General features: G+C 69.4%; 52 protein-coding genes and 1 pseudogene (2 of these 53 only partly in view). 34 read left to right on the top strand and 19 right to left on the bottom strand.

Features of this window, described 5'->3' with window-relative positions:
* The 4 genes from ACSHWB_RS05065 to ACSHWB_RS05050 form a co-directional block, all read left to right on the top strand.
* Positions 1-779, top strand: partial view of a PspA/IM30 family protein gene (locus tag ACSHWB_RS05065; protein ID WP_439660922.1) — the 3' portion only. 73 nt of this gene lie to the left of the window's left edge; 779 of the gene's 852 nt are visible here — the last part of the coding sequence; its start codon lies off the left edge, out of view; its stop codon occupies positions 777-779.
* A gap of 29 nt (positions 780-808) precedes the next feature.
* Positions 809-1,630 (top strand): phage shock envelope stress response protein PspM, encoded by an 822-nt coding sequence (gene pspM, locus ACSHWB_RS05060; protein ID WP_439660921.1) that lies wholly within the window; start codon positions 809-811, stop codon positions 1,628-1,630.
* A 236-nt stretch (positions 1,631-1,866) separates the two neighbouring features.
* Positions 1,867-3,051, top strand: a complete 1,185-nt coding sequence (locus tag ACSHWB_RS05055; RefSeq protein ID WP_439660920.1) for a uracil-xanthine permease family protein — start codon at positions 1,867-1,869, stop codon at positions 3,049-3,051.
* Between the two features lie 174 nt (positions 3,052-3,225).
* Entirely contained in the window at positions 3,226-4,440 is a 1,215-nt protein-coding gene (locus tag ACSHWB_RS05050) for a glycosyltransferase (protein ID WP_439660919.1), read from the top strand.
* Here ACSHWB_RS05050 and ACSHWB_RS05045 read toward each other — a convergent pair.
* From ACSHWB_RS05045 to ACSHWB_RS05020, 6 genes are read right to left on the bottom strand one after another with little or no spacing between them, the layout of a single operon-like run.
* Positions 4,421-5,398 (bottom strand): quinone-dependent dihydroorotate dehydrogenase, encoded by a 978-nt coding sequence (locus ACSHWB_RS05045; RefSeq protein ID WP_439660918.1) that lies wholly within the window; start codon positions 5,396-5,398, stop codon positions 4,421-4,423. The genes ACSHWB_RS05050 and ACSHWB_RS05045 overlap by 20 nt on opposite strands.
* Before the next feature lie 44 nt (positions 5,399-5,442).
* Entirely contained in the window at positions 5,443-5,964 is a 522-nt protein-coding gene (locus tag ACSHWB_RS05040) for a hypothetical protein (RefSeq protein WP_439660917.1), read from the bottom strand.
* On the bottom strand, positions 5,961-6,518 hold the full coding sequence (locus ACSHWB_RS05035) for an RNA polymerase sigma factor (RefSeq protein WP_439660916.1): 558 nt from the start codon (positions 6,516-6,518) through the stop codon (positions 5,961-5,963). The genes ACSHWB_RS05040 and ACSHWB_RS05035 overlap by 4 nt, the downstream gene beginning before the upstream one ends.
* Before the next feature lie 42 nt (positions 6,519-6,560).
* Positions 6,561-7,799: a cytochrome P450 family protein gene (locus ACSHWB_RS05030; protein WP_439660915.1), complete on the bottom strand. Its 1,239-nt coding sequence runs from the start codon at positions 7,797-7,799 to the stop codon at positions 6,561-6,563.
* 32 nt (positions 7,800-7,831) lie between these two features.
* Positions 7,832-8,593, bottom strand: a complete 762-nt coding sequence (locus ACSHWB_RS05025; protein ID WP_439660914.1) for an Fpg/Nei family DNA glycosylase — start codon at positions 8,591-8,593, stop codon at positions 7,832-7,834.
* A complete protein-coding gene (locus ACSHWB_RS05020) occupies positions 8,586-9,431 on the bottom strand; it encodes a ParA family protein (protein WP_030479497.1) in 846 nt (281 codons plus the stop codon). The genes ACSHWB_RS05025 and ACSHWB_RS05020 overlap by 8 nt, the downstream gene beginning before the upstream one ends.
* A gap of 33 nt (positions 9,432-9,464) precedes the next feature.
* On the opposite strand from ACSHWB_RS05020, the gene ACSHWB_RS05015 reads away from it, so the two are divergent.
* The 6 genes from ACSHWB_RS05015 to shbA all read left to right on the top strand — a co-directional run bounded on the left by ACSHWB_RS05015 (position 9,465) and on the right by shbA (position 13,721).
* Positions 9,465-10,181, top strand: a complete 717-nt coding sequence (locus ACSHWB_RS05015) for a class I SAM-dependent methyltransferase (RefSeq protein ID WP_439660913.1) — start codon at positions 9,465-9,467, stop codon at positions 10,179-10,181.
* Between the two features lie 99 nt (positions 10,182-10,280).
* On the top strand, positions 10,281-10,850 hold the full coding sequence (locus ACSHWB_RS05010) for a sigma-70 family RNA polymerase sigma factor (protein WP_439660912.1): 570 nt from the start codon (positions 10,281-10,283) through the stop codon (positions 10,848-10,850).
* Positions 10,847-11,563 (top strand): methyltransferase domain-containing protein, encoded by a 717-nt coding sequence (locus tag ACSHWB_RS05005; protein ID WP_439660911.1) that lies wholly within the window; start codon positions 10,847-10,849, stop codon positions 11,561-11,563. Before ACSHWB_RS05010 ends, ACSHWB_RS05005 begins: the two co-directional genes overlap by 4 nt.
* Positions 11,564-11,648: 85 nt before the next feature.
* Positions 11,649-12,215, top strand: coding sequence for a sigma-70 family RNA polymerase sigma factor (locus tag ACSHWB_RS05000; protein WP_439660910.1), 567 nt, complete (start codon positions 11,649-11,651; stop codon positions 12,213-12,215).
* 103 nt (positions 12,216-12,318) lie between these two features.
* Complete coding sequence (locus tag ACSHWB_RS04995) at positions 12,319-12,996, top strand: sigma factor-like helix-turn-helix DNA-binding protein (RefSeq protein WP_439660909.1); 678 nt, start codon at positions 12,319-12,321, stop codon at positions 12,994-12,996.
* A gap of 233 nt (positions 12,997-13,229) precedes the next feature.
* Positions 13,230-13,721, top strand: a complete 492-nt coding sequence (gene shbA / locus ACSHWB_RS04990; protein ID WP_439664519.1) for an RNA polymerase sigma factor ShbA — start codon at positions 13,230-13,232, stop codon at positions 13,719-13,721.
* On the opposite strand, the gene ACSHWB_RS04985 is transcribed toward shbA, so the two are convergent.
* Positions 13,702-15,012 (bottom strand): glutamine synthetase, encoded by a 1,311-nt coding sequence (locus ACSHWB_RS04985; RefSeq protein ID WP_439660908.1) that lies wholly within the window; start codon positions 15,010-15,012, stop codon positions 13,702-13,704. The genes shbA and ACSHWB_RS04985 overlap by 20 nt on opposite strands.
* A gap of 12 nt (positions 15,013-15,024) precedes the next feature.
* On the opposite strand from ACSHWB_RS04985, the gene ACSHWB_RS04980 reads away from it, so the two are divergent.
* From ACSHWB_RS04980 to ACSHWB_RS04970, 3 genes are all read left to right on the top strand, one after another.
* The gene (locus ACSHWB_RS04980) at positions 15,025-16,122 is read left to right on the top strand and encodes an amidohydrolase family protein (protein ID WP_439660907.1); all 1,098 of its coding nucleotides are present in this window, start codon (positions 15,025-15,027) and stop codon (positions 16,120-16,122) included.
* A gap of 35 nt (positions 16,123-16,157) precedes the next feature.
* Positions 16,158-17,432 carry a DNA polymerase IV gene (locus tag ACSHWB_RS04975; protein WP_439660906.1) on the top strand — a complete coding sequence of 425 codons (1,275 nt, stop codon included), beginning with the start codon at positions 16,158-16,160 and terminating at the stop codon, positions 17,430-17,432.
* A gap of 85 nt (positions 17,433-17,517) precedes the next feature.
* A complete protein-coding gene (locus tag ACSHWB_RS04970) occupies positions 17,518-18,177 on the top strand; it encodes a hypothetical protein (protein WP_439660905.1) in 660 nt (219 codons plus the stop codon).
* 214 nt (positions 18,178-18,391) lie between these two features.
* Here the strand turns inward: ACSHWB_RS04970 and ACSHWB_RS04965 are convergent, their stop codons facing one another.
* The 3 genes from ACSHWB_RS04965 to ACSHWB_RS04955 all read right to left on the bottom strand — a co-directional run bounded on the left by ACSHWB_RS04965 (position 18,392) and on the right by ACSHWB_RS04955 (position 21,576).
* Positions 18,392-18,862 (bottom strand): GNAT family N-acetyltransferase, encoded by a 471-nt coding sequence (locus ACSHWB_RS04965; protein ID WP_439660904.1) that lies wholly within the window; start codon positions 18,860-18,862, stop codon positions 18,392-18,394.
* Between the two features lie 89 nt (positions 18,863-18,951).
* Positions 18,952-20,052 (bottom strand): DUF4034 domain-containing protein, encoded by a 1,101-nt coding sequence (locus ACSHWB_RS04960; protein WP_439660903.1) that lies wholly within the window; start codon positions 20,050-20,052, stop codon positions 18,952-18,954.
* A gap of 18 nt (positions 20,053-20,070) precedes the next feature.
* The gene (locus ACSHWB_RS04955) at positions 20,071-21,576 is read right to left on the bottom strand and encodes a M48 family metallopeptidase (protein WP_439660902.1); all 1,506 of its coding nucleotides are present in this window, start codon (positions 21,574-21,576) and stop codon (positions 20,071-20,073) included.
* Positions 21,577-21,843: 267 nt separating this feature from the next.
* Here ACSHWB_RS04955 and ACSHWB_RS04950 point away from each other — a divergent pair, with 267 nt between their 5' ends.
* Positions 21,844-25,002: a S8 family serine peptidase gene (locus ACSHWB_RS04950; RefSeq protein ID WP_439660901.1), complete on the top strand. Its 3,159-nt coding sequence runs from the start codon at positions 21,844-21,846 to the stop codon at positions 25,000-25,002.
* A 163-nt stretch (positions 25,003-25,165) separates the two neighbouring features.
* Here ACSHWB_RS04950 and ACSHWB_RS04945 read toward each other — a convergent pair whose 3' ends face one another.
* Positions 25,166-26,704, bottom strand: a complete 1,539-nt coding sequence (locus ACSHWB_RS04945) for an alkaline phosphatase D family protein (protein ID WP_439660900.1) — start codon at positions 26,702-26,704, stop codon at positions 25,166-25,168.
* Positions 26,704-27,210, bottom strand: a complete 507-nt coding sequence (locus ACSHWB_RS04940; RefSeq protein WP_439660899.1) for a hypothetical protein — start codon at positions 27,208-27,210, stop codon at positions 26,704-26,706. The genes ACSHWB_RS04945 and ACSHWB_RS04940 overlap by 1 nt, the downstream gene beginning before the upstream one ends.
* 281 nt (positions 27,211-27,491) lie before the next feature.
* Between ACSHWB_RS04940 and ACSHWB_RS04935 the strand changes: the two genes are divergently transcribed.
* Positions 27,492-27,887: a DUF3040 domain-containing protein gene (locus ACSHWB_RS04935; RefSeq protein ID WP_093597478.1), complete on the top strand. Its 396-nt coding sequence runs from the start codon at positions 27,492-27,494 to the stop codon at positions 27,885-27,887.
* A 69-nt stretch (positions 27,888-27,956) separates the two neighbouring features.
* Here ACSHWB_RS04935 and ACSHWB_RS04930 read toward each other — a convergent pair whose 3' ends face one another.
* The 4 genes and pseudogenes from ACSHWB_RS04930 to ACSHWB_RS04915 all read right to left on the bottom strand — a co-directional run.
* Complete coding sequence (locus ACSHWB_RS04930; protein WP_439660898.1) at positions 27,957-30,479, bottom strand: transglutaminaseTgpA domain-containing protein; 2,523 nt, start codon at positions 30,477-30,479, stop codon at positions 27,957-27,959.
* A 1-nt stretch (position 30,480) separates the two neighbouring features.
* Positions 30,481-31,746 carry a DUF58 domain-containing protein gene (locus tag ACSHWB_RS04925; protein ID WP_439660897.1) on the bottom strand — a complete coding sequence of 422 codons (1,266 nt, stop codon included), beginning with the start codon at positions 31,744-31,746 and terminating at the stop codon, positions 30,481-30,483.
* A 2-nt stretch (positions 31,747-31,748) separates the two neighbouring features.
* Complete coding sequence (locus ACSHWB_RS04920) at positions 31,749-32,801, bottom strand: AAA family ATPase (protein ID WP_439660896.1); 1,053 nt, start codon at positions 32,799-32,801, stop codon at positions 31,749-31,751.
* A gap of 120 nt (positions 32,802-32,921) precedes the next feature.
* A pseudogene (locus tag ACSHWB_RS04915) lies at positions 32,922-33,242 on the bottom strand (zinc ribbon domain-containing protein); the annotation flags it as partial.
* Between the two features lie 466 nt (positions 33,243-33,708).
* Between ACSHWB_RS04915 and mraZ the strand changes: the two are divergent.
* From mraZ to ACSHWB_RS04890, 5 genes are all read left to right on the top strand, one after another.
* Positions 33,709-34,140, top strand: a complete 432-nt coding sequence (gene mraZ, locus ACSHWB_RS04910) for a division/cell wall cluster transcriptional repressor MraZ (protein ID WP_439660895.1) — start codon at positions 33,709-33,711, stop codon at positions 34,138-34,140.
* Between the two features lie 167 nt (positions 34,141-34,307).
* Entirely contained in the window at positions 34,308-35,261 is a 954-nt protein-coding gene (gene rsmH / locus ACSHWB_RS04905) for a 16S rRNA (cytosine(1402)-N(4))-methyltransferase RsmH (protein WP_439660894.1), read from the top strand.
* A complete protein-coding gene (locus tag ACSHWB_RS04900) occupies positions 35,258-35,872 on the top strand; it encodes a hypothetical protein (protein WP_439660893.1) in 615 nt (204 codons plus the stop codon). The genes rsmH and ACSHWB_RS04900 overlap by 4 nt, the downstream gene beginning before the upstream one ends.
* Positions 35,872-37,773 (top strand): peptidoglycan D,D-transpeptidase FtsI family protein, encoded by a 1,902-nt coding sequence (locus ACSHWB_RS04895; RefSeq protein ID WP_439660892.1) that lies wholly within the window; start codon positions 35,872-35,874, stop codon positions 37,771-37,773. The genes ACSHWB_RS04900 and ACSHWB_RS04895 overlap by 1 nt, the downstream gene beginning before the upstream one ends.
* 160 nt (positions 37,774-37,933) lie before the next feature.
* Positions 37,934-39,121 (top strand): putative glycoside hydrolase, encoded by a 1,188-nt coding sequence (locus ACSHWB_RS04890; RefSeq protein WP_439660891.1) that lies wholly within the window; start codon positions 37,934-37,936, stop codon positions 39,119-39,121.
* On the opposite strand, the gene ACSHWB_RS04885 is transcribed toward ACSHWB_RS04890, so the two are convergent.
* Positions 39,118-39,867: a universal stress protein gene (locus tag ACSHWB_RS04885; protein WP_439660890.1), complete on the bottom strand. Its 750-nt coding sequence runs from the start codon at positions 39,865-39,867 to the stop codon at positions 39,118-39,120. The two genes, ACSHWB_RS04890 and ACSHWB_RS04885, sit on opposite strands and share 4 nt — an antisense overlap.
* 276 nt (positions 39,868-40,143) lie before the next feature.
* Here ACSHWB_RS04885 and ACSHWB_RS04880 point away from each other — a divergent pair, with 276 nt between their 5' ends.
* The 8 genes from ACSHWB_RS04880 (at position 40,144) to ACSHWB_RS04845 (ending at position 50,533) form a co-directional block, all read left to right on the top strand.
* Positions 40,144-41,670: a UDP-N-acetylmuramoyl-L-alanyl-D-glutamate--2,6-diaminopimelate ligase gene (locus ACSHWB_RS04880; RefSeq protein ID WP_439660889.1), complete on the top strand. Its 1,527-nt coding sequence runs from the start codon at positions 40,144-40,146 to the stop codon at positions 41,668-41,670.
* Entirely contained in the window at positions 41,667-43,127 is a 1,461-nt protein-coding gene (locus ACSHWB_RS04875) for a UDP-N-acetylmuramoyl-tripeptide--D-alanyl-D-alanine ligase (RefSeq protein ID WP_439660888.1), read from the top strand. Before ACSHWB_RS04880 ends, ACSHWB_RS04875 begins: the two co-directional genes overlap by 4 nt.
* Complete coding sequence (gene mraY / locus ACSHWB_RS04870) at positions 43,124-44,209, top strand: phospho-N-acetylmuramoyl-pentapeptide-transferase (RefSeq protein WP_439660887.1); 1,086 nt, start codon at positions 43,124-43,126, stop codon at positions 44,207-44,209. Before ACSHWB_RS04875 ends, mraY begins: the two co-directional genes overlap by 4 nt.
* A 4-nt stretch (positions 44,210-44,213) precedes the next feature.
* Positions 44,214-45,587, top strand: coding sequence for a UDP-N-acetylmuramoyl-L-alanine--D-glutamate ligase (gene murD / locus ACSHWB_RS04865; protein WP_439660886.1), 1,374 nt, complete (start codon positions 44,214-44,216; stop codon positions 45,585-45,587).
* A gap of 232 nt (positions 45,588-45,819) precedes the next feature.
* Positions 45,820-47,286 carry a putative lipid II flippase FtsW gene (gene ftsW / locus ACSHWB_RS04860; protein ID WP_439660885.1) on the top strand — a complete coding sequence of 489 codons (1,467 nt, stop codon included), beginning with the start codon at positions 45,820-45,822 and terminating at the stop codon, positions 47,284-47,286.
* 33 nt (positions 47,287-47,319) lie between these two features.
* Positions 47,320-48,423, top strand: a complete 1,104-nt coding sequence (gene murG / locus ACSHWB_RS04855; protein WP_439660884.1) for an undecaprenyldiphospho-muramoylpentapeptide beta-N-acetylglucosaminyltransferase — start codon at positions 47,320-47,322, stop codon at positions 48,421-48,423.
* Positions 48,420-49,787 (top strand): UDP-N-acetylmuramate--L-alanine ligase, encoded by a 1,368-nt coding sequence (murC, locus tag ACSHWB_RS04850; protein WP_439660883.1) that lies wholly within the window; start codon positions 48,420-48,422, stop codon positions 49,785-49,787. The genes murG and murC overlap by 4 nt, the downstream gene beginning before the upstream one ends.
* Positions 49,784-50,533 (top strand): cell division protein FtsQ/DivIB, encoded by a 750-nt coding sequence (locus tag ACSHWB_RS04845; RefSeq protein WP_439660882.1) that lies wholly within the window; start codon positions 49,784-49,786, stop codon positions 50,531-50,533. The genes murC and ACSHWB_RS04845 overlap by 4 nt, the downstream gene beginning before the upstream one ends.
* Positions 50,534-50,536: 3 nt before the next feature.
* On the opposite strand, the gene ACSHWB_RS04840 is transcribed toward ACSHWB_RS04845, so the two are convergent.
* On the bottom strand, positions 50,537-50,989 hold the full coding sequence (locus tag ACSHWB_RS04840; RefSeq protein WP_439660881.1) for a hypothetical protein: 453 nt from the start codon (positions 50,987-50,989) through the stop codon (positions 50,537-50,539).
* A 107-nt stretch (positions 50,990-51,096) separates the two neighbouring features.
* Positions 51,097-51,222, bottom strand: a complete 126-nt coding sequence (locus ACSHWB_RS04835; protein ID WP_439660880.1) for a hypothetical protein — start codon at positions 51,220-51,222, stop codon at positions 51,097-51,099.
* A 94-nt stretch (positions 51,223-51,316) separates the two neighbouring features.
* Between ACSHWB_RS04835 and crtI the strand changes: the two genes are divergently transcribed.
* The 6 genes from crtI to ACSHWB_RS04805 all read left to right on the top strand — a co-directional run.
* Positions 51,317-52,738 carry a phytoene desaturase family protein gene (gene crtI, locus ACSHWB_RS04830; RefSeq protein ID WP_439660879.1) on the top strand — a complete coding sequence of 474 codons (1,422 nt, stop codon included), beginning with the start codon at positions 51,317-51,319 and terminating at the stop codon, positions 52,736-52,738.
* 21 nt (positions 52,739-52,759) lie between these two features.
* A complete protein-coding gene (locus tag ACSHWB_RS04825) occupies positions 52,760-53,254 on the top strand; it encodes a DinB family protein (protein ID WP_439660878.1) in 495 nt (164 codons plus the stop codon).
* 625 nt (positions 53,255-53,879) lie between these two features.
* On the top strand, positions 53,880-55,211 hold the full coding sequence (gene ftsZ, locus ACSHWB_RS04820; protein WP_439660877.1) for a cell division protein FtsZ: 1,332 nt from the start codon (positions 53,880-53,882) through the stop codon (positions 55,209-55,211).
* A gap of 660 nt (positions 55,212-55,871) precedes the next feature.
* Positions 55,872-56,576, top strand: a complete 705-nt coding sequence (gene pgeF, locus ACSHWB_RS04815; protein WP_439660876.1) for a peptidoglycan editing factor PgeF — start codon at positions 55,872-55,874, stop codon at positions 56,574-56,576.
* Entirely contained in the window at positions 56,573-57,271 is a 699-nt protein-coding gene (locus ACSHWB_RS04810) for a YggS family pyridoxal phosphate-dependent enzyme (RefSeq protein WP_439660875.1), read from the top strand. The genes pgeF and ACSHWB_RS04810 overlap by 4 nt, the downstream gene beginning before the upstream one ends.
* Positions 57,272-57,338: 67 nt before the next feature.
* Positions 57,339-57,472, top strand: partial view of a cell division protein SepF gene (locus ACSHWB_RS04805; protein WP_439660874.1) — the 5' portion only. The gene runs 520 nt beyond the window's last position; 134 of the gene's 654 nt are visible here — the first part of the coding sequence; the start codon lies at positions 57,339-57,341; its stop codon lies beyond the right edge, outside the window.

Genomic DNA, 57,472 nt, shown 5'->3' with positions numbered 1-57,472 from the left:
ACCCGAAGGTGCAGATCCAGCAGGCCATCGAGGAGGCGCAGCGGCAGCACCAGGCCCTCTCGCAGCAGGCTGCGGCCGTCATCGGCAACCAGCGCCAGCTGGAGATGAAGCTGAACCGCCAGCTGGGCGACGTGGAGAAGCTGCAGGCCTCCGCCCGTCAGGCCCTCGTGCTCGCCGACGAGGCGCGCGCGAAGGGCGACGAGCAGAAGGCGACCCAGTTCGAGAACGCCGCGCAGAGCTTCGCCACCCAGCTCGTCACCGCAGAGCAGGGCATCGAAGACCTGAAGACGTTGCACGACCAGTCGCTGCAGGCGGCCGCGCAGGCCAAGCAGGCGGTCGAGCGCAACGCGATGATGCTGCAGCAGAGGCTGGCAGAGCGCACCAAGCTCCTCAGCCAGCTGGAGCAGGCCAAGATGCAGGAGCAGGTCTCCGCGTCGCTGAACCAGATGAGCGAGCTCGCCGCGCCGGGCAACGTGCCGTCGCTGGAAGAGGTTCGCGACAAGATCGAGAAGCGCTACTCGACCGCGCTCGGGTCCGCTGAGCTCGCCCAGAACTCGGTGCAGGGCCGGATGATGGAGGTCCAGGCCTCGACCACCCAGCTCGCCGGTTCGTCGCGTCTCGAGCAGATCCGCGCGTCCATGCACGGCGGTCAGGCGACCACGCCGCAGCAGGTGACCGCGGGCAACAGCGCCGCGGCGCAGATCCAGGCCGAGATCGCGCAGCGCGTCCAGTCAGAGCAGAAGACCACGCAGCAGCAGGTCCCGCCGGCTCAGAACTGAGCGGGACTCGAAGGAGCCAGCAGGTGATCATGGAGCCCTGGAGAAACCGTCCCAACAACGAGATCGTCCGCAAGGTCGTCAACGAGTTGGGTGCGTCGCTCCAGGGCCACCCGCTGGCCGAGCAGGCGCGCTACCGCATGCAGAAGTGGAACGACCCGCGCGCCAAGCTCGAACGCAAGCGCAAGCGGACCAACGCCGTTCTCACGTTCTGGCTGATCGTGATCTCGATGCTCGGCACGCTGGCCGTGCTGGGCTTCACCGGCGTGCTCGGCACGTGGGCCGCCGTCACCGGGTCGATCGGTGCCGCGGTGCCCGCCGTCCTCGCTGTGCGCAGCGGGTTCAAGCTGCGTGAGCTGGGGGCCGCACGGCAGCGGCTGGAGCTCTCGCCGCCGCCACCGCCCCGGCCTCCGCTGCCCGCGCACATCTCGTCCGCGCGCGTGCCGATGGAGAAGCTCCACGGCGCCGAGGACACGATGACCCAGTTGCTGGTGCAGCTCGACTCGCCCGCGCTCACGTCGATGCCCACCGAGTCCGTCCAGCACGCCCGGCAGACCGCCCAGGAGGCCTCCTCGGCGATCCGCGCGGTCTCCGCGCAGCTCCAGGCCGTCGAACGCGCTCGGGACACCGCGCCGCATCTGGAGCGCGCCTCGTTGGTCGAGGGTGTCCGGGTGCTCAGGGCGCAACTGGCGGACGGCGTGGACCGCTACTGTGCGTTGGTCGCCGAGGCGGGCAAGGCGCTGGCGGCGAGCACGCAGTTCCAGAACCCCGGCGAGGTTTTGGACGATGCCACGGACCACATGGCCGGTCTGGCGTCCGCGATGCGAGACGTCTCAGGCTATTCAGCGTACTGAATATGACTCTCCGTAGTTGCATGCCGCTATTCGGCGAGTCTCTCTGGAGATCTTTAGGGCAATCGTGTGATTATCGGACCGTTATCTAGCCGTAGCCGCTACATGGCGTGGCAGGATTCCGGGGCCGGTCTGCGGGAAGTCCGGCTGAAATGCCGGGAGGCAGTGCGTTGGCGTTGTGGACCGTGCACGGGGACGGTCGGATCACCGACAGTGAGACCGTCGCACCCCAGGAGAGGGTGAGCTGGCCGCTCACCATCGGGTTCGGAGTGCAGCACCTGGTCGCCATGTTCGGCGCGACGGTGATCGTTCCCACCGCCACCGGTCTTCCCGTCGCCACCACCCTGCTGTTCTCCGGTCTGGGCACGCTGCTGTTCCTGGTGATCACCAAGAACCGCGTCCCGAGCTACCTCGGCTCGTCCTTCGCCTTCGTGGCGCCTCTGGTGGCCGCGCGCGAGCAGGGCATCTCCGCCCAGCTCGGTGGTGTCGTCGCCGCGGGCCTGCTGGTGATCGTCGTCGGCATCGCGGTCAAGGCGCTCGGCGTGCGGCTGCTGGAGTCGGTCATGCCGCCGGTCGTCACCGGTGCCGTCGTGGTCATCATCGGCCTGAACCTCTCGCACCAGGCCACCTCGAACTTCGCCGAGCAGCCCCTGGTCGCCGCCCTCACGACCGCCGTGATCCTGCTGGCCGGCGTGCTCGGCCGCGGTCTGGTGTTCCGGTTCTCGATCCTGATCGGGTTCGTGGCGATCTGGATGGGCGGCCTGGCGTTCGGCGCCGTGTCGTCCGAGCGGATCGCCGCGCTGCGCGACGCGGCGTGGGTGGGGCTGCCGAAGCTGTACCAGCCCGAACTGCGGCCGTCCGTCGTGCTGCTGATGCTGCCCGTCGTGATCGTGCTGGTGGCCGAGGTCGTCGGGCACGTGAAGGCGGTGGCGGCGCTGACCGGCCGCAACCTCGACGGCAGCGCGGGCGACGCGATCATCGCGAACGGCCTGTCGACCGCGTTGTCCGGCCTGGGCGGTGGCGCCGGCACGACGACGTACTCCGAGAACATCGGCGTGATGGCCGTGACCCGCGTGTACACGACGGCGGCGTTCGCGTTCGCCGGTGTGTTCGCCACGCTGCTGGCGTTCTCCCCGAAGGCCATCGCGCTGTTCGGCACCATCCCGCCGGGTGTGCTCGGCGGCTGCACGCTCGTGCTCTACGGCCTGATCGTGCTGGTCGGCGTGCGGATCTGGATGGACCGCGGCGTCGACCTGGCCAACCCGGTCAACGCGATGGTCGGCGGCGCCGCGCTCGTGGCCGGTGTCGGTGACCTGACCATCGGGATCGGCGACCTGGAGATGGGCGGCATGGTGTGGGGCTCGCTGCTCGTCGTGATCCTGCATCCGGTCATGCGCTGGCTCCAGGCTGCACGCCGTAGTTAGCCGACCACACCTTCGTGTGGTTTTCGTCCCTCCACTTCGGACCGATCCAGTTTCCGGTCCAGGGAGAGGGAGATTCACCATGGTTGCCGCGTACTACGTGGTGCTGTTCACGGCCTGCGCGATCATCGCGGGCAGCTTGGCCGCGACCCGCATCCGACTGCTGCGCCATCGCCGATGACGTCGCTCGCGTGGCTCATGGTTCCGCTGGCGATGATCGGTGTCGTCCGCGTGTGCGTCGTTCTGGTGGCGGCCGATCTCTACGATCTCTCGTTGTGCCGCTCACGCCCGTTGCCTTACACACCAACGGTGTGGGTCGTCATCCCGGCCTACAACGAGGAGCTGTGCGTCGCCCGCGCCGTGCAGTCCGTTTTGGACAGTGAGTACGAGGACGTGTCGGTGATCGTGGTCGACGACGGCTCCGTCGACGGCACGGTGGCCGCGTTGCAGGGCTTCGGCGACCGGGTTCACGTCGTCTCGCAGGAGAACGCGGGCAAGGCGGCGGCGATCAACGCCGGCATGCACCTCGTCGGCGACGGCCTCGTGATGGTGCTGGACGCCGACTCGACGTTGTCGCGGTCGGCCGTCTCGAAGATGGTCGCGCACTTCGCCGACCCGATGGTGCTCGCGGCGGCGGCGAACGTGAAGATCGCCGACCAGCGCGGTGTGCTGGGCTGGGTGCAGCGGCTGGAGTACGCGGTGGTGCACCGGCTCAAGCAGGGTTACACGGTCTTCAACTGCGAGTACGTCATCGGCGGTGTGGGCTCGATGTTCCGCACGTCGGTCGTGCGCGCGTGCGGTTACTTCGACACCGACACGATGACCGAGGACATCGACTTCTCGATGAAGATCCTGTCGCTGCGGGGCAACTTCGACTGGCGCATCATCTTCGCGGCCGACGCGATCGCGTACACCCAGGCGGTGCCGTCGCTCAAAGGCCTGCTGCGGCAACGGTTCCGATGGAAGTTCGGGCGGCTGCAGGCGTTCTACAAGCACCGCTCGCTCTTCTTCGGCCGTTCGTGCTCGCGCCTTCTCTCGTGGGTGCATCTGCCGTACACGGCGGCGGGGGAGGTGCTCGTGCTGTTCGAGCCCGTGTTCATCTACGTCGTCATCAGCGCGACGTTCCAGACGGGCTGGTTCACCGGCATCCTCTTGCTGTGCTCGGTCTACACGGGCGTGGCGGTGTTCACGATCGTCGGCGATCTGACGGAACCATGGCGCGCCAAGGCTCCGTTGCTGGCCTTGGCGCCGTTGGCCTACCCGCTGCTGATGGTGATCGTGTTCGTGGACTTCGTGGCGGTGCTGCGCTCGTTGTTCACCGTGTTGCGCGGCTACCGTCCGGTCGGCCGCTGGGAACACGTCGAGCGCACGCTCACCTCAGTGCCCGGTTGATCCTCGACACGAGCCCGGGGCCCTCGTAGATGAACCCGGTGTAGATCTGCACGAGGCTCGCACCGGCGTCGATCATGCGCTTGGCGTCGTCGGCGGTCGCGATGCCGCCGACGCCGATGACCGGCAGGTCGCTGTTCTTCGTGATGAACCGGACCACGTCGTTCGCACGCTGGGTCAGCGGCCTGCCGCTGAGGCCACCGGTCTCGGACGCGTGTGCGCTCTTGAGGCCCTCACGGCTCAGCGTGGTGTTCGTGGCGATGAGGCCCTTGATGCCGTTGTCGACGCACACCTGGATGACCTCGGCGATGGCGTCCTCTGTGAGGTCCGGCGCGATCTTGACCAGCATCGGCTTGTCCGTGGCCCTGGTGAGCGTCTGGACCAGCTCGGTGAGCGCGCCCTTGTCCTGCAGGCTGCGCAGGCCGGGCGTGTTCGGCGAGCTGACGTTGATGGCGTAGTAGTCGCCGTGGTCCTGCAGGGCGTTCAGCGAGTTCAGGTAGTCCTGGACGGCGTCCTCGACCGGAGTGATCTTGGACTTGCCGAGGCTGATGCCCAGCGGCGCCTTCAGCGGCGTCCGGTCGAGCTTCGCGGCAAGCGCTTGCGCACCCGCGTTGTTGAAGCCCATCCGGTTGATGATCGCCTCGTCCTCGCGCAGGCGGAACAGGCGCGGCTTCGGGTTGCCCGGCTGCGCGTGCCACGTGACGGTGCCGACCTCGACGAACCCGAACCCCAGCGCGGCCCACGCCGGCAGCGCGCGCCCGTCCTTGTCGAGGCCCGCGGCGAGCCCCACCGGGTTCGGGAAGCGGACGCCGAAGACGGTGCGCGGGTTGTTCTGGTTGCGGGCGAACCTCGCCAGCGGGCTGAGCTTGGCCATGACGTTCAGCGTGGTCTCGTGGACCCGCTCCGCGTCGCCGCCGTGCATGTTGAACAACGCCTTGCGAACCACCTGCTTGTACACCACGCGCTCACCCTATAACGCCAGCTCAGGGTGGGCGCGGGCCCCTCTCAGTTCCCGACCTCGGCCAGGCAGTCCGGCGCGGGGTTGCGGATCGGGCCGGTGAAGCCGAGCCCGGTGTTGCGGTTCGGCAGGTTCGAGACGCCGAGCAGCACCGAGTACCCGGCGGGGATGTCGCCGGGGCTCATCGTGACCGAGCCGTCGTCGGAGATGCGCGGGAGCACGTAGTCGCCGAGGAGGTCCATCTTGGTCTCGTCCAGCTCCGCGCAGTCGCGTGACATCGGCACGGCCTTCGCACCGATGCCGTACTCGCGCAGCTTCGCGTTGGCCGCGTCGACCCCTTTGATGTCCCGGATGGTGACCGTGACGCTGCCGTCGGCGTTCTTGGTGACCGCGTAGGCCTCGGAGTCGCCGCTGACGATCGCCACGGTGGCCGCACCGGCCACGGCGAGTACTCCCGCCGCCGCCAGCAACGGTCGCGCGGACCGCCTGTGCTGTTCCGGTGCCTCTTCGACCGTCTGGCCGTGCTCGCGCATCAGGTCGTTGAGCAGGTTGTCCTTGAACGTCGTCATCGCTGTCCCCCGTTCGATGCCAGGTCGCGGACCCTGCCGCGTGCCCGGAAGAGCCTGATCCGCAGCGCGCCGGACGACATGCCCAGCGCCTTCGCCGCGTCCTTCGGTGCCATCCCTACGAGGTCGACCAGTTCGACCACCTCGCGATCGGCTGCACTGAGCACCGCCATCGCCGCGATGAGCTCACGGCCTTCCCGTTCCGCGTCGATGCGCGTGACGAGGTCGGCGATCTCATCGGTGTCGAGCACGCGCCGCCCGTGAATGCGCGCGACCACGTCCCGGCCTCGTGTGACGGCCTCGCAGTGTTGTGCGAACACGCGGCGTGCGATCCCGAGGACCCAGCCTCGCGCCGTGCCTCTCGCACGGTCGAACGTCGCGAACGACGTGATGGCGGCGAGGAACGTGTCCGCGGTCAGATCAGCGGCTGTCTGCGGATCGGAGGTACGCCGCGCGAAGTACGACGTGACCACGTCGAACTCGGCCTCGTAGATCTCCGCGAACGCGCGCGCCGCACGGGTGGGAGACGGTGGCGGTGGATGTCGGGGTGCTGTCATCGGCTGACTCACGCCAATGATTGCCGACTTCCGCCAACGTCGTTACAGCGGCTTCGGCACCGTGATGGTCGCCTGCTCGTCCAGCGGCATCCGCGGCTTGGTCCGGAACGTCACCGGCAACGCCCGCAACCCCCGGCTGCCCAGCGACACCCGCCACCCCAGCGGCTGCGAGGTGTCCAGGGCCAGCCCGGCACACCGTCCCAGCAGGGTCCGGAACGCCACCTCGCCCTCCAGCCTGGCCAGCGGCGCGCCCAGGCAGAAGTGGATGCCGTGCCCGAACGCCAGGTGCTGGCGGTCCGCCCGTTCGATGTTGAGCTGGTCGGCCCGCGGGTACCGGTTGCCGTCGTGCTCGGCCGAGGCCAGCGACAGCAGCACGACGTCGCCCGCCGGGATCTGCACACCGCCGATCGTCAGCGGCTGCGTGGCGAACCGCAGCAGGTGCGAGGCCGGTCCGTCGAACCGCAGGAACTCCTCGATGGCGCCGGGCAGCAGTGACGACGAGCGCTGCAGCAGCTCGAGCTGCTCCGGGTGCCGCAGCAACGCCAGCGCGCCGTTGCCCACGAGGTCCACGGCGGTCGTGTAGCCGGCCACGAGCAGCAGGAACGCCAGCGAGGCCAGTTCGCTGTCGGACAGCGCGGCCTGGCCGGTCGAGCGCGCCAGTCCGCCGATCAGGTCGTCGTCACCGGATGTCCGCTTGTGCGTCACCAGGTCGCGCAGGTACCCGGAGGTCTCCTCACGGGCCGAGGACGCGTCACCGTCCGCCAGCCCGGTGACCACGTCCGCCCAGTAGCGGAAGTTCTCCTGGTCGACGGCGGGGACGCCGAGCAGCTCCATGATCACGGTGATCGGCAGCGGCGCCGCGAAGTCCGCGATCAGGTCGCAGCTCCCGGAGTCGGCGAAGTCGTCGGCCAGCTGGGCGGCCACCTGCTCGATCCGGGGACGCAGCGCGGCGATGCGGCGCGGCGTGAGCTGGCTCGACACCGCGCGGCGCAGGCGGGTGTGGTCGGGCTCGTCGCTGTTCATCATGTGCTCGGACAGGTCGCCGAACCACCACGACGCGAAGTGCGGATGGCCGCGCAGGGGTTCGGCGAGCGCGGAGCCGTGCGAGGACAACAGCGGGTTGTCCAACGCGGCGCGCACGTCGGGATAGCGGGTCACGAGCCACATAGGCACACCGAAGGTCTCGACCCGGTGCACGGGACCGGCGTCGCGGAGGCTCTTCAGCACCGCGTACGGGTCATCGGTGAAGCCGGGGCGCAACGCATCCAGATTGACCGCCATATTGGGGGACACGGCTGGTGGAGCGTCTCGGTTCAATCCTTCTGGCATTTTGGGCAGAAGTACACAAATCTGCCGTCGATCTCGTCCGATCGGACTCTTGTGCCGCAACGCAAACAGGGTTTGCCGGTCCGCTCGAAAACGTAGTGCTGAACGCGCCGGTCACCGGTGGTGATCTGTTCGGGCCGCCACTGGTTGGCCTGCAAGAGCTTGCGTGACAGCGCAACCGCACGTGAGGCGTCCACAGATGACACCGGGGTCGTGGGAAGAACTCCCAACAGGAAACACACTTCCGCGCGGTAGAGATTGCCGACGCCGGCCATGATCCGTTGATCCAACAATGCGAGCCCGACGGCCCGGGAAGGCTCGGAGGTCAACCGCTGAACGGCCTCAGCTGCGTTGAAGTCGGGCGCGAGAAGGTCCGGCCCGAGATGCGAGATGAGTTCATCTTCGCGCGAGGTCGGCACGAACTCCATGTCGTGCAGCGCGAATCCGATGGCCTGCCGGTCGTCCACCTCGAACACCGCGCGGGCCTGGTGCCCGGGACGCCGCCAGCGCTCACCCGGCCGGTAGAGGTGCCACGAGCCGTCCATGCGGAAGTGGCTGCGCAGGCTGTTGCCGTCGGAGAACCGGGTGAACATGTGCTTGCCGTACGTGCGCACGCCGAGCACGTCCAGCCCGGTCAGCTCCAGCGTGGACAGGCGGGGGTGGCGGAGCTCGGCGCGGCGCAGCGTCTTCCCGGCCAGCGCCTCGTGCATCCGATGGCCGGCCAGGAAGACCGTGTCCCCCTCAGGCATCCACCGCTTCCTGGATCTCGTCGTCGTCGAAGTCGTGGTGCACGGCCCGGCGCCGGCTCCGCGAGATGCGCTGGATGCGGGCGAGCAGCAGGTTGAACGCCAGCGCCACCTCACGCGCGCCCGGCGTGCCCCACTCGTGGATCGGCATGCACGCGCCCTGTGCCTGCTGCACGGCGAGACGGTCCGGCAACGCCACCGGCATCACCAACGGGCCGAAGATGTCGCGCAGTTCCTCGATGCGGAACTGGTGCTCGTGCGAGCGCGGCCGCACGCGGTTCACCACCACACCCAACGGCTGCAGGTCGGCGTTGTTGCTCTCCCGCTCGTTCTGCACGGCTTCGAACGCCCGCTGGACACCCGCCACCGCGAACATCGTCGGCTCCGTGACCAGCAGCGCGCGGTCGGCCGCCACCAGCGCCGACCGGGTCAACTGGCCCAGCGACGGCGGGCAGTCGAGCAGCACGAGCTGGTACGGGAACTCGTCGTACATGTCCCGCAACGTGCGCAACGCGTCTTTCAGACGATGCAGGCGCGACTCGTTCGGATCCGGGTGGTTGAGCAGCTCCGCGTCCTCGGACCCGGACAGCACGTCGATGCCGTCGCCCCACCTGCTCGGGCGGATCGCCTGCTCGACGTTCTCCTCGGAGGGGTCTTGCAGGACGTCGTAGATGCTGGCCTTGGACTCCTCTGGCTCCAGCGTCGACGTGGCGTTGCACTGCGGATCGAGATCGATCACCAGCGTGCGAACGCCACGACGGAGCGCGGCTGAGGCGAGGCCGAGCACCACCGTCGTCTTGCCGACGCCTCCCTTGAGGCTGAGCACGGACACCGTATGCACAGACCTACTCTAGGGTCTCCTACTCTGTTGGACATGCGACCGGACGCCGTACAGAGGGTGCTCGACGCCGAATTGGCCGCCGCACGCGAGCGCAGGGGTGCAGGACCCCGCGTGCTCGACGTCGGTGGTGGCAGCGGCGTCTGGGCCGTACCCCTAGCCGCAGCGGGGTGCGAGGTCACGGTCGTGGAGCCCTCCCCGAACGCACTGGCCACGCTCAACACCCGTGCGCGCGAGGCAGGGGTGACGATCAACGCGGTCCAGGGCGACACGGACTCGCTGGGCGTTCCCCCTGGTGAGGCCGATCTGGTGCTCGCGCACGGGCTGCTGGAGGTCGTCGACGACGCACCGGCCGCGCTCGCGTCGCTGGCCGCCGCGGTGGCGCCGGGCGGGGCGGTGTCGCTGCTGGTCGCGAACCGTTTCGCGGCGATCCTGCACCGCGCGATCGCCGGCCGTATCGTCGACGCGCGAAGGTTGCTGGACGACGACGCCGGTCAGCTCGCGGGCACGCGTGACCCGTTGCAGCGCCGGTTCGACGTCCCGGGTCTTGAGAAACTGGTTCTCGAGGCGGGGCTTTCTGTCGAGCTCCTGCAAGGACATGGCATCGTCTCCGATCTCGTGCCCGGTGTGGTGCTGGACGCGAATCCGGGTGCCGCCGACGCGCTCGCCGAGCTGGAACTGGCCGCCGCCACGCGGTCCCCGCTCCGGGACGTCGCCGCCCGGCTGCACGTGCTCGCCCGACGGACTGTCTGAAACCTCGTGCATTCGGGACATTTATGACACTGATGAGTGGTCCCAAACAACGCGGCGGCGAAAGATAATGGCTCCGCCGCCGACGTAGGGACCAACGCGATGGAAAGTTCCGACCTGCTGGCCTCATTGGTCAACGAGGCCGTAGCGGGTGACCGGCATGCCGTCGAACGGCTGCTGGCCTCCGTGCGACCACTCGTGGCGCGGTACTGCCGTGCGCGGGTTGGTCGCAATGAACGGGCGTACGCGTCGGCGGACGACGTGGCGCAGGAAGTCTGCCTGGCGGTGCTGACGGCGCTGCCCACCTACCGTGAGCAGGGAAGACCGTTCCTTGCGTTCGTGTACGGCATCGCCGCGCACAAGGTCGCGGACGCCCATCGGGTCTCCGCGCGCAACCGTTCCGAGCCCGTCGCCGAGGTGCCCGACGGTCCGTCGCAGGCCGTCGACCCCGAGGAGAACGCGCTGCTCGGCTCGCTGTCGGTACGGCTGGGCCAGCTGTTGCGCGGGCTGCCGGACAAGCAGCGCGAGATCCTGCTGCTGCGCGTGGTCGTCGGCCTGACGGCGGAGGAGACGGCCGAGGCGATCGGTTCGACGCCGGGTGCCGTGCGCGTGGCTCAGCACCGTGCGCTGGCCAAGCTGAGGACGTCCGTGGGGGTCGAGGAGCTGATTTGACCGGCGCCTTCTACGACGACCTGGCCGGGACGTACGACCTGATGTTCCCGGACTGGGACGCGTCGATGGCCCGGCAGGCGTCGCAGCTCGCCGAGTTCATTCCGGCGGGTGCGCGCGTTCTCGACTGCGCGTGTGGCATCGGCACTCAGGCGATCGGTCTGGCCTTGCGCGGCTATGAGGTCGTGGGCACCGATCTGAGCCCCAAGGCGGCTTCTCGGGCCGTCGCAGAGGCGTCTGCGCGGGGCGTCGCGTTGCCCGCGTTCGCCGCGGACATGCGTTCGCTGCCGTTCGCAGACGCCTCATTCGACGTCGTGCTGGCGGCGGACAACGCGCTGCCCCATTTGCTGACCGCTCAGGACGTGCTGGCGGCGCTGCGGGAGATGCGGCGAGTGCTCCGGCCCGGCGGCCGGCTCGTCCTCTCCACGCGCGACTACGACGCGATCCGCGCCGAACGGCCGCTGTCGACCCCTCCGTCCGTCGGGCCGGGGCGCGTCGTGTGGTTCCAGCTCTGGCACTGGGACGGCGATCAGTACGAACTGGAGATGTTCCGGCTGCACGAGAACGACTCGTGGCGCGTCGTGGTGGGCAAGGCACGGTATTGGGCGATTACTCGTCATGAAATCACCGAATTGGCGGAACGCGCCGGTTTCGGTTACGTGGAGTGGTTGCTCCACGCCTATTACCAACCGCTCTTCGTTGCTGCAAACGGGTGACGTTTGAAGTTTCTCCCTACTTTCCGCATAAGGAGTGACGCGTCGCACGTCTCCTCCACGGGACGTCGACGAGGGGACGCTTCGGATGGAGAGTTCGGCTTTATCCGCGGAACTGGTCAGCCTGGCCGTGCAAGGCGAGCGCAGGGCCACTGACCAGCTACTTCGCTACCTGCGACCGCTGGTGGTGAAGTACTGTCGCGCGCGAGTCGGTCGTTCCGCGACAACCGCGGACGACGTTGCGCAGGAGGTCTGCCTGGCCGTGCTGACGGCCCTTCCGAAGTATCGGGAGCAGGGCCGGCCGTTCCTCGCGTTCGTCTACGGCATCGCCGCGCACAAGGTCGCCGACGCGCATCGGGCTATGGCTCGTAACCGTGCGGAGCCGGTCGCCGAGGTGCCCGATGACGTCGTGCGCGGCGCCGGACCGGAGGAGTTCGTCCTCCAGGACGAGCTGAACGGAACGCTGGGGAGGCTGCTTCACGTCCTGCCGGACAAGCAGCGCGAGATTCTCGTGCTGCGCGTCGTGGTGGGCCTGTCCGCGGAGGAGACCGCGGAGGCGGTGGGGTCGACGCCGGGGGCGGTTCGTGTCGCCCAGCACCGCGCGATCGGTCGCCTCCGCAAGGAAATCGAGTCATTAGCTGTCCCGATCGGGTGACATTCGTTTGCGTTTGTTACGAGTAGTGGCAAGTGCGTGGGGTGAACGCACCCAAACGACATACCTAGAGGGCAGGAAGACGCCGACATAAGGACCAGGGGGCATGGGAAGTTCGGACTCAGCGCTTGCCGCCGAGCGGCTGCGCATGGACGGGGTGCTGGTTCAGCACTTCCGTGAGTCAGGGCTTACCGGGGCTCGCTGGGACCAGTTCCACCGTCAGCTTCTCGGGCGCGGCCTCACGATCGTTACGAAACTCGTGCGATCCGGTGCCATGTTCTCCCGCTGCGGGCAGCAGGGCCGCTACCTGCACAGGCAGGAGATCTCGCCGCAGGTGGCCGAGGAGCTGGCGAGCGACGCGGTGTACGACGGGTACGTCTACTTCCGGGAACGGGGTCTGCTCGGCCGTGAGTGGTCGGTGGAGCACGGACTCCCGTTGGAGGAGTACTTCGTCAACGCGTGCGTGCTCGCGTTCCCGAACGTGTACCGGCGCTGGCAGACGCATGCGCACGGCTGGCAGGACGTTCGGCTCGTGGAAAGCGTGGCCTCGCTCGAACACGTCGTCACCGAGGCGACGCCCGAGGACGCGGTCATCGAACAGGCGGCGGCCAACGCCGCGTTCGCGACGCTGAGCGAGGACGGCAAGCGGTTGCTCTTCCTTCATGACCAGGGCTACTCGCATGCGGAGATCGGTGAGTTGATGCGACTCACCCCGCGCGCGGTCGAAGGACGGATCCGGCGGGCGCGTCTCGCGGTGCGCCGGCGTCCAGAAGAGGAACGGTGATCTGCGTGGAGTTCACACCCGGCCTGCACCGCAAGGTGCCCGCGGAAGCCATCCAGGGCTCTTCCGTCGGTGGGCCGGTCTCCGCGTCGAGGGGGACCCTCGACGCGTTGGTCGAGCGGACCGCCGGTGGCGCCAAGGAGCCGGTCGACCCGCCGGCGCCCTCCTACTACTCGGGTCGCCCACAGGCTGCCGACGAGCACGTTGCGCGCGCTGTCGCCGGTGATCGCGCCGCCATCGAACGGCTGCTCGGCACCATCAGGCCGTTGATCGTGCGGTACTGCCGCGCGCGCGTTGGCTCCTTCGCGTCGGCGGACGACGTGGCGCAGGACGTGTGCCTGGCCGTGCTGACCTCGTTGCCGTCCTACCGCGACCAGGGGCGTCCGTTCCTGGCGTTCGTCTACGGGATCGCCGCGCACAAGGTGGCGGACTCGTTCCGCAGCTTCTCGCGCAACAAGGCCGAGGCCGTGCCCGAACTGCCGGAGTCGATGGACACGGCGGCGGGACCCGAACAGCGGGCGATGCAGGGGGAACTCTCGGAACAGATGGCGACGCTGTTGCGGGTGCTGCCCGAGAAGCAGCGCGAGATCGTCGTGCTGCGCGTGATGGTGGGGTTGTCGGCGGAGGAGACGGCCGAGGCGGTCGGTTCGACGCCCGGCGCGGTGCGGGTGGCCCAGCACCGGGCGTTGTCGCGGCTGCGCAAGGAGCTCAGTAGCGCCAGCGAGTGACGTTGGCGATCCCCTGAGGGCTCGCGTCCTTGTACCGCTCCATCTCGCCGCGCCGCACGTCGGCGAGCGTGCCCGCCAGTTCCTGGCCGAACGCCTCGGTCAGCACGGCGTCCTTCTCGAACTCCTCGACGGCTTCCCTGAGCGACGTGGGCAGGCGCTGGACGTCGCCGAGCAGTGCGGGGTCGACGTTGAGGCCCTCCGGCAGCGCGGCCTCGGTCGCGATGCCGTCCAGACCGGCCGCGATCACACCCGCGACGACGAGGTACGGGTTCGCGGTCAGGTCGAAGCACTTGATCTCGAGGTTGTCCTTGATCAGGCGCAGTGCCGTCTCGCGGTTCTCCTCGCCCCATGCCACGAACGGTGCGGCCCACGTGTTCGGCACGAGCCTGAGGTAGCTCGCGAGAGAGGGACAGCCGACCGCGCACAACGCGCGGAGGTGGTTCAGGACGCCAGCGCTGAACTGCCTGGCCTCGTCCTGGAAGCCGTCGAAGAGGTTCGTGCCGTCGCGCCAGAGGCTCAGGTGCAGGTGGCCGCCGTTGCCGACGCCGCCGTTGACGACCTTGGGGGAGAACGACGGACGCATGCCGTGCCGGATCGTCACGGCGCGGACGGTCTCCCTGACGAGCACGGCGGTGTCCGCGGCGTTGATCGGGTCCTCCGGTGCCGTGGAGACCTCGAACTGGCCGGCGGCGTACTCGGGGTGGAACTGGAGGACCTCGACGTCCTGCTGGTCCAGGGCGTTGAGGAGGTCGACGCAGTAGTCGGACAGCTCGACCTGGCGGGCGTGGCCGTACGCGGAACCGCTGGTCGCGGGGACCCAGTCGTCGGTGTTCTGCTTGCCGACGCACCACTCGACCTCGAAGCCGGCCTTGGCGGTGAGGCCTCGGGCGGCGAGGTTCTGTTGTGCTTTGCGAGCCTGCAGGCGCTGGTCCATCGGGTAGGGGACGCCGCTCTGGAAGTGGCGGTCGGCGGGCGCCCAGGCCCAGCCCGGCTGGCCCGCGAGCACCGTGAGGCGGCTGAGGTCGGGGTGCAGGCGCAGGTCGCCGACCGGACCGCCGGCGTACCGGCCCTGGATGATCCAGTCGTCGAACAGGAAGACGTCGAACACCGGTGACGCGCCCACGCCGTGCGCCGCCGCGTGGGCCAGTCTGCGCAGGGGGACGGACTTGGTGCGGGTGATGCCGCTGTTGTCGACCCAGGTGAGCGCCACGACGCTCACGTCCCGTGCGTTGAGCCCGTCGAAGAGCTCCGTTGCCCGCTCGAACCGCTGGTCCCGTTCCGCAGAGTCCACGATCCTAAGGTTATGGGCATCTTGCCGTTCGTCGCCGAACTCGGACTGATCGACCACCACTGCCACGGTGTGCTGCGGGTCGACAGCACGCGCCCTGAGTTCGAGTCGTTGTTGTTGGAGGCCGATGCGGTCTCTCCGCTCGGTGGGTCGTTCTTCGACTCGGCGGTGGGGTTCGCGGTGAGGCGGTGGTGCGCCCCGCTGCTGGACCTGCCCCGGCACGCGTCCGCCGACGAGTACCTCGAACGGCGGAACTCGCTGCACATCGCCGAGGTGTCGCGGACGTTCCTGATGGCGTCCGGGATCCACACGTTCCTGGTGGACGGCGGGTTCCAGCCGGAGCGGCTGTTGCCGGCGACAGACCTGGCCGGGCTGGGCGGGGGTGTCGCGCACGAGATCGTGCGGCTGGAGGTGCTGGCGGAGTCGGTGCGGCCTGCCGTGTCCGCCGCGGAGTTCGTTCCCGCCGTTCGGGCGAGGCTCGCGTCGTCGTCGGCGGTGGGGGCGAAGTCGGTCGCGGCGTACCGGATCGGGCTGGGTCTCTCGGGTGAACGGCCTTCCGACGCGGACGTGGAGCGGGCGGTCGCGGCGTGGTCGCCGGGGCGGCTGGAGGACCCCGTGGTGATCACCTGGCTGGCCTGGGAGGCGTTGGACGCCGGGCTGCCGTTGCAGTTCCACGTGGGCTACGGCGACTCGGACATCGACCTGCACCGGTGCGACCCGTCGTTGCTGACGCCGTTCCTGCGGGCGACGGCGGGGCTGGGCGTGCCGGTGTTGCTGCTGCACAACTACCCGTTCCACCGGCAGGCCGGGTATCTCGCGCAGGTGTTCCCGCACGTGTTCTGCGACCTCGGGCTGGCGACGCACGGGCTGGGGCACCAGGCGTCGCGCGTGTTCGCCGAGGCGTTGGAGATCGTGCCGTACGGGAAGTTCCTGTTCTCGTCCGACGCGTTCGCGCTGCCTGAGCTGTACTACCTCGGCGCGTTGCTGTTCCGGCAGGCCTTATCGGACTTCCTGGCCGATGGGTTGCGCCGTGATGCGTTTGTGGAGGACGACGCGCATCGGATCGCACGGCTCATCGCGTCGGAGAACGCGGCGCGCGTGTACAAACTGTAGGATTTCCATCGAACTGACGTTCGAGAGGGGTGTTCATGGGTCGCAGTGCGAACCTGCCACGCGGCCTGGTCGACCGGTTCCGTGCGCGTGACGGAGTCTGGCCTGACGACACGGGCTGCCGGATGCTGCACGTCGACATGGACGCCTTCTACGCGTCGGTGGAGATCCGTGAACGTCCCGAACTCGAGTCCGTGCCCGTCGTCGTCGGCGGGATCGGTGGGCGTGGTGTCGTGTGCTCCGCGAACTACCTCGCGCGTGAGTACGGCGTGCGCTCCGCGATGCCCACCGCGCATGCCCGCCGGCTGGCACCTCATGCCGTGTACCTGCCGCCGCAGTTCGACCTCTATCAGGAGGTCTCGCGCGGGGTCATGGCGATCTTCCGCGACATCACGCCGCTGGTGGAGCCCTTGTCGTTGGACGAGGCGTTCCTCGACGTCGGCGGCGCGCTGCGCCGGCTGGGCATGACGCCGGGCGGAGTGGGGGAGCTGATCAGGTCCCGCGTGTTCGCCGACCACGGCGTGAGCTGCTCCGTAGGTGTCGCGTCGACGAAGTTCCTCGCCAAGCTCGCCTCGGGCATGTGCAAGCCCGACGGAATGATGGTCGTGCCGCACTCCGCGTCTTTGGAGTTCCTGCACCCGCTGCCGGTGTCGGCGTTGTGGGGCGTGGGCGCGAAAACCGCCGCGCGCCTGGAGGAACTGGGCCTGGACACCGTCGCCGACGTGGCCGCGATGCCCCTCCCGCGCCTGCGCCGCAAGGTGGGTGTGGCGCTGGCGGAACACCTGTACGCGCTGGCCGCCGGAGTCGACGACCGCGCGGTGGTGCCGGTGTCGCGCGAGAAGTCGATCGGCGCCGAGGAGACCTTCGAGGTGGACGTCACCGACCGCCAAGTGCTTCGCCGCGAACTGCTGCGCCTGTCGGAACGCTCAACGGGTTCGTTGCGCGCCAAGGGCTTGCACGGCCGAACCGTGTCGATCAAGGTCCGCTTCTCCGACTTCACGACGATCACCCGCTCCCGCACCCTCCCGGTGGCGACCGACGTGACCCAGGAGGTCTACCGCGTCGCGACCGAACTGCTGGACACCCAGACCCCACCCGGCGCGGTCCGCCTGATCGGCGTCCGAATAGAGGGACTTGACAACGCCGACTCCGCCCAGCAACTGATCTTCGACGCCCCAGAACGAGGCTGGCGCGAAGCCGAACAAGCCGCTGACCAGGCCCGTTCCCGCTTCGGCTCGCTAGCCGTCCGCCCGGCCTCCCTGCTCCGCGAAAGTCCAGAAAGGACAGCGGAGTTCGAACCGAAGCCCGAGTGATCGCAACCTGTCCACAACCCGGAAGTTGTCCACAGATCCCCCGGCCCCCGGATCCCCACCCCATCCCCGGGCCCACCATTGACCCATGCGCCACCCCATCGACCTGGAAGCCCTGGGCACCCTCTTCGTCCACCGAGTAGCCCCGGTGGCAGCCCTGCTCCACATAGGACTGTCGTCGTCCCTGATCGACCAGCGCTCCCGCCCGGGCGGCCCCTGGCAGCGCCTGTTCCCGAGCATCTTCCTGCTCTCCAGAGCGGGCCCCTCCCGAGAACAGCTCGTGCAGGCAGCCCTCCTCTACGCGGGTGAGGGCGCGATGCTGACCGCGGCCGACGCCCTCTACCTCCACGGCATGAGATCAGTCCTGCCCACAGCAGACGCGATCCACGTGCTGGCCCCACGCCACTCCAAAGCCTGGGGCCACGCCACCCTGCGCCTGGAACGAACGGACCGCCTCCCCAAACCGGCCCTGCGCCGGGGCTTCCACGTGGCCCCGCTGGAACGAGCAGCGGTGGACGCCATCCGCAGAACCCACTCGATCCCGGACACCAAAGCCATCCTCGACGAGGTGACGCACTACGTGGGCGTCCAGGCCCTGCGAGCCGAACTGGCCATGGCCCCGCGCAAGGGCACCACCCTGGCCCGCAAACTCCTGGGCGACTCCCCGGCCCGCCAGCTGGAGCTGGCCGTGATGGACCGCCGCACACCACCCATCCCGCAAGCCCGAACCCCGCTACCCGTCGGCTGACCGTCCGCCCACGAGGCGTCCGAGTCCGCCGAGCGGCTGCATCGCGCTCGTGGCCACGTGTGTCAGCACCCGTGGCCCGCCCGCGCACTAGCCCGACAACCTCGCCGGCGGCTTCACCGCGCCAAGCCGGCAACCCTGCCCCACAACACGGTCCAGCCGCGTTGCCCACCACAAAGGGTGGATGTGACCGATGGTGAGTTCCGGCGTGGCACGGTCAGCTGTCGAGGACCTGGGCGAGGAGCATCGTGGCCGGACCAAAGCCGGCCCGCTCGTAGAAGCGCACCGAGCGTTCACTGGGAGACAAGACAATACGAGCGCAGCTGCGAGCACGTGCGTGCGCGACGGCCGCGTCGAGCAGCACCGTGCCGACGCCGCGATTGCGGTGAGCGGCAAGCACGAACGCGTTGCCCAGGTAGGCCCATCGGCTTGCCGGCCGACCTGGTTTGGGCATCCGCTCGAACACGGCGAGGTTCACCATGCCCACAGCCTCGCCATCGATCTCGGCCACGAACGCCGCCCGGCGTGGCGCCTGGGCGGCATACCACTGGGCGAAGCACTCCTCGAAGTCATCGTCATCAAGCGGATGGCCCGCCTGCTCCTCCGACCATTCCCGCCGCAACGTCGCCAGCGCTGCGGTGTCGTGCTCACCGGCCTCTCGTACCAACACCGAGTGTGGAGACGTCATGACTTGATCCTTCTGGGAAGTTCCTCGTTGTCCGGTTGATGGTCATGCCGAAGCCGAGTTCCTGGGTTAGGAACTCCCACAGGACACCCCTACCGCACCGGCGCCTTGATCCCCTTGCCCTTGGCCGCAGCCTTGACCGCAACCCCGCGCAAACTCAAAAACTTCAACCGAGGCTCGGCGAAGTAGTCCCAAGGCCCGGCATCAGCCAACGCCCCCAAAGCCCGGAACTGCCCCACAGCCTCCTCAAACCGTTGCAGCTCAAGCAATGCGTAGACCGCGTACCCACGATCCTCCCGAACCGCATAGGTGTCGGCCCCCTCATCCACGAGCCGGGCCAGCAGCGCATCCAGCGCACCCACAACCTCAGGCGACTTCCAGACGTCAGGCGAGGTGCCCTCAGCCTCATAAGCAGCACGCAACGGCATAGCCAGGAACTTGGGCGACTTCCCGGCAGCCTCCACCGCAAACGCCAAAGCCTCTTCATCAGACCCGTGCCACTTGCGACACCAGTACTGCAGAGCCTGCGCATGCCCGTTGTGATGCAAGGGATCCCGCGACACCAGCTCCGCCCAGATCGCGCGGAACTCGTCATGCTCCACCTGCAACCCACGGGCGAGCGTCAGCATCGTGCCCCAAGGAGTCGGGTCATCGGGCAGCACGGAGGCGGCGATCGCAGCGGCCTCGCGAGCCTCGAACAGGACGCGGTGAAAGCCCTCGAACTGTTCGCGGGTGGTCTCGGAAGACGTGGCGCTGCCCCGGATGTCCCAAGCCAGGGCCACCAACGACATCGCGTGCACGACGATCCAGTGCGGGTCGCCGGGACGGGCGGCCTGCCAGGCGTCCATCCAGGCGTCGTCCTTCGCGGCGAGGTCGGCGAGGGCCCAGATCACGCGCTGGCGGCGGTCCCAGTCGCCGTGGGTCGAGGTGACGAGGTCGGCGGCGTTCTCCCAGTTGCCGGCGCGGACGTCGTCCTTCACGGCGGCCAGGGCCAGGTCCTCGATCGGCGAGGTGGTCGTCACGTCGGCGTCGGGGACCAGGCCGTAGCGCTCGGGGTGGGTCTTCGGCAGCACGAAGGAAGCCACCACGTCGGAAGGGAGTTCGTCGATCTCGACGCCCAGCCGCTTCGCCTCGCGCATGAGGCGGATGACGGTGATGAGTTCCTTGGGCTTGAAGAGAAGTGAGAGCACCACGGGGTTTCTCCTGAACGTTCAGTGCGCGGGGCGGTAGTCGGGGGCCACACCGGCTCCGGCGAGCGCGGCGCGCAGGCCCTCGGTGTTGCCGTGGTCGGCGACCGCGGCGTCCAGGTGTTCGGCCATGTCGAAGTCGTGAGAGGAGGTGACGAACGTGGTTCGTCCCAGCCAGTCGAGCTCCCAGCGGGCCAGGCCCGCGTCGGAGAAGGCCAGTGCCACCAACGCGGACAGCTCCGGCAGCACCTCGCCGCGGGCCATCTCGCGGCGGGCTCGGGCGCCTGCGTCCCTGTTGCCAGGCACGTGAGTGCCGAGGCCGATGAGGTGGCCGGCGTCCAGTGCGTCGAGCACGGTGGTGAGCGACGGTGGTTGGTTCATCGCCGTCGCGGACGCCTCGAGCAGTCGTTCGGTGCCTCGGACCACGCGGGCTCTGGCGCCGATGTGGCCGAGCGTGGCCCAGTCGACGCGTTCCTTCGAGGCGGCGTCGGACACGAGCGTGTTGAGGACGGCGGCGTCGAGCAGCGGCATCGGGTCGGCGAGCAGTTCCAGTGCCGGGCGGTCGCCCCAGCCCGTCGCGGGGTCGAGGTCCAGTGCCTCGATCGCGGCGATGCGGTCCCGCAGCGGCGGGTGCGAGTCGTACGGGCCGCGGTCCGGGTCGTGCGGGTGCTGGCGGATCTCCTCCAGCTCCGCGTGGAGTTCCGGGGAGGTGCGCAGGCGGGCGAAGCCGTCGAAGAACGTCGTGGGGAGGTAGCCGAGCTCCCACGCGACGGTCAGGTGGCGGTGGGTGAAGAGGTCCCACGCGGCGTCGATCACCGGCAGTTCGCGCAGTGCGGACGCGGCGGCGGACGAGCCGGTCAGGGTGGCGGCGAAGCGGTCGGCGACGAGTTCCTGGCGCCGGCTGATCGCCTGGGAGACGCGGAGGTACAGCTTGGCGTAGCCGCGGAACAGCTTGGCGATCATGCGCTGGAACCACTGCTCGGTGTTCATGTGGGAACCGGCGCGCAGCATGGCGTCACGGCCGGAGACGACGATGCCGGCGAGGCGCGTGTCCTTGTTGGCGTAGTGCCCGAGCTCGTGGGCGAGCACGGCGATGAGTTGCTTCTCGGTCAAGGAGGTGAGCAGAGGTGCACCGATGAACATCCTGCGCCGGAGCACGCGCAGTCCCAGGAAACGGGTGTCCTCGGCGACACCGGCGTTCACCGCGGCGAGGATCCGGATCTCGTCCGGCGGGCGGGTGCCGGCGTCGGCGGCCAGACGGCGGACGAGGTCCCAGAGCGCGGGCTGCTCCTCGGGCGTGACGAGGATGCCCGGCACCTCGTCCTGGGTGCGGCGCTCCAGCGAGATCAGGCCCCTGATCACCGCGTACACGACCGGCACGACGAACAGCGCCAGCTTCACGCCGACGAACGGCCGCTCGATCAGAGCGAATGTCTCCAGCGCGAGCAGGCCGCCGACCAACCCGAGAGCGAGGACGTAGAAACCGACGAGCAGCGCCACCGAGATGGCAGCGCGCAGCGAAACACGCATGAGTAGAGCGACCTTCCCCCAAAACCCCCGGCGTCGCCCCCAGATGACGACAGCACGAAGTGTGCACGAAACCATCGTCACGACTCAATCCCGAAAGAAGGCTGGCCCGAAACGACCGGCGGTGTGTCAACCAGCCGATCGGCCAGTCCGCGTACCTCTGCGGGATGACATCCGCACGTGCAGCTCCGACCTTCAGACGGAGGTGGGTGACGCTCGGTGTCCCTACGGTCACTGACGCAACACCTCATCGAGCACTGGAGGTACTCAGTGAGAGCAGCAGGACAGCGAGGTGCCCGTCGGGGGATCACCGCGCTCGCGCTGTCGGCAGGCCTCGTCACCGCGGGCACGATCACGGGGACGGCGGCCGTCGCGCACGCGGACGAGCAGTCGGCGGGGCAGGGGGACCACAGCGTCACGCTGATCACCGGTGACCGGGTGGAGCTGGCCGGTGACCGCGTCGTGCGGGTCGTGCCGGGTCCCGGCCGGGGCAGGATCCCGGTGCGCACGTTCACGCGGGACGGGCATCGGCACGTCGTGCCCGCGGACGCGGTCGCGTTGGTGGACAACGGAAAGCTCGACCCGCGGTTGTTCGACGTGACGTCGCTGGCCGAGTTCGGCTACGACGACTCGCGACGTGGCACCGTTCCTGTGATCGTGCGACCGGCGGCGGGCGCACGATCGGGCATCACGGCGCTGACGGCGAAGGGGTCGGTCAACGGCCTGGTGGTCGGCGCGGTCGAGAAGTCGGGCAGCGCCTGGGAGTCGCTGCGCGGCGGCGCGGTGGAGAAGGTGTGGCTCGACGGCGTCCGCAAGGTGTCGCTCGACCGCAGCACCAAGCAGATCGGTGCGCCGGCGGCGTGGCAGGCCGGTGTCACGGGCAAGGGCGTGAAGGTCGCGGTGCTCGACACGGGTGTCGACGAGAAGCACCCGGACCTGCAGGGCAAGCAGGTCGCGGAGAAGAACTTCACCGAGTCGCCGGACAACACCGACGAGGTCGGGCACGGCACGCACGTCGCGTCGACCATCGCCAGCAAGGGCGAGCAGTACCGCGGTGTCGCGCCGGACGCCGAGATCCTCGACGGCAAGGTCTGCCAGCCGGGCGGCTGCAGCGAGTCGGCGATCCTCGGCGGCATGCAGTGGGCGGCCGAGCAGGGCGCCAGTGTCATCAACATGAGTCTGGGAGGAGGTGACACCCCGGAGATCGACCCGATCGAGGAGGCCGTCAACCGGATCTCGCGGGAGACCGGCGCGCTGTTCGTCATCGCGGCGGGCAACTCCGGCCGGCCGGAGACGATCGGCTCGCCCGGTAGCGCCGAGTCCGCGCTGACGGTCGGTGCGGTGGACCGCAACGACGGCATCGCGTCGTTCTCCAGCCGTGGCCCCGCCGCGGACGGTGCGGTGAAGCCGGACGTCACCGCGCCCGGTGTCGACATCGTGGCGGCTGAGGCCGGTACGCAGGGCCACGTCTCGATGTCCGGCACGTCGATGGCCACGCCGCACGTCGCGGGCGTCGTCGCGCTGCTCAAGCAGCAGCACCCGGACTGGACCGGCACCCGGCTCAAGGCGACCATCATGGCGTCGGCCAAGGCGAACCCGTCGCTGACGGCGTTCGACCAGGGCGCCGGGCGGGTCGACGTGCCGAAGATGCTGGCACAGCAGGTGATCGCCGATCCGGCGAACATCAACTTCGGGTTGCAGCAGTGGCCGCACGACGACGACCAGAAGGTCGTCCGCGAGATCACCTACCGCAACCCCGGTACGGAGGCCGTCACGCTCGACCTGAGCGCGGACGTCAAGGGCCCGGACGGCAAGCCCGCGCCCGCGGGCCTGTTCTCCGTGTCCCCGGCGAAGGTCACCGTGCCCGCCGGCGGCGAGGCGAAGGCCACGATCACCGCTGACACCAGGGTGAGCGCACCGGACGGTGCCTACAGCGGCGCGATCGCCGCGTCGAACGGCCTGCGCACGCTCGTCAGCGTCAACCGCGAGGTCGAGAGCTACGACACCGCGGTCTCGGTGCTCGGCCCCGACGGCAACCCGGCCGAGATGCACAGCACGGTCTTCGTCAACACCAAGACCGGCAAGACCTATCCGGGCACGGGCAAGAACGCCCGCCTGCCCAAGGGCGAGTACCTCGTGGACAGCGGGATCATCACCCCGGACTTCAAGGTCGTGTTCCAGGTGCAGCCGAAGTTCCAGGTGGCGGGCAAGGGGTCGATCACGATCGACGCGCGCAACGCGAAGCCGGTCGCGCTCAGGACCCCGGACGCCGCAGCCAAGGGCATGATCGGCACGATCGGCTACTCCACCCAGATCGCGGGCAGCACCTTCGGCCACGGCTGGGCGTTCTTCGACGGCCTGGCGGGCCAGGTGTTCACCGCGCAGATCGGGCAGGCCGCGCCGGGCTTCTCCGTGACGATCGCCGAGCAGTTCCAGGGCACACCACGCGACGAGAAGACCCCGGTCAGCTATCGCCTGATGTACACCGAGAACAGCATGCCGACCGGCTACGAGCGCACCGCCAAGCCGACCGAGCTCGCCGAGATGACGACGAGCTTCCGCAACGCCGGTGAGGGCCGTCAGCACGGCATCGCGGTGATGCCGAACCCGGTCGACGGCAGCGGCGGCTTCGGCTGGTTCACCCGGGTACCGGAGGGCGGCCGCGCGATCGACCACGTCTCGACCGTCACCGGCAAGTGGAGCTGGATCTACGACCGGGTCGGGCCGGACAACAACAACGAGTACTCGACCGAGACGCCCACGCGTTCCTTCAAGGGAGGCAAGAAGTACTCGCAGACGTTCGGTGCCGCGATCCTCGGCCCGTCCGTCCCGTCGGCGCCCGGTTTCGGCCTGGCGAGGCTCGAGGACCAGATCGCCGTGAGGGTGCCGCTCTTCACCGACAGCAACGGCGGCGCGGGCAGGGTCAACGGTGGCACGGCGAAGACCTCGTTGTCCCACAACGGCACCAAGCTCGGCGAGTCCGACCGGCCCAGCGCGATCTTCGACGTCCCGGCCGCGGAGGGCACCTTCAAGGCCGAGATGGAGCACAGCCGCGACGCGGAGCTGTCGAAGAAGGTGAGCGGCGCCTGGACCTTCAAGTCCAAGCACACCAACGAGATCACGCACCTGCCGCTCACGGTGGTCCGCTTCCTGCCCAAGCTCGACGACAAGGACACCGCCCACGGCCGTGTGCAGCTCGTCCCGCTGAAGGTGGAGCAGGCGCAGAACACGCCGAAGGTCAAGCGCGTCACCGTCGAGGTGTCGTTCGACGACGGCGCGACCTGGAAGCAGGTGCAGGTCGCCGGGGACAAGGCGATCGTGCAGCACCCGAAGAACGCCGAGTTCGCCTCGCTGCGCGCCAAGACGACGGACGCGGCGGGCAACACCGGCGAGGTGACGATCATCCGCGCCTACAAGATCGCGAGCTGACGGGCCACAACCGAACGAACAGGTCTGACCGACCACAACTGAACGAACAGGACTGTCAGACCCGCTGACTAGCATCGGATTCGGGGGATCCACCCTCCGGCCTCACAGGGCCCGGGAGCCCCCGAATCCGAGCTTACTCAGCGGGTCTGACACTTTTCGTCGGTCACGGGCGCCGGTACTGCGCCGGCGATCCGACCGTCGCCGGGTCCTCGTAACTCCCGGCCTTCCCCCGGTCGACGTGGAACGTGGTCAGCGTCGACACCGGCGACGAAGCGTCCCGCCGGTCCCCGATCACCCTCATGTGCGTGGTGAACCGCTCCGGCGTGACCTCGTACACGTCGTAGCCGTACCTGTTGCCCTCGAAGTACTTCAGGTGCGGGTTCGCCGCCCCCATCACCGGCCCGTTCATCGCGTTCCACTCCGGCGAGTAGGCCCCGGACGTGACCGAGTGCGCGGTGAACTCCGTGCCGATCACCGGCGACGAGAGGTCGTCGAAGTCCGGCCGGATGTCGTCCACGAACGCCGAGTGCCAGTCGCCGGTCAGCACCACGAGGTCCTTCATGCCCTCCGCCGCGACGTGGCCGAGCACTTCGCGGCGCTCCGCCAGGAAGCCGTCCCACTGGTCGGTGAAGTAGTAGCCGCCGCCGGTGCGGGCGAGCTGCGACAGCATGATCGAGTTGATCCACACCTGCCACGCCTCGCGGGCGCCGGAAATGCCGTCCAGCAGCCACTTCTTCTGGTCTGCGCCCAGGATCGTGCCACCGGGCAGGTTCTGCGCGGACCGGAACTGCCGCAGGTCCAGCACGGTCAGGTCGACCAGGGACCCCCACTGGCGGCGGCGGTGGATCTGCGGTTCGAGAGCGCTCCCAGAGCGGATCGGCAGGTGCTCGTACCAGGCCTGGTAGGCGGCGGCGCGGCGCTTGACGAACGGCGCGGAGCCCTCGGTGCCGCTGTAGTCGTTGGCCACCTCGTGGTCGTCCCAGGTGAGGTAGAACGGGTGGGCGGCGTGGGCGTCGCGCAGGGACGGGTCGCCCTTGTACAGGGCGTGGCGGCGCCGGTAGTCCGCAAGGGACAGCACCGCCGGGCCCTCGTGGTCACGCACGTGCGTGCCGCCGACCTGGCCGTGTTCGTAGATGTAGTCGCCCAGGTGCACGACGAAATCCAGGTTCTCGGCGGCGATCCCGCGATGGGCCGCGTAGAAGCCGTCGTGGAACGCCTGGCAGTTCGCCGTCGCGAACCGCACCTTCGACACAGGGCCGACAGGTGCCGTGCGGGTGCGGCCGACGCGGGAACGCTTGCCGAGCGCGGAGAACCGGTAGTAGTAGGTGCGGCCGGGACGCAGGCCGTGCACGGGCACGTGCACGCTGTGCCCCAACAGGTTCGACGCGGCGACGGTCCCGCTCGCCACACACGAACGCATCGTGCGGTCCAGCGCGACCGACCACTCGACCTCGACGATCTCGGGCAGCGGCTGCTCGAACGCCAGCGGTTCGGGAGCCAGTCGCGTCCACAGGATCACGCTGTCGGGCAACGGGTCCCCGGAGCCGACGCCCAGGGTGAACGGCGCGGGGTCCCACGAGGCGCCGAGGTCGAGCGCGGCCGCGTGGGCCTCCACGGGAGACAGGCCGGCCGAGAGCGGCCACACGGTGCCGAGAGCACCGGCGGCGGCAGCGGCGCGCAGGAGATCACGTCGGTTCAGCATCAGCGGCCTCCGACCGTGAACGAGATGTTGTCGGCGTAGCCGTCGTTCGACGTGCCACCACCGGATCGGGTCATCTGCAGCGTCACGACCGCGGTCCTGCTCCCCGGCGGGACGGTGCCCCTGGCGGAACGTTCGACCAGGCCCGTGCGGCTGGAGCGCTCCTCCGCCGTCACCGGGCCGAGCACCACGAGACCGCGCGGTGTGCCGCCGGCGTCGAGGAACTCCACGGACAGCCGGGCGCCGTCCTGCTGCGCGGCGTAACCGCCGAGCCACGCCGACACCGCGAACTGAGACGACCTCCGCGGCAGCGTCACGCTCTGTCGCAGCGTGCTCAGTGGCGTGTCGCCGCCGCCGAAGAACGACGAACCGCGCTGCGCCGGACCGGGATCACCGGGTCCCGGATACCCCTGGCCCGTGTCGTACCGCAGCACGACAGGGGCGCCCGCGACGACGAGCCAGCCGGTCAGGCCCTGCTCGGCGGCGCCGTTGACGATGAGTTCGCTCATGGACTGATCCGAGCAAGCGGGGCTGTCCCGGACGGATCACGGGGCCGAACGCGGCGTGAACGGCAGGCCACGAGGGCCTGGACAGTGCCTCACGAAGGCCTCACCACTGCCCCAGGAGGATGATGGTGACAGATCAGACCGTATGAGAGGGCCGACTGGGTAGTCGCCGGGGCGCGCGGATCGTATCCTGGAGGGTGACGTCCCCAGGGTGGGTCGTCCGCCGGGTTCGGCGGAAACCGAAAACACCCGGCGCCCGCGACCGCTGTGCCGGAGGAGGAACGATGCCACTCTCCGAGCACGAGCAGCGACTGCTCGACCAGATCGAGCGCGCGCTCTACGCCGAGGACCCGAAGTTCGCATCTACCGTACGGGGCGCCAAGTTGCGGCGGCCGTCCAAGCGACGCCGCGTGCAGGGCATCGTGTTGTTCGTGGTCGGCGTGGCCGCGCTCATCACCGGCGTGATGCTCCCGCAGCTCGCGATCGCCAGCATTCCCGTGGTGAGCGTCTTCGGCTTCCTGCTCATGTTCTTCGGTGTGCTCATCACCCTGACGACACTGCGTCGCGGTGACCAGGTCGCCGAGGGAGCGCAGGAGGACGGCAAGCCCGCGCGCAGCCGCAGCTCGTTCTCCGAACGGATGGAAGAGCGCTTCCGCCGCCGCTTCGACGAAGAGCAGTAGAACCACCGAGAGCCGCTACGCGAAGGGCCCGCCCCCCGAGGGGAGCGGGCCCTTCGTCATGTCACGCACCTACACCGGCACGGGCTCGCGGTCGGGCGTCTCGGCCACCGGTGCCGGCGTCGGCTTCAGCACCGACTTCGGGAACAGCTTCGCCCGCAACGACAGCGGGGCGTTCAGCCGCAACGACTGCCGCACCGCGGCCAGCGCTCCGGGCAACGCCGGGTCGGCCGCCGGGTTCGAGCTGTACCAGGACCGCTCGATCGCCCCGATCACCTGCCGCAGCCCGTCCTTGCCCGCGTCGTCGAGGTTGTGCTCCCGCGCCAACCTGCGGGCGGCGAGCCTGATCGTCTCGGCGGTCGGCACGGGCGCGCCGCGGTCGATCGACTCGGCCATGAGCTCGCTCCAGGCCGCCGACGCCGCCTTGGGCCCGAGCGCGGAGACCTCCCGCAACCGGCCACGCCGTCGCAGCGCCCGGACTGCCGCGGGTGTGGCCACCAGGAGCAGCACCAGCACGACGGCCATGAGGATGTACGACAGCCAGGCCACCGCGAGCAGCAGCACCACGGCCCACAGCACCATCGAGATGGACCCGCTCCACCGTCTCACGACCGTTAGAGGCCCGTTCCGCTTCGGCCCGTCCCGCTTGGGCCCGTTCCAGTCCGGCTCGTCGTCAGGAGCATCTGCATTGGCGAAGCTGGAACCGCGGAAGACCTGGAACAGCACCGCGATGATCAGGACGGCGAGCAGCGCCCACGGGACCCAGTCCTTCGACGTGTCCTGCGGCGTGGCGTCCCCGACCGTGCCGGTGCCGTCGTCCCCGTCGGGCGAGGCCGACGACTGGGCCGACCCGCTCGCGGACGGGGCCGCCGACTCGGTCTGCGTGTTGGCCGTCGGCTGCTCCTCCTGACCCGGCGCGGTCTCGCGCAGGTACGGCGGCACGATGCCGCGGCCGTTGGAGACAGGGGTCGGGTCGAACGTCATCCAGCCGTAGTTCGGGAAGAAGATCTCGACCCACGCGTGTGCGTCCTCGGTGCTGATCACCCGGTACGCGTTGTCGGCGGAGGCGTACCCGGCGGTGAAGCCGATCGCCACGCGCGACGGCAGGCCCACCAGGCGCGCCATCACGGCCATCGCGGAGGCGAACTGCTCGCAGTAGCCGACCTTGCTCCGCATCACGAAGTCGGTCAGCGCGTCGCGGGTGACGTCGCCCTGCGTCTTGAGGTCGTAGACGAAGTCGCTGGTGGGGCCGTTGAAGAACTCGGTCAGCTTCGCGGCCTTGTCGAAGTCGTTGGTGGTGCCCTCCACGATCTTCTTCGCGAGGTCGACCACCTCCTGCTCGACGCCGTTGACCTTGTAGTACTCCCCGTCGACCGAGTTCGGCAGGATCCGCGAGAGCCGCAGTTCCTGCTTGGTCGGCGTCGACAGCACCGTCTCGATCTCGTACGGGTCCGGCTCGCGTTCCTGCTGGGTGAAGATGACACCCTTCGTCGCGTCGAACCGGTAGTTGTCGTCCGGGGTCTCGATCCGGCGGACGGAGCCGTAGGTCGGCAGCCAGAAGCTCCGCCAGTCGCGCGGCTCGATCTTGATCCGGGTGGTCTTGCCACCGCCGGGGTCGCCCGCCTGCAACGGCAGGTCACCGTTCGCCGGCTGGCCACCGGGAGGGTTGCCGCGGTCCCAGCCCTTGTTCGGGATGTACTGGGCGAGCGTGGACGCCCGCATGTAGCTCGTCTCCGACAGACCCCGCACGTAGAACACCTCGGCGGTCTGGCCGCGGTTGAGCATGCCGCGCAACGACGTCATCTCGCTCAGCCCGATGCCGCCCTTGCCGCCACCGCCGCCACCGCTGCCGGGCAGCCTGCCGACCGTGCCGACGAGCGTGAAGCCCGCGCCGACCACCAGCGCGATCACCATCGCGATCGCCGCCACCGAGGTCGCGGACCCGCCGGACCCGCTCGCCGACCCGGAACCGAGCCGGCCGCGCCAGGCCTCGTGCCGGTGCTGGCCGTCGACCGCGAGCAGCATCGCGAACGCCGCCGCGCCCAGGATGAACGTCCAGAACGGCAGCATCTCGTCGGCCAGCGACGCGGGCACCGCGAACACGCACAGCAGCACCAGACCGGACGCCGCCGGGGCCGCCGCGGCCACGGCCAGCGTGTCGACCAGCACCGCGACCAGGCCGATCGCCAGCACCACGAGCGCCTGGATCGCCGGCGACGCGTGCACCGGGGGCACCCCGGTCTGCACCTGCGACACCGACTCCGCGAGCACGTCGCCGAGCTCGCCCAGCGCGTCGGGGCCGGGGATGAACAGGAAGATGCCCGACCGCGTGTGCAACGCCGTGAGCAGGCACAACAGCACGAACACCTGGGCGATCGCGACCAGCGGCGGAGTCAGCCTGGTCGCCCGCAGGAACGCGCCGGTCACGGTGATCGCGACGATCACCACGCCGATGCGCACCAGCCACAGATCACCCTCGATCACACCGGACAGCGCGGTCGACGCGCAGAGCACGGCCAGCGCCGCGATCCACGGCGTCGCCGAGGTGAACCACTCGGGTTCGGCACCCTTGGCGGGAGCGGAACGGGACCCCATCTCAGCCCACCTCCGAGCGGATCGACGAACCACGGTTGCCCGCCGAGGCGCACAACTCCTGCCACACCTGCTGCATCGAGGCGGACGGCTTCGCGATCGCCACGCCCCAGCCCGCGCCGTTCAGCAACCGCCGCGCGTCCTCTGGCTCGGGCGCCGAGGTGTCGGTCCCGCCCGCCCACGCGTTCACGTCCAGCAACACGGCCAGGCTGCGCGTGCCGCGCGGCCGGTAACGGATCAGCTCCTCCGCCGACGCCGGCGAGAGGCCGCCGAGCACCGCGATGACCTCCTGGCCAGCGCCGGGGTCCGTCCCGCCGCTCAGCTCACGGCGGTGCGAGCCCTGCAACGCCGCGAGCGAGTCCAGCACCACGTGGTCGCTGTGCCCGCCGTCGGACGACCCGCCCGCGAGCACCCGCCCGTCCTCGGAGACCAGACGCACCTGGTGACCGAAGTGGTGCAGGTGCAGGCAGATCGACGCCGCGAACGAGATCGCCCACTCCAGTGACGCCGTGGGCCCGCTGCCGCGGTGCGCGTACACCCGGTGGTCCAGCAGCACGGTCGTGCCGCCGCGCCACGGACGTTCCTCGACACGCACCATCAGCTCGTCGCGCCGGGCGGTGGACCGCCAGTGGACCTTCCGCAGGTCATCGCCTTGACGGTACGGCCGCACGACCGCGTCGTCCTCGCCCTGACCGGCCCGCAGCCGCACCGAGCCGTCGTCGCCCGCGCCCATGCCGGACCCGCTGGGCAGACCCGACAGCCGCACGACGCGCGGCACCACGACCAGCCGCGACCGGCCCGCGAGCTCGCGGTCGAACTCGGCGAGGCCGAACGGGTCGGTGATCCGCGCCATCAGCGGACCGACCTGCTGGATGCCGCGCATCACCGGCTTGAGCGGGTAGCGCAACGACGTCGGCGTGTTGCGGGGCAGCCGCTCCACCAGGAACCGCGGCCGCGCGCCCAGGGCGTACGGGACGGTGTCCTCGAGCATCAGCCCGCCCGTCGGCAGCCGGCCGGTGCTGCGCAGGTCGAGCTTGACCTCGGAGGCCGCCCCGACCGGCACCCGGCTCGGCGCGAGGTACCGGGCGGCGTGCAACCCCACCCGAGCCCTCGTAGCGAGCCACGCGGCCAGCAGCGGCAGCGCGATCACGAAAGCGGCGACCCGCAGCAGGTCGCGTTCGTTCAGCACAGCGGCGCACACTCCGGCGGCGAACCCCGCGGCCAGCAAGCATCTTCCGCGTGTGGTCAGACCGGAGAGTGCGGTGCGCATCGTTAGCGTGGCGTCCCTGCGTTGTTGTTGTTCATGCTGCGGACGAACGCCGCGCTCGGGTCGAGTGCCGCTGTCGGCACCGGCACCCGCTGCAACAGCGCCCTGATCAGGTCGGCGGGGGAGCGGCGGGCGGCCTGCGCCTCCGCGGTCATCACGAGGCGGTGGGCCAGCACCGGGATCGCGATCGCGTGGATGTCGTCCGGCACCACGAAGTCGCGGCCGGCCAGTGCGGCCTGCGCGCGAGCGGCGCGGACGAGGTGCAGCGTGGACCGCGGCGAGGCACCGAGCCGCAGCTCAGGCAGCCGGCGCGTCGCCGAGACCAGCTCGACGGCGTAACGACGGACCTCGGGCGAGAGGTGCACCCGGCGCACCGCCTCGACCAGCCGCAGGATCTGAGCGGCGTCCGAGACGGGCCGCAGGTCGTCGAGCGGGTTGTGGCCCGCGTGCTCGTCGACCATCGCCAGCTCGGCCTGCGGGTCCGGGTACCCGATCGACACGCGCGCCGTGAACCTGTCGCGCTGCGCCTCCGGAAGGGCGTAGGTGCCCTCCATCTCGATCGGGTTCTGCGTCGCGATCACCATGAACGGCGAACCCAGCGGGTACGTGTTGCCGTCGACCGTGACCTGGTGTTCCTCCATGCACTCCAGCAGCGCGGACTGCGTCTTGGGGGAGGCGCGGTTGATCTCGTCGCCGACGACGATGTTCGCGAAGATCGGACCGGGCCGGAACTCGAAGTCGTTCTCCTGCCGGTTGTAGATGGAGGAGCCGGTGATGTCGCTCGGCAACAGGTCGGGCGTGAACTGCACTCGGCTCACGGTGCAGTCGATGGAACGGGCAAGCGCTTTCGCCAGCGAGGTCTTGCCGACACCCGGCACGTCCTCGACCAGCAGGTGCCCCTCGGCGAGCAGCGTCACGAGCGCGAGGCGGACCACGTCTGGTTTACCGACGAGCACCCGCTCGACGTTGGCGGCGATCCGCTGAACGGCGCCGTGCAGCTCTCCCAGAACTTGATCGACCGGCGCGTGACTGTTCGCGCTTGGGCTTCCCGGCGTCACTAAACCTCCAGCAGCCGTGTCCGGAACACGGACGTGTGAGCGTTTCACGCAGTGTGTCAAACCTTGGCTAAGCGCCGTTAGTTACCGGCTGCGGCGACTGCCACCAGTGTCCACCTTCCGTTACCTGAGGCGTGAGTGAACATCGGGCCGCTCCGCTCGGTAGCCGTCACCTTGCGGTGTGGCGTTGGCCCGGCCGTGGCCGGGTCTTCCCGCGGCAGTACCCGCTGCCCACACTGCGTGAGTCTGACGTGGGTTTCCGGCCGGCTTGGTCGTCGTCCCGGCGCAACTCGCCGCGGACGTGCTGCCTGCTGCCTCGTTGACGAGCGCGACGAGGTTGCGGGCGGCATTGACGTCGCGATCGAGCACGAAGCCGCACTCGTCGCAGTGGAACACCCGGACACGCAGCGGCAGTCTGGTTTTCACCGCACCGCAGTCCGAGCAGGTCTTCGAGGTAGGCCTGGATCACCGTGACCATTTCGTCATCACGGTAGCGGGCGACACCGGCGGTCCCAGCCCGCAGCCCACGAACACCCATGCCCGATCTGCCTTCACTCGCGTCGATCCGTGTCCGGCAGCCCTCGTACCTGCGGGCCACACCGGGTTCGCTCCACCCCCTTCCACCTTCCCCCACCATCTCGCCGCAACTCCCGGTTTTGGCGGAAATTTCTAGGCCGTTCGAGTGCTAAATCCGGCCTGAACCCTCACCCGCGAAGGTGGTGACTGACCAGCTCCCCCACCGTCCCCCCACCCCGCCCCACGGCGTCTACCTGGGCAAATAGGTTGCGACATGCTGTGTGAGCACCTGTTTCAACGTTGACTGTGGTGAAAAGTGGGGTACTGTGGCGGCCGGTGGGGCAGACGGGGGCTCCACTGCCGGTCGCGTCGCCCGGCAAGGGAGGTGGATGCCGTGTTCCTCGGCACTCACTACCCGCGCCTGGACGACAAAGGTCGGCTGACACTGCCTGCGAAGTTCCGGGACGAACTGGCGGGAGGTCTCATGGTCACCAAGGGCCAGGACCACTGCCTGTACGTGTTCCCCCGGGCTGAGTTCGAGCAGATGGCGAGGAAAGTCGCCGAGGCGCCGTTCACCAACGACGCCGTGCGCGCCTATCAGCGCTATTTGTTCGCAGGTACGGACGAGCAGCGTCCGGACGGTCAGGGCCGCGTCCTGATCGCACCGGAACTGCGCCGGTATGCCGGGCTGACCAAGGAGTGCGTGGTCGTCGGCGCGTTCACCAGGATGGAGATCTGGGACGCGGCGGCCTGGCAGACCTATCTCGACGAGCACGAGGACGGCTACGCCACCGCTCGCGAGGAGGTCATTCCGGGCGTCTTCTGATGGCGGTCAGCCGAGCAACAGGCCGGATGTTCCACACGCGATTCGGGTGCCGTGAGGCCTCGGTCCGCTCGAGAATCGGCCCTGGCGCACCTTCCCCGGCGCCAGGTTCGACGGGCGGGCGGGGACCTGACGTCACCCGAAACGCGCATCAGGGGAGTAGAGGGACGATGGATCAGCCGCGGCACGTTCCGGTGCTGCTGGATCGCGTCCTGGAACTCTTCGCTCCAGCGCTGTCCGGCAAGCCCGCTGTCGTCGTCGACACGACGCTCGGCATGGGTGGCCACTCCGACGCGCTGTTGAGCGCCCACCCCGAGCTCACGCTCATCGGGCTCGACCGCGACCCGCAGGCCATCGAGATGGCCGGCAAGCGTCTCGCTCACCACGGTGACCGCGTTCATCTCGTCAACGTCACCTACGACCACATCGACGAAGCCGTGGAAGACCTCGGCTACTCGCACGTGGACGGTGTGCTGATGGACCTCGGCGTGTCCTCGTTGCAGCTGGACGAGGAGGAGCGCGGGTTCGCGTACTCGAAGGACGCGCCGCTCGACATGCGGATGTCCAAGGGCACCGGCATGACGGCGGCGGACGTGCTGAACACGTACGCGCACGGCGACCTCGCGCGGATCCTCTCGACCTACGGCGAGGAGCGGTTCGCGGGCAAGATCGCGTCCGCGGTGCTGCGGGAACGCGAGAAGGAGCCGTTCACCAACAGCGGCCGTCTCGTCGAGCTGCTCTACGCCACGGTGCCCGCTGCTTCGCGGCGCACGGGCGGGCATCCGGCGAAGCGCACGTTCCAGGCGTTGCGGATCGAGGTCAACGGCGAGCTGGAGTCGTTGCGGCTGGCGTTGCCGGCCGCTCTCGGCGTGCTGCGCGTCGGCGGGCGGATCGTCGTGGAGTCCTACCAGTCCCTCGAGGACCGGATGGTGAAGCAGGCGCTCGCCGAGCTGGCGAAGTCGAAGACGCCGCCGGGCCTGCCGGTCGAGCTGCCTGGTCACGGACCTGAGATCAAGCTGCTCACCAGGGGCGCGGAGCTCGCGAACGAGCAGGAAGTAGAGGACAACCCGCGTGCGGCGCCGGTGCGTCTGCGGGCGGCGGAGCGGATCGGAGAACCACGATGACGGCACCCGCACGGGTCGGTGGGCCGTCGCCCCGCGATCCCTCGAAGGAGAAGTCCGAGCAGAAGGACAAGGCGCGGCGGCGGACCGCGGGGGCCGAGCGTGCGTACGCGCGGCGGGCCCAGCGCGCCTCGAACCTGCGCAACGGCTCCGCGAGCCCGCAGCAGAAGGTCGTGTCCAAGGCTCCCTTCGTCGTGCTGGTGATGCTCGTGCTCGGCGCGGGCGTCGCCGGGATCATGTACTTCTCCACCCAGGCCGCCGCCGACACCTACCGGCTGCAGGTGGCGCGGGCCGAGGCCGAGAAGCTGACGTTGCAGATGGAGCAGCTGCGCCGCGAGGTGGCGCTGCTCGAGTCGCCGACCGACCTCGCGCGCCGCGCGGGGGAGATGGGCCTGGTCGCGCCGACGAACCCGGCGCGGCTGCGGCAGAACCCGGACGGCTCGATCGAGGAGTTCGGCAAGCCGAGCGCGCCGACCAAGTCGACGCCTCCGCCCCCGCCGTCCCCCGAGACTCCCGCACCTCCCGCGGGTCAGACCCCGCCGGCCGGTCAGACTCCTCCGGCAGGTCAGCAGCCGCCCGCCGGTGAGGGCCAGACGCCTCCGGCGGGTGGCTGATGCCCGGTCCGCAGCAGAGGGCGCCGCGCCGTCCGTTGTCCGTGCGCGGCTCCCGCCCGGCCGCGCGCCTGGGTGGCAACAGCAGGCTGCGCATCGGCGTCGGCCGCGTGCTGCTGATCGGTGCGCTGGTGATCGCGGGCATCAAGCTCGTGCAGGTGCAGGGCCTGCAGGCGGAGGAGCTCTCGCAGCAGGCGCAGAAGCAGCGCACGACGCCCATCGACATCCCCGCCGAACGCGGGTCGATCCTCGACCGCAACGGCAACCAGCTCGCGTTCTCCATCGAGGTGCGCGCGCTCTACATCCTTCCGCAGCGCGCGCGTAAGAACTGGGACGACGCCCACGCGAAGGACGCGGAGAAGTACCCGGGGACCTACGAGGACCACGCGCGCGAGATGGCGAAGTTCATGTCGTCGACGCTGGGACCCGAGGTCAACGGGGAGAAGACCGACGAGGAGACCGTCTACCGGCAGCTGGTGAAGGACATCAGCTACGAGGTCCTGGTCAGTGAGGCCGAGCCGGCCAAGGCCTCGAAGATCGTCGAGAAGTACCCGGCGGAGATCGGCTCGGAGTACCGCTCCAAGCGCATCTACCCCAACGGCGATCTGGCGTCGAACATCATCGGCGCCGCGAACTGGCGCCAGGAGGAGAAGCCGCCGACCGTCCAGGGCATCCTCGGTCTCGAGAACGCCCAGGACAACGTGCTGGCCGGCCGGACGGGCCGCCGAGTCGTCGACACGATGTCCGGCGACGACACGCTCGTCATCCCGAACACCGAGCGCGAGCTCGTGAAGCCGCAGCCGGGCAAGAGCCTCGAGCTCACGATCGACATCGACACGCAGTACGCCGTCCAGAAGATGGTCAGCGACTACGCGAAGAAGACCGAGGCCAAGAACGCCTCCGCCGTCGTGCTGGACAGCCGCACCGGCGAGATCGTCGCGATGGCCAACGACAAGACGTACGACCCGACGGACTTCGGCAAGGCCACCGAGGACCAGAAGCGCAACACCGCGGTCGCCTACAGCTTCGAGCCCGGCTCCGTGAACAAGATCGTCACGGCCGCGGCCGCCGTCGAGTACGGCCTGTTCAAGCCGGACGACGTACTGCAGGTGCCGGGGTCGATCAAGGTCGCCGACCGGACCATCAAGGACGCGTGGAACCACCCCACCGTGCCGATGTCGTTCACCGGCGTGTTCGCCAAGTCGTCCAACGTCGGCACGCTGCTCGCCGCCCAGCAGGTCGGCCAGGAGCGCTACGCCGAGATGCTGCAGAAGTTCGGACTCGGCCGCCGCACCAACTCCGGTGTCCCGGCCGAGGAGTCCGGCCAGGTCCCGCCGCTCAACCAGTGGTCGGGCTCGACCTTCGGCAACCTGCCGATCGGCCAGGGCCTCTCGATGACGCTGCTGCAGATGACCGCCATGTACCAGGCCATCGCCAACGACGGGGTGCGCATCCCGCCGCGGCTGATCCGCGCCGAGATCGGCGAGGACGGCGCGCGTTCGGAGAAGCAGCGTCCCGACGGCATCACCGTGGTGTCGCCGGAGACCGCGAAGACCGTCCGCCAGATGTTCCGCTCGGTCACGCAGTCCGACCCGCGGGACTCGAACCAGAACGGCACGGGCAAGCCGGCCGCGATCCCCGGCTACCAGATCGCGGGCAAGACCGGCACGGCGCAGCAGATCGACCAGACCTGCAAGTGCTACTCGCAGAGCCAGTACTGGACCACGTTCGCGGGCATCCTCCCGGCCGACAACCCGCGCTACGTCGTCGGCATCATGCTCGACGCGCCGAGCGGGGCCCAGTCGGCGGCGCCGCTGTTCCACGACATCGCGACGTTCCTGACCCAGCGGTTCCAGGTGCCGATGTCGGCCGAGCAGACGCCGTTCGTGCAGCTGCAGCTGTAGGGGGCGCGCATTGTGAGCGGCGCGCCCCGGATCCACAAGAGGCACGGGTGCGCCCAGGCGTGATTCCGTTGTTTTGACTGTGAAAACTTCTTCGTGTTGAGACGCATTTCATCACGTTTAATTCTCCGAAACCGGAGAGCTGAACGAGGTGATGTGCGTCGTGCGTTCCATCGGATATTCGATCTTGGCGTTCTTGCTGGGGGTGGCGCCCGTCGCTCCTGTTCAGGCGCCGGAGGAAGACCCTGACGTGAAGTCGTACTGGCTGCACATGAACAGCACGACGGTGTCCGAGGAAATGATCGAAGTCGAGGCGAAACGACGTTCGTACGTCGTGCTGAACGCCTGGGAAACCGATCTTGCCGCGAAGCTCAAGAAGGCGAACCCGGAGATTCAGGCGTTCGTCTACAAAGATCTTTCCTCGACCCGCAGCTACGCCTGTTCCGGTGGCGTCGACGATTCGGATCTCCCCACCGGCGTCGGGTACTGCGCGGCCGACCCGTCGTGGTTCCTCACCGACTCCGCCGGCAACCGCTTCGAGTACGGCGGCTACGAGGGCCACTGGCAGATGGACGTCGGCAACGCCGACTACCAGAACGCCTGGGCCGACAACGTGGTCAAGTCGTCGGCGAAGGTCTTCGACGGCGTCTTCATGGACAACGCGCTGTTCGCCTGCGACACCTACCACGAGGGCGTCTGCCCGAAAGCGTACCCGACCGACGAGTCGATGCGCGAGGCCTACCGCTCGATGCTGGCCAACACCAGGCAGAAGTTCGTGGACGCGGGCCTCAAGACCGTCGCGAACATGTCGAACGCCCGCCTGCACGACGGCGCGTGGGACTCCTACGTCGAACACCTCGACGGCGGCTTCGACGAGTGGTGGCTGACCTTCGGCGACCAGGACCTGCTCTCCGAGTACTCGCAGGGCTGGAGCAGGCAGATCGCCCAGATCACCGCCAACGAGGCCAAGGGCAAGATCACCTGGGTGCAGCCGCACCACAGCGGCGCCGAGCAGCCCTTCCGCTACGCCTTCGCGAGCTACCTGCTGGCCAAGGGCGAGCACGCGGCGATCTCCGAGATCGAGGAGACCGACCGCTACGACAACCCCTCGCAGTGGCGCGACGAGTACGACTGGGACCTCGGTGCCCCGCTCGGCGAGCACCACGAGATCGCGAAGAACGTGCACCAGCGCGACTTCGCGTGCGGCACCGTGATCGTCAACGCCAACAGGACCGGCACCGGGCCCGTCACCGTCCGGCTCGCCGAGACCCAGTTCAACGAGCACGGCGCACCGGTCACGTTCGTGGCTCTGCCGGGCACGACGGGAACTGTGCTGCGCAAGAACTGCTAGAACGCCGCGCGTTCCTCCTGCAGGGGTTCGGGCCGGGCCACCAGCACCGGGCACGACGAGTGGTAGAGCGCGGCCCGCGTGACCAGTCCGACGCCGTCGTGCTTCCCACCGCGTCCCACGACCACGAGGTCGGAGTCCAGCGCGGCCAGGGTCTCGTGCGGATGCCGTGACTCCACCTGGACCTCGGGGGTCAGTTCGGGCGCGGTGGTGCGCAGGAACAACACGGCCCGGCGGATCGCGGCCTCGTCGCGCGGCACCTCGCCGCCGTGCTGGGCGGGCAGGTGGACGTGCAGCAGTCGCAGCCGCGCTCGGCGGGTGCGGCAGAGCTCGACCGCGCGCCGCAGCACGACCGGGTCCTCGCACCCGCCGACGGCAGCGGTGATCCAGCCGTGTTCGCCGCGGATCGCCTGTGGACGTCCGCGCACCACCACGACACCACACCGCGCGCGGCGCAACACCGGGAGGACGAGGGAGCCCAGCCCCAGGCCGCGGTGCTGTTCACCTTTGCACCCCAAGACCAAGGTCGCGCTGGAGTCCGACGCCCTCACCAGTGCGGCCACCGGGTCGTCCCCGCTCGGGCGGAAGTGGGCGGTGAGCATGGGAAGTCGTTCCAGGACCCGCTGGACCGTCGTGTCACCGGGGTCCGCGAGGTAGACCTGAAGATCCGTTCGGAGCGACCACGCGTGCCGCGCGGCCCACTCGAAAGCGTGATAGGCGAACTCGGAAGTGTCGACTCCGACTGTCACTGAACGACTGAAATCGGGAGCCCAGAAGGAGAATCTCCTGGGTTCCGCCGCCGTGCTGGTTTTCATTGCCGCCTCCTGCCGACCCCTACCTCACCGCGTGTGCCCCCGCGCTCACAGGGCCGGAAGTCACCAAGCGGGCAGGAACTTGTTCGGCCGGACGGGCTCACCTACCCGGACCTGCGGGACCGGCCACTCGAACGGCCCAGGACAGCCGATCATCACCCGAACGCCAACGCGCCGCCCGGCCACTCTGCGTACGCCGGTAGCCTCTTGCCCGTGCCTGCCAAGCTCGAGGGCAAGGTCGCGACCGCCCCGCCCCGCCCCAACGCCATTCGCCCTGCTTCCGTGGCTGCTCTCGCCGCGGTGGCCGACGTGCACCTGACCAGGCCAGCGCATGCCGACGTCCAGGTGACGGGGGTTACTCTGCGTGCACAGCACGTGGTCGCCGGAGACCTCTACGCCGCGCTGCCGGGTGCCACGGTGCACGGCGCCGACTTCGCCGAGACGGCCATCGCCAACGGTGCCGTCGCCGTGCTGACCGACGAGGCCGGAGCCGCGCGCGACGCCCTCAAGGACGTGCCCGTGCTGATCCACCCACGCCCCCGCGAGGTCGTGGGCCTGCTCGCCGCGCACGTCTACGGACAGCCGTCGACCAAGATCAAGCTGTGGGGTGTCACCGGCACGTCCGGCAAGACCACCACCACGTACATGATCGAGTCGGTGCTGCGCGCCGCCGGGAAGCAGACGGGCCTGATCGGCACGGTCGGCACCCGCATCGGCGCCGAGCAGCTCGGCAGCTCCCACACCACGCCCGAGGCGCCGGACCTGCAGGCGTTGTTCGCGGTCATGGCCGAGCGCGGGGTCACCGACGTGGCGATGGAGGTGTCGAGCCACGCGCTGCACATGGGCCGCGTCGCCGCCACCGAGTTCGAGATCGGCGCGTTCACGAACCTGAGCCAGGACCACCTCGACTTCCACGCAGACATGGAGGAGTACTTCCAGGTCAAGGCGCAGCTGTTCGACGGCCGCGCGCGCAAGGAGGTCGTCTGCGTCGACGGCGAGTGGGGCGAGCGGCTCGTGAAGCCGGGCACCATCACCGTCGCCACGACCAAGCCCGCCACCTGGACCGCGAGCGACGTCGAGGTGTCCGCGACCGGCGAGCAGACGTTCACCGCGCACGGCCCCGGCGGCGACATCCGGATCCACCTGCCGCTGGCGGGCAGCTTCAACATCGCGAACGCCCTGCTGGCCATCGCCTGCCTGCACGTCGAGGGCATCGACGCCGGCGCGATCGCCGAGGGTCTGGCCAACGTCCAGGTGCCCGGCCGCATGCAGCGCATCGACGAGGGCCAGGCCTTCACGGCCGTCGTCGACTACTCGCACAAGCCCGCCGCCGTCGCGCTCGCGCTCGACGCCGTGCGCGCCAAGACCGACGGCCGGGTGATCGTCGTGCTCGGCTGCGGTGGCGACCGGGATCGGGCCAAGCGCCCGCTGATGGGCGAGGCCGCCGCCGAACGCGCCGAGGTGTTGATCATCACCGATGACAACCCCAGGAGCGAAGACGCGTCCTCTATTCGGGCCGCCATGCTCGAAGGGGCCCTCGCCACCGCGAACCGGGGCGAGGTGCTCGAGATCGGCGACCGGAGGCTCGCGATCGAGAAGGCCGTCGAGCTGGCCCATCCGGGTGACGTCGTCGTCGTGGCGGGCAAGGGACACGAGACGGGACAAGAGATCGCCGGCGTGATCCATCCGTTCTCGGACGTCGAGACGCTGACCGCCGCGATCAGAGAGGCGCACCGTTGATCGCACTCACGCTCGCCGAGATCGCTGAGATCGTCGGCGGACGCTTGCACGCGACCGATGGCAGTCCGGTGGTCACCGGCACCATCGAGTTCGACACCCGCAAGGTCACCGAGGGAGGGCTCTTCCTCGCGCTGCCGGGCGAACGCGTGGACGGCCACGACTTCGCCGCGCAGGCGGTGGCGTCCGGCGCGGCCGGTGTGCTGGCCGGCCGCGAGGTCGACGCGCCGTCGGTGATCGCGCCGCCGGTGGAGACCAAGCACGCCAACGCCTACGTGCTCGCGGGCGACACGACGGGCGAGGGCGCGGCGGTGCTCGAGGCACTGGCCAAGCTCGCCCGCCACGTCACGGACCGCCTGAAGGACCTGACGATCGTCGGCATCACCGGCTCCGCGGGCAAGACGTCCACCAAGGACCTCATCGCCCAGGTGCTGGCGCCGGCCGGAGAGGTCGTCGCGCCGCCGGAGTCGTTCAACAACGAGCTCGGCCACCCGTGGACCGCGCTGCGTTCCACCGAGGACACCAGGTTCCTGGTGCTGGAGCTGTCCGCACGCGGCATCGGCCACATCGAGAACCTCTGCCGGATCGCGCCACCGAAGTTCGGTGCCGTGCTCAACGTCGGCACCGCGCACGTCGGCGAGTTCGGCTCCCGCGAAGGCATCGCGCAGGGCAAGGGCGAGCTGGTCGAGTCGCTGCCCGAGGACGGCGTCGCGATCCTGAACGCCGACGACCCGCTGGTCGCGGGCATGGCGAGCCGCACCAAGGCCAAGGTCGTACTGGTCGGTGAGAACCCGAGCGCGCACGTCCGCGCGGAGAACATCGAGCTGGACGAGCAGGCCCGTGCGAGCTTCACGCTGAAGACCGCACAGGGAGACGCCCACGTCGCGTTGTCGCTGAACGGCCCGCACCAGGTGGGCAACGCGCTGGTCGCCGCCGCGATCGCGCTCGAACTGGGCGCCACGCCCGCCGAGGTGGCGAAGCGGCTGAGCGGCGCGCAGCGGGTCTCCGCACACCGCATGGTCATCACCGACCGTCCCGACGGCGTGACGGTCATCGACGACGCCTACAACGCGAACCCGGACTCGGTGAAGGCGGCGTTGAAGTCGCTCGCGTCGATCTCGCGCGCCTCCACGCCCGCCCGCCGCAGCTGGGCCGTCCTCGGCCCGATGGCGGAACTGGGCGACGACGCGGTGCGCGAGCACGACGAGATCGGCCGCCTGGTGGTGCGCCTGGACATCAGCAAGCTGGTCGTCGTCGGTGAAGCGGCCCGCGCGATGCACCAGGGTGCGCACCTGGAAGGATCTTGGGGAGACGAATCCGTCAGGGTGCCGGACGCGGACGCGGCGATCGCGTTGCTACGGGGGGAAGTCCGGCCCGGTGACGTCGTGCTGGTCAAGGCATCCAACGCTTATCGCCTGTGGCGCATTGCCGAGGCCCTGCTGGAGGCAGGAACCAAGTGAAGAGCATCCTGATCGCCGCAGCGATCGCACTGGCAGTGTCGATCCTGCTGACGCCCTACCTGATCAAGATCTTCTCCCGCCAGGGTTTCGGCCAGGAGATCCGTGAGGACGGTCCGCAGCACCACAAGACCAAGCGCGGTACGCCGACCATGGGTGGCCTCGCCATCCTGGTGGCCATGTGGGCCGGTTACCTCGGCACGCACCTCGTGAACTCGCTGTCGGCCTCCGCCTCCGGGCAGACCCCGACGGCGTCCGGCCTGCTCGTGCTGATGCTGACGACGTCGCTCGGCGTGGTCGGCTTCCTCGACGACTTCATCAAGATCCGCAAGGCCCGCAACCTGGGCCTGAACAAGACGGCGAAGCTGGTCGGCCAGTTCATCGCGACGATCACGTTCGCGATCCTGGTGCTGCAGTTCCCGAACAAGGACGGCCTGACGCCCGCGTCGGTCAACCTGTCGTTCGTCCGCGACATCACCGTGGTCTCGTTCGGCGTCATCGGGTTCATCGTCTTCTGCTACGGCATGGTCGCCGCCTGGTCGAACGCCGTGAACCTGACCGACGGCCTGGACGGTCTGGCCGGCGGCTCGTCGGCGATGGTGTTCGGCACGTACGTGGTGATCTCGTTCTGGCAGTTCCGCTGGAGCTGCTCGAGCTACTCGGTCGCCGGGTGTTACGACGTCCGCGACCCGCTGGACCTCGCGGTGATCGCCGCGGCCGCGATGGCGGGCTGCATCGGCTTCCTCTGGTGGAACGCGGCTCCCGCCAAGATCTTCATGGGTGACACCGGTTCGCTCGCGCTCGGCGGTCTCGTGGCCGGTCTCGCGATCGCGACCCGCACCGAGCTGCTGATGATCGTCATCGGTGGTCTGTTCGTGGTCGAGGCCCTGTCGGTGGCGTTGCAGGTCGCCGTCTTCCGCACCTCACGACGGCGTCTGTTCCGCATGGCACCGTTCCACCACCACTTCGAGCTCGCGGGCTGGGCGGAAACCACGGTCATCATCCGGTTCTGGTTGATGGGCGGTATCTGCTGCATGTTCGGTCTCGGTGTCTTCTACAGCGAATGGCTGACGGGCGGGTTCTAGGACGATGACCAAGCTGGCTGGTTCGAAGGTGCTGGTCGCCGGTGCTGGAGTGACCGGCCGGTCCGCCGCGGAGGCGTTGCTCGCGGCGGGGGCCGAGGTCGTGGTGACGGACTCGTCGCCGGAACGACTGGCCGCCCTGGAGACCCTGCTCGAAGGCGTCGAACTGGTGCCCGGCCTGGCCGAGCCGCCGGCCGGCACCTCGCTGGTGGTCACGAGCCCTGGCTGGCAGCCGTCCAGCCCGCTGCTCGCGGCCGCCGCCTCCGCGGGCATCGAGGTGATCGGCGAGGTCGAGCTGGCCTGGCGGATGGGCACCGAACTGGCCGACCCGCCGGTGTGGCTCGCGGTGACGGGCACGAACGGCAAGACCACCACGGTCGGCATGCTGGAGTCGATCCTGCACGCCGCCGGCGCGGACGCCGTGGCCTGCGGAAACGTCGGCCTGCCCGTTGTGGACGCGCTGCTGGCCGGTCGCCGGGTGCTCGCGGTGGAGCTGTCGAGCTTCCAGCTGTACTGGGCGCCGTCGGTGCGTCCGCAGGCGGGCGCGCTGCTCAACCTCGCGGAGGACCACCTCGACTGGCACGGCGGCATGGAGGCCTACGCCCAGGCCAAGGCCCAGATCCTCACCGGTGACGTGGCGATCGGCTGGCTCGACGACGAACTGGTCGGCGACCTGCTGGAGGCCTCGCCCGCGCGGGACCGGATCGGCTTCACGCTCGACGAGCCCGAGGACGGCCAGCTCGGTGTGCGCGACGGCTGGCTGGTCGACCGCGCGTTCGCCGACGACGAGGCGCTGGTCGAGGTCGCGAAGATCCGCCCGGCGGGCCCTCCCGGCATCGCGGACGCACTGGCCGCCACGGCCCTGGCGCGCGCGTACGGCGTGCCGTCCGAGGCCGTGCGCGAGGGCTTGGAGGCGTTCGAACCCGCCGCCCACCGCGCCGTGCTCGTCACCGTCGACGCAGCGGACGTCAAGTACATCAACGACTCGAAGGCGACGAACCCGCACGCGGCCGTGGCCTCGTTGCGCGCGTTCGACAGCGTCGTCTGGATCGCCGGCGGACTGCTGAAGGGCGCGTCGGTCGAGGACATGGTGCGCTCGGAGGCCCATCGGCTGCGGGGCGCGGTGCTGATCGGCGCCGACCGTCAGGTGATCGCGGACGCGCTGGCGAAGTACGCGCCGGACGTGCCCGTGCGCTCGCTCGACCTCGCCGACGACGAGGATCCGATGCTCGACGTCGTCCGTGCGGCGCAGGAGCTCGCGCAGTCCGGTGACACGGTCCTGCTCGCTCCGGCGGCCGCGTCGATGGACATGTTCAGCGACTACGCGCACCGCGGACAGGCGTTCACGGACGCCGTGAACCGCCTGACGGGTGGTCGGTAGGGTGATGGTGTCGTGACCGCCGGCCTTCACCGCGTCTTCCGGCGTTCAGCAGGGCGCCTCGCGACACCGCCCCCGCGCCCCCGTACTACCGGTACGAGGGCGCGGGGGCGGCACCGCGAGGCACCCGTCTGACCGTCGAAATACGGGGCAAAGGCCGGCGGTCACGACACCAAGAGGGCGACACGCCCCAGGAATCCCCGTTTGAGCGCTTGACACAGGAGACGATGATCTGGTGACCGTCGTCGCCGACAAGCCGAGAAGCAAGCGGAAGGTTCGTCCCGCGGGCCGCATCGCCTCGTTGCGCAGCGGGATGACCTCGTGGCTGGGCCGCCCGCTGGCCGACTTCCACCTGTTGCTCGCGATCTTCGGCATGCTCACCGTGCTCGGCCTGGTGATGGTGCTGTCGGCCTCCGCGCCGGGACAGGTCGCCTCGGGTGTGTCCGCGTACAGCGTGTTCCAGAAGCAGCTGATCTACGTGTGCATCGGCGCCGTGCTGTTCTGGGTGATGCTGCGGTTCCCGTTGCGCAAGCTCCGGCACTTCTCGACGGCCGCGATGGGCATCGGCGTGCTGCTGCTGGCACTCGTGCTGACGCCGCTCGGTGACGTCCGCGGTGGCGCGCGTTCGTGGTTCACGCTCGGGCCCATCTCGTTCCAGCCGATCGAGGCCGTGAAGCTCGCCCTGGCGTTGTGGGGCGCGCACGTCCTGGTCACCAAGCGCGCGTTGCTGTCGCAGTACCGGCACCTGCTGGTGCCCGTCGTGCCCGTGGCGATGCTGGTGTTCGCGCTGGTCATGCTCCAGCCCGACCTCGGCGGCACGATCACCCTCGGCGTCGTGCTGATCAGCCTGCTGTGGTTCGTGGGCGCGCCGATGCGGTTGTTCGGCGTGATCGCCGGTGGCGCGGTGGCGGGTGCCGTCGTGCTCGCGATCGGTGCCACGTACCGGCTCCAGCGCGTCACGACCTTCCTCAACCCCGACGCCGATCCGGAGGGCGCGGGGCATCAGGCGCGTCAGGCGATGTTCGCGCTCGCCGACGGCGGCCTGTTCGGCAAGGGACTCGCGCGGGGCAGCTCGCAGTGGCGGTACCTGCCCAACGTCGAGTCGGACTTCATCTTCGCCGTCATCGGCGAGGAGCTCGGGTTCGTCGGGTGCGCGCTGGTGCTGGTGCTGTTCGGCTCGCTCGCGTGGGTGGGCCTGCGGATCGCGTCGCGCAACACCGACCCGTGGATCCGGATCGTGGCCGCGACGCTGACGGTATGGCTGGTCGCGCAGGCCGCGATCAACATCGGCTACGTCGTGAAGCTGCTGCCGGTCACGGGTCTCACGCTGCCGATGATCTCCTCCGGCGGCACGTCGATCGTGATCACCATGATCGTGTTCGGCATCCTCGCGAACTGCGCCCGGCACGAACCCGACGCCGTGGCGGCGCTGCGGTCGATCGGTCCCGGCCGCGTCGGCGGGCTGCTCAGGCTGCCCGCTCCCGAGGCGTACCGGCCGCCCGCCAAGCGCAAGCCGGTCCGTCCGTCCACGCCCCCGCGCGCACCAGGGCGATCACGCACACAGCAACTTCCGGTCATGGACGAACGTCGTATGGCTGGACGGTCCGCTCCGCCTTCGGAGTACCGTCGCCGCGACTCGCGGCGCACGCAGGGCCGTTCAGAGCAAGGCCGGGCGACCCGCGGTCGCGGGCGATCCAACTGATGATTCTTCAGCCGACATAACTTGGGAGAAGTCTTGACCGGGCACCCTGCCCCCAGTGGTCCGTGCGTCGTGGTCGCGGGCGGTGGCACCGCCGGACACATCGAGCCGGCACTGGCGCTGGCCGACGCGGTCATGCGGCTGCGGCCGGACGCACGCGTCGTCGCTCTCGGCACCGCGCGCGGCCTCGAAAGCAAGATCGTGCCGGCCCGCGGGTACCCGCTGGAGCTGATCCCGCCGGTGCCGATGCCGCGCAAGCCCACCCTGGACCTGCTCAAGCTGCCGCTGAACGTGCGCGGCGCCGTGAAGCAGACGCGTGAGGTGCTGGAGCGCGTCGGCGCGGACGTCGTCGTCGGCTTCGGCGGCTACGTGGCGCTGCCCGCGTACCTGGCCGCGCGTGGCCGCGTGCCGATCGTGGTGCACGAGGCGAACGCCAAGGCCGGTCTCGCGAACAAGGTCGGCGCCAAGTTCGCCGCGCACGTCGCGGCGGCCGTGCCGGACTCCGGTCTCACCGACGCGGAGATCATCGGCATCCCGCTGCGCCAGTCGATCACGACGCTGAACCGCGCCGCGTTGCGCGACGAGGCCCGTCGGTTCTTCGGCCTGGACCCGCACGCGCCGGTGCTGCTGGTGTTCGGCGGTTCGCAGGGCGCGCGTTCGATCAACGAGGCCGTGGCGCCCGTCGCGGCGGAGTTCGCCCGCGCCGGCGTCGGTGTGCTGCACGCGTACGGCCCGAAGAACTCCGTTGCGGTGCAACAGGTTCCGGGCGCCCCGGCGTACGTGCCGGTGCCGTACCTGGAGCGCATGGACCTGGCGTACGCCGCCGCGGACGCCGTGCTGTGCCGTTCTGGCGCGATGACCGTCGCCGAGGTGTCGGCCGTCGGCCTGCCCGCGGTGTTCGTGCCGCTGCCGATCGGCAACGGCGAGCAGGCGCTGAACGCGGGCCCCGTCGTCTCCGCAGGCGGTGGCCTGCTGGTGCCCGACGAGGAGCTCACGCCGCAGAAGGTGGCGTCGCTGGTCGTGCCGCTGATGGCGGACCGCAACCGCTTGGCGCAGATGTCCGCCGCGACGCTGGGCACCGGCCGTCGTGAGGCGGACGAGGTCCTCGCCCGCATCGTGCTGGAGGTGATCAAGAAGTGAGTCTCGAACGCGTTCACCTCGTCGGGATCGGTGGTGCCGGCATGAGCGGCATCGCCAGGATCCTGCTGGCGCGCGGGGTGCAGGTGTCCGGATCGGACGCCAAGGACTCGCGGACCGTGCTGGCACTGCGTGCCCAGGGTGCGCGGATCGCCGTTGGTCACGACGCCTCGAACCTCGACCAGCTCGTCGGCGGTGCGACCGAGGTCGTGGTGTCGACCGCGATCAAGGAGACGAACCCCGAGTACGCGGCGGCCCGTGAACGCGGCATCACCGTGCTGCGCCGGGCCGAGGCTCTCGCGGCGCTGATGGAAGACCACCGCGTCGTGTGTGTTGCCGGTACGCACGGCAAGACGTCGACGACGTCGATGCTCACCGTCGCGTTGCAGCACTGCCGGGTCGACCCGTCGTTCGCGATCGGTGGTGACCTGAACGAGTCCGGCGCCAACGCCCACCAGGGCACCGGCGGCGTGTTCGTGGCCGAGGCGGACGAGTCCGACGGCTCGTTCCTGTTCTTCTCGCCGTCCGTCGCCGTCGTGACGAACGTCGAGGCCGACCACCTGGACCACCACGGCACCGTCGAGGCCTACACGGCCGTGTTCGACTCGTTCCTGGAGCGGATCGTGCCCGGCGGCGTGCTGGTGTCCTGTGTGGACGATCCCGGTGCGGTCCGGCTGGTCGCCGAGGCCCGTGCGCGAGGGATCCGGGTGCGCGAGTACGGCCGTTCCGCGTCCGACGCGCGTCTGGTCGACTACAAGCCGCTGGAGTCCGGTGGCCTGGCGTCGGTCGAGATCGACGGCGTGCAGATCGAGGTCAAGGTCGCGGTCCCCGGCGAGCACATGGCGCTGAACGCGATCGCCGCTCTGCTGGCCGGTCTGGAGCTCGGTGCGGACCAGGCCGGGCTGCTCGAGGGCCTCGCCGCCTTCGGTGGTGTGCGGCGCCGGTTCGAGTTCAAGGGCCGCGGCAACGGCGTGTCGGTCTACGACGACTACGCGCACCACCCGACCGAGGTCGACGCCCAGCTGCGGGCCGCGCGTCCGGTGGCGGGTGCCGGTCGCGTGATCGTGGTGTTCCAGCCGCACCTGTACTCCAGGACCCGGACGTTCGCGACCGAGTTCGCCGCCGCGTTGTCGCTGGCGGACGAGGTCGTCGTGCTGGACGTCTACGGCGCCCGCGAGGAGCCGGAGCCCGGCGTGACCGGCGCGTTGATCGCGGACCAGGTCACGGCCTCCGTGCACTACGAGCCGTCGTTCGACCGCGTGCCCGCCCTGGTGGCGTCGCTCGTGCGGGAGGGCGACCTGGTGGTGACCATGGGCGCGGGTGACGTGACGATGCTCGGCCCCGAGATCGTCAGCGCGCTGTCATGAGCGCACCGGTTCGCGGCAGGTCCACGCGAGTTCGCCCCGCGAACCGGAGACCGAAGAGCGCTGAGTACAAGGCGCGGCGCAGGGTGATCCTGCGCCGCCGCCTCGTCGCGCTGCTGTCCGTGCTTTCCGTCGTGGCGCTGGCCTACTGCGTCTTCTTCACGCCCTTGCTCGGCGTCCACCAGGTGGACGTCCGCGGCAACGTGGCGCTGACCGAGGACGAGGTCCGCGCCGTCGCGGCGATCGAGTCCGGCTCACCGCTGGTGCGCCTGGACCTCCAGGAGATCCACGACCGCGTCGCCGGCATCCCGCGTGTCGCCGCGGTCGAGGTCGAACGCCAGCTCCCCGGCACGGTCCGGCTGCTGCTCACCGAACGCGTCCCGGTCGGCTCGGTGAAGCTGCCGGACGGCTTCCACCTGGTCGACTCCACCGGCAAGGACTACGCGATCGTGCCGGCGGCGGCACAAGGTGTCCCCGAGCTTGTCCTTACGCTGCCGTCGTCCTCGGACCCGGCCACTCGCGCCGTGGTCGGGGTCGTGAACGAGCTGCCGGAGAAGCTGCGACCCGAGGTGGTGTCGGTGGCGGCGACGACCGGTGCCGACGTGAGGCTGACGCTGACGGGCAACCGCGTGGTGAAGTGGGGCAGCTCCGAGGACACGGCGCGCAAGGGAGCCGTGCTGACGGTGCTGCTCTCGCGGCCGGGCACGACGTACGACGTGTCGGCGCCGGACCTGGCCACGGTCTCCTAGCCCTCAACCGAGCGTCAGGTGGAAGCCTTCGGTCTCGGCTTCCTGCTGGCTCTTCCAGATCACACCGCGGTTGGCGTTGCCGATCTTCGCGCCGTACAGCCGCTCGTCCTCGGGGATTCCGCTCACGCTGAAGTTGAACTTGCACGACCCCAGCCCGGTCATCAACGTGCCGACGCCGAGAACCTCGTTCTCCTGGTTGACGATCTCGACCTGGCCGCCGAGCCGGATGTCGCTGTAGCCGCCTGATCCGCAGTTGCCGTTCACCGTCATCGACCCGCTGATCGTGAACACCCCGGGCGATGACGACGTGGACGGCGCGGCCGAACTCGTGTCGGCGGAGCGCAGCAGGTCGGGACCGGTGGCCCTGCCCAGCCCGAAGCCGATCCCGCCCGCTGTCAGCGCCACCAGCGCGAAACCGATCGCGAGCCACGGCGGCCGGCGTTTCGGTGGTTGCACCGGTTCTACGGCCACTACTGGCGGAAATGGTTCCACTGCGGTCCTTCGGTTCGAGGTCGTGCTGTCATCGCCGTGGTGCCGGCGGCCTCGACGGCGTTGGGCGCCCGTCAGCCGTTCGGCCTCAGTCGCGCCAGCGCGGCTCGTACGACGAGGCTGCCCAGCCTGCTCGTGACGAGTTCCAGGACGATCGCTTCGATGACGAGCGAACGCACGGACGCGGGTGCGGGTGCCAAGACATGCCTCCAGGTGATGAACGACTACCGTGCTCATCGGACTACCACTCGCGGTATTAGCCAGATCGATCGTTGTCACCCGAAGGAAGTACTCATGCCGGGCCACGTCGTCGTGGTGGGTGCTGGTCTCGCCGGACTGTCGGCCGCGTTGCACCTGCAGGGCAGCGGTCGCCGGGTCACCGTGGTCGAGCAGGCCGATGCCCCAGGTGGTCGTGCGGGCACCGTTCAGCTCGGTGGGTTCACGGCGGACAACGGGCCGACGGTGCTGACGATGCCCGAGTACCTGGAAGAGGCGTTCGACGCCGTGGGGGAGCGGCTTTCGGACTGGCTGACGCTCGACCGGGTCGATCCCGCCTATCGCGCGCGGTTCGCCGACGGGTCGCGCATCGCGGTGCACACCGACGCCGCGGCGATGAAGTCCGAGGTCCGGACCGTCTGCGGCGCAAGGGAAGCGGCTGGATATCGGAAGTTGCGGCGGTGGCTCGGCGAGCTGTACTCGGTGCAGCGCGAGCACTTCATCGGGGCGAACTTCGACTCGCCGTTCGACCTGGCACGGCCGGAGCTCGTGAAGCTCGCGCTGCTGGGCGGGTTCGGGCGGCTGGAACCGCAGTTGCGGCGGTTCTTGCGGGACGAGCGGTTGATCAGGCTCTTTTCGTTCCAGGCGTTGTATGCGGGCGTGCCGCCGCAGCAGGCCCTCGCGGCGTACGCGGTCATCGCGTACATGGACACCATCGCAGGCGTGTACTACCCGCGCGGTGGGATGCATGCGGTGCCTCAGGCGTTGGCCGGTGCTGCTGTTAAGCACGGTGCGGAGTTCCGTTACGGCACAACGGTCACACGGCTGGAGTGGCTCGGTGCGCGCGTTGCCGCCGTGCACACCGCTGAGGAGCGCATCGAGTGTGATGCGGTGGTCTTGGCGTGTGAACTGCCGGACGCCTATCGGTTGCTCGGGAAGTCGCCGCGTCGCGTGCTGCCGCATCGGTGGTCGCCGTCCGCGGTGGTGCTGCACGCCGCGACGGACCGCACGTGGGACCTGGGGCACCACAACATCCTGTTCGGCGCGGCGTGGCGCGGGACGTTCAGCGAGATCGTCCACAAGGGACGGTTGATGTCCGATCCGTCGCTGCTCGTCACGCACGCGCAGGACGGGCTGCACTACGTGCTGGCGCCGGCCCCGAACCTCAGGACCGGGCCGATCGACTGGCAGCGCGTCGGGCCCCGGTACCGCGACGAACTGGTGCGGACGCTGGAGGAGCGCGGGCTCGACGGGTTCGGCGCGGCGGTGCGCGACGAGGTGCTCGTCACGCCGGTGGACTGGGGCAACGCGGCGGGGACGCCGTTCGGGCTCGCGCACACCTTCACGCAGACGGGACCGTTCCGGCCGCGCAACGTCGTGCGGGGCGCGGAGAACGTGGCGCTGGCGGGAGCGGGCACCACGCCGGGTGTCGGGGTGCCGCCGGTGCTGATCTCCGGACGGCTCGCGGCCCAGCGGATAAATGCGGTGCGGCCGCGCTGACGCTCATGCAGGCTGCGCCGCATGACACGAGTCGCACCACCTCTGGTCGCCGATGAGCGCGCGACCTACACGGCCCTGCTGGACTACCTGCGTGCCACGATCGAGCTGAAGGTGGAGGGCCTGGCGGACGCCGACGCGGCCCGGCCGGTGCTGCCGTCGAAGCTGACGACGGCCGCCGGTGTGGTGAAGCACGTGCGATGGGTCGAGCACCACTGGTTCGAGGTTGTGCTGGCGGGACGTGCGTCGCGCGCCCCGTACACGATGGAGGACCCCGACGCGGACTGGCGCGTCGAGGAGGACGAGACGCTCGCCGGGTTCCTGGCGGACTACCGCGCGCAGTGCGAGGTGAGCCGGGAGGTCCTCGCCGGGCTGGCGCTCGACGCCGAGGTGCCGTTCCGGGGCGACCGGGTGGTCTCGGCCCGATGGGTGCTCGCGCACGTCATCGAGGAGACCGCCCGGCACGCCGGTCAGCTGGACGTGGTCAGGGAACTGCTCGACGGCACCGTCGGCGACTAGGCCGCCGGCAGCTCCCACTTCCGCGTGAGGCGGTTAGTCGTCCCCTCGCCGCGGTGCAGGCCTCGGCCACGATCACGCAGGTGCCGTAGAAGTCGGCGGCGCTCCTCAGGCGTACGACCTCGGTGAGCTGCGGTCCCGGTGTCGCGGATCCGCCACCGCTCGTCGTCCTCCTCCAGCGTGGGGACCGAGCACGTCGAAGTGGATCTCGTCGACGACCCGGCGCACGTACTCCCGGAACCGGGCGTCGCCGCCGTGTCGAGGCACTCACCCCGGGACGCGCTCTCGATCTCCACGATCCCCATAGGCCGGAGCGAGCGGGCACCACCGACGGAAAAACGCCGTTAAGACGGGCGAGACGATCTCGGATTCGAGGTCCGACTAGGCTTGCGCTTGCGTCGTCCTCAGGACAGTACGCACTACTTGACTGCACGACCGGGGAGTAGTAGCGCACAGTGTTGGGACCCTACGGCGTGGCTGCTGGACCGACGCACCGCCGGTGCTTACCGTCCAGCAGGAACATATGGGGTTGACATAACTCTGAGCCTCGATGAGAGGTTGAGAGTTTCAATCCGGGTGCAGCACACCCAGCACCACAGCGCGGACCACGATCAGGAAGGCGGATCCGATGACGCCCCCGCACAACTACCTCGCGGTGATCAAGGTCGTCGGCATCGGTGGTGGCGGCGTCAACGCCGTCAACCGCATGATCGAGGTCGGGCTGAAGGGCGTCGAGTTCATCGCGGTGAACACCGACGCCCAGGCCTTGCTGATGTCTGATGCCGACGTCAAGCTCGACATCGGCCGCGAGCTCACCCGCGGTCTCGGTGCCGGCGCCAATCCCGAGGTCGGGCACAAGGCCGCCGAAGACCACCGTGAAGAGATCGAGGAGGTCCTCAAGGGGGCCGACATGGTCTTCGTCACCGCAGGTGAAGGTGGCGGCACGGGCACCGGCGGCGCGCCGGTGGTCGCCTCGATCGCCCGCAAGCTCGGCGCACTGACCATCGGCGTGGTGACGCGCCCGTTCTCGTTCGAGGGCAAGCGCCGCGCCAAGCAGGCGGAAGACGGCATCCAGGCGCTGCGCAACGAGTGCGACACGCTCATCGTCATCCCGAACGACCGGCTGCTCCAGCTCGGTGACATCGGCGTCAGCCTGATGGACGCCTTCCGGTCAGCGGACGAGGTCCTCCTCTCCGGTGTCCAGGGCATCACCGACCTGATCACGACCCCCGGTCTGATCAACCTGGACTTCGCCGACGTCAAGTCGGTCATGTCCGGCGCGGGCTCGGCGTTGATGGGCATCGGCTCGGCGCGAGGAGAGGGCCGAGCGGTGCAAGCCGCGCAGAAGGCCATCAACTCGCCACTGCTGGAAGCCTCGATGGAAGGCGCGCACGGCGTCCTGCTGTCGATCGCCGGCGGCTCCGATCTCGGCCTCTTCGAGATCAACGAGTCCGCCTCGCTCGTCCAGGAAGCGGCACACCCGGACGCGAACATCATCTTCGGTACGGTCATCGACGACTCCCTGGGCGACGAGGTCCGGGTCACGGTGATCGCGGCCGGCTTCGACGCTGGCGGCCCCACGCACAAGAAGCTGGAGCCGACGGCGCTGTCCTCGCCGCCTCGGACGGCCAGCGGGCCCATCGCCTCCGCGACCGCTGTGCCGACGCACGTGCAGCAGCCGGTCGCGCCGCCTGTGCAGGCTCCTGTGGCCCAGCCGGTCCAGCACCAGCAGCCGGTCCAGCACCAGCACCCGGTCCAGCAGCCCGAGGTTCGGCAGGCTCCGCCGGTGCAGCAGCCTCCTACCACGGTTCCTCCGCAGCCTTCGCCGGCTCAGGGGAACGGGTACGTGCCTTCTGTGCCTCGGTCTTTGTCGCCCAACGGGTCTCTGCCTTCCCGGCCGGTGCCGGTCACCGAGGACCCTGACGACGAGGTGGACGTGCCGCCGTTCATGCGGCGGTGAGGCTGGGTTTTCGGCCGGTGGGATTTCTACCGGTGGATTTGCCGCTGGTGGACTTTCGGCCGGTGGATTTGCGGTTCTGATCTTGTCGGACCCCCTGAGTAGCGTTTGGGCTCAGGGGGTCTTCCTATTGGGGGGACGCCTGCGTCAGCTTGGGGCGTTGTGGGTCGGGCTGGTGGTTGGGGGCGTTGCGGGGTAGGGCTGGTGGTTGCGGGCTGGGCTGGGTGCGGTCTGCGGCTTGGCCTGGGCCGGATGGTGGCCTTGCGGGCGGTGGCCTTTGTCGGCGGTCACCTTGCGATCCGTGGCCTTTGTCGGGTGGTCGCCCTTGCGGTCCGCTGGGTTTGCGGGGTGGTCGCCTTGCTGGCGGCGGATTTGCGTTGGGCGCGCCTGTTGCGTCGCGTTCCCCCTGTTGCGGGCGGCGTGTTTCTGTTGCGTGCTTCCCCTTGGGGGCTCTGCCCCCAGACCCCCGGCAATCTGATCGGGGGGTAGCGCCGCCTGCGGGTAGATGGCACGCCTGCTGCTTTGGGCGGCTGCCGGTTGCTTTGTGGGGTGCGTTGGCGGTCTCGCCTGCTCAGGACGGCTCGCCTTCGGCTTCGCGGGTGAGCGGGCGGCGTGGTGGTGGGCGTCGGTGAGGTGGGGTGTTGTGCGAACTAGGGTGTGGTGGTGCGCATTCGTCGTGTTGTCACCACCCGCGCCGGTGGCGTGTCCAAGGCGCCCTACGAGTCGTTCAACCTCGGCGATCACGTGGGGGACGACCTCGAGGCGGTCGAGGCCAACCGGGCTCGGCTTGCCGGAGGGATTGGGCTGACGCCCGACCGGTTGGTCTGGATGGAGCAGGTGCATGGGCGGACCGTTGCGACGGTGGACGGGCCGCAGGCTGAGCCGCTTGAGGCTACTGATGCTGTTGTGACGAAACAGGCTGGTCTCGGGCTTGTGGTGTTGACGGCTGACTGTGTGCCGGTGTTGCTCGGGGACGAGGTCGCCGGGGTTGTCGGGGCCGTGCACGCCGGGCGGGTTGGTGCTCGGGTCGGCGTTGTGGTCGAGGCTCTCAAGGCGATGATGGCGCTGGGGGCGGAGCTCGAACGCATCGAGGTTCTGCTTGGGCCGTCGGTCTGCGGTGAGTGCTACGAGGTGCCCGCGGACATGCAGAAGGACGTCGAGAAGCATCTGCCTGGGAGCGCTTCCAAGTCGCGGAAGGGCACGCCCGCGCTGGATTTGAGGGCCGGGTTGTGGAACCAGCTCGGTAGTGCCGGGGTCGGGAAGATCGGTGTCGACCCGCGGTGCACGTTCGAGGAGAAGGATCTGTTCAGCCATCGGCGGCAGGCGCCCACCGGGCGGCTCGCGTCGGTCATCTGGATCGAGCCGTGAGTCGCGAGGAAGAGCTCGCGGCGAACCTCGCGGAGGTCGAGGAGCGCATCGTCAAAGCCTGTGAGGTGGCGGGGCGGGCGCGGGATGAAGTGATGTTGCTCGCGGTGACGAAAACCTGGCCCGCGAGCGATGTGGAGATCCTTTATGGGCTCGGGTTGCGGAACTTCGCGGAGAACCGCGATCAGGAAGCGAGTGTGAAGGTCGGCCAATTGAGACATCTCGAAGACGCGAGATGGCACATGGTCGGGCGATTGCAGCGAAACAAGGCGAAGTCCGTCGTCGAGTGGGCCGATCAGGTCGACTCCGTGGACAGCGTCCGGCTGGCCGAGGCCCTGGCCAAGGCGGCGCACGCGAAAGGCAAGAAACTCGACGTGTTGCTGCAGGTCAGCATCGACGGGGACACGTCACGCGGGGGAATCGCTGTTCCGGACGTGGAGGAACTGGCTGGCGTGATCACTCGTTCGGGTGATCTTATTCTCCGAGGTGCGATGACTGTCGCGCCTCGGACGATGAAGCCGTCGCAGGCGTTTCAGGCGTTGGTTTCGGTGGTATCTGGCCTACGTGATCATCATCCCACTGCCATCGGTGTGTCAGCGGGAATGAGCGGTGACCTGGAAGATGCCATCTCGCACGGATCGACCTGTGTGCGTGTCGGAACGGCGTTGCTCGGCGGCCGGCGACTAACCTCGCCGTAGGTTGTCGGGAACCTCGGGACCGTCCGCACCGTCCCTAAGAGTGGGGCACCGCCGAGGAGGGGCTGGAATGAGCGCTTTGCACAAGCTGAAGGCCTACTTCGGGATGGTCCCCGCCGAGTACGCAGACGACCCCGGCTACGACGACGACCGAGGCCGCTACGGCGACTACCGGTCCGAGTACGCGGCCGAGGCCGACGACTA

It is taken from the genome of Lentzea sp. HUAS TT2 (assembly GCF_051853195.1).
Lineage (GTDB): Bacteria > Actinomycetota > Actinomycetes > Mycobacteriales > Pseudonocardiaceae > Lentzea.
The sequence above is the reverse complement of the archived record's forward strand: the minus strand, read 5'-3'. Positions and strand labels throughout refer to the sequence as shown.

Bases quoted from the DNA above. Each gene is read 5' to 3' on its own strand.
- pspM (WP_439660921.1), top strand. From the start codon at position 809: ATGGAGCCCTGGAGAAACCGTCCCAACAACGAGATCGTCCGCAAGGTC.
- ACSHWB_RS05050 (WP_439660919.1), top strand. From the start codon at position 3,226: ATGACGTCGCTCGCGTGGCTCATGGTTCCGCTGGCGATGATCGGTGTC.
- ACSHWB_RS05040 (WP_439660917.1), bottom strand. From the start codon at position 5,964: ATGACGACGTTCAAGGACAACCTGCTCAACGACCTGATGCGCGAGCAC.
- ACSHWB_RS05035 (WP_439660916.1), bottom strand. From the start codon at position 6,518: ATGACAGCACCCCGACATCCACCGCCACCGTCTCCCACCCGTGCGGCG.
- ACSHWB_RS05030 (WP_439660915.1), bottom strand. From the start codon at position 7,799: ATGGCGGTCAATCTGGATGCGTTGCGCCCCGGCTTCACCGATGACCCG.
- ACSHWB_RS05025 (WP_439660914.1), bottom strand. From the start codon at position 8,593: ATGCCTGAGGGGGACACGGTCTTCCTGGCCGGCCATCGGATGCACGAG.
- ACSHWB_RS05015 (WP_439660913.1), top strand. From the start codon at position 9,465: ATGCGACCGGACGCCGTACAGAGGGTGCTCGACGCCGAATTGGCCGCC.
- ACSHWB_RS05010 (WP_439660912.1), top strand. From the start codon at position 10,281: ATGGAAAGTTCCGACCTGCTGGCCTCATTGGTCAACGAGGCCGTAGCG.
- ACSHWB_RS05000 (WP_439660910.1), top strand. From the start codon at position 11,649: ATGGAGAGTTCGGCTTTATCCGCGGAACTGGTCAGCCTGGCCGTGCAA.
- ACSHWB_RS04995 (WP_439660909.1), top strand. From the start codon at position 12,319: ATGGGAAGTTCGGACTCAGCGCTTGCCGCCGAGCGGCTGCGCATGGAC.
- ACSHWB_RS04980 (WP_439660907.1), top strand. From the start codon at position 15,025: ATGGGCATCTTGCCGTTCGTCGCCGAACTCGGACTGATCGACCACCAC.
- ACSHWB_RS04975 (WP_439660906.1), top strand. From the start codon at position 16,158: ATGGGTCGCAGTGCGAACCTGCCACGCGGCCTGGTCGACCGGTTCCGT.
- ACSHWB_RS04970 (WP_439660905.1), top strand. From the start codon at position 17,518: ATGCGCCACCCCATCGACCTGGAAGCCCTGGGCACCCTCTTCGTCCAC.
- ACSHWB_RS04965 (WP_439660904.1), bottom strand. From the start codon at position 18,862: ATGACGTCTCCACACTCGGTGTTGGTACGAGAGGCCGGTGAGCACGAC.
- ACSHWB_RS04955 (WP_439660902.1), bottom strand. From the start codon at position 21,576: ATGCGTGTTTCGCTGCGCGCTGCCATCTCGGTGGCGCTGCTCGTCGGT.
- ACSHWB_RS04945 (WP_439660900.1), bottom strand. From the start codon at position 26,704: ATGCTGAACCGACGTGATCTCCTGCGCGCCGCTGCCGCCGCCGGTGCT.
- ACSHWB_RS04940 (WP_439660899.1), bottom strand. From the start codon at position 27,210: ATGAGCGAACTCATCGTCAACGGCGCCGCCGAGCAGGGCCTGACCGGC.
- ACSHWB_RS04935 (WP_093597478.1), top strand. From the start codon at position 27,492: ATGCCACTCTCCGAGCACGAGCAGCGACTGCTCGACCAGATCGAGCGC.
- ACSHWB_RS04930 (WP_439660898.1), bottom strand. From the start codon at position 30,479: ATGGGGTCCCGTTCCGCTCCCGCCAAGGGTGCCGAACCCGAGTGGTTC.
- ACSHWB_RS04925 (WP_439660897.1), bottom strand. From the start codon at position 31,746: ATGCGCACCGCACTCTCCGGTCTGACCACACGCGGAAGATGCTTGCTG.
- rsmH (WP_439660894.1), top strand. From the start codon at position 34,308: ATGGATCAGCCGCGGCACGTTCCGGTGCTGCTGGATCGCGTCCTGGAA.
- ACSHWB_RS04900 (WP_439660893.1), top strand. From the start codon at position 35,258: ATGACGGCACCCGCACGGGTCGGTGGGCCGTCGCCCCGCGATCCCTCG.
- ACSHWB_RS04895 (WP_439660892.1), top strand. From the start codon at position 35,872: ATGCCCGGTCCGCAGCAGAGGGCGCCGCGCCGTCCGTTGTCCGTGCGC.
- murD (WP_439660886.1), top strand. From the start codon at position 44,214: ATGACCAAGCTGGCTGGTTCGAAGGTGCTGGTCGCCGGTGCTGGAGTG.
- ACSHWB_RS04845 (WP_439660882.1), top strand. From the start codon at position 49,784: ATGAGCGCACCGGTTCGCGGCAGGTCCACGCGAGTTCGCCCCGCGAAC.
- crtI (WP_439660879.1), top strand. From the start codon at position 51,317: ATGCCGGGCCACGTCGTCGTGGTGGGTGCTGGTCTCGCCGGACTGTCG.
- ACSHWB_RS04825 (WP_439660878.1), top strand. From the start codon at position 52,760: ATGACACGAGTCGCACCACCTCTGGTCGCCGATGAGCGCGCGACCTAC.
- ftsZ (WP_439660877.1), top strand. From the start codon at position 53,880: ATGACGCCCCCGCACAACTACCTCGCGGTGATCAAGGTCGTCGGCATC.